Here is a 43,824-nt window from a genome sequence, read left to right on the forward strand (position 1 = left end):
CACATTGGATTGCGATCTCCTGTGGGAGCGAGCCTGCTCGCGAAGAGGCCCGCAGGATCACCGCTGATCCCTGCATGAAGCCCACTTGTCTGCGACATGATGTCCTTTCATATGCCTTCCAAAACCCGTTGGGGTAGAATGCCCCCCTTTTCTGCCCCCGATCCTTGAGGACCGCCATGTTCAGCCGTGATTTGACTATTGCCAAGTACGACGCCGATCTCTTTGCCGCCATGGAGCAAGAAGCTCAGCGCCAGGAAGAGCACATTGAGCTGATCGCTTCGGAAAACTACACCAGCCCTGCGGTGATGGAAGCTCAAGGCTCGGTACTGACCAACAAGTACGCCGAAGGCTACCCGGGCAAGCGCTACTACGGCGGTTGCGAGTACGTCGACGTGGTTGAGCAGTTGGCCATCGACCGTGCAAAAGAACTGTTCGGCGCCGATTACGCCAACGTTCAGCCACACGCCGGTTCGCAAGCCAACAGCGCCGTTTACCTGGCCCTGCTGTCGGCCGGTGACACCATCCTGGGCATGAGCCTGGCACACGGCGGTCACCTGACCCACGGTGCCAGCGTTTCGTCCTCGGGCAAGCTGTACAACGCCATCCAGTACGGCATCGACGCCAACGGCCTGATCGACTACGACGAAGTCGAGCGCCTGGCGGTCGAGCACAAGCCGAAAATGATCGTGGCCGGTTTCTCTGCCTACTCGCAGGTTCTGGACTTCCCACGCTTCCGCGCAATCGCTGACAAGGTTGGCGCCTACCTGTTCGTCGACATGGCCCACGTGGCTGGTCTGGTCGCCGCTGGCGTCTACCCTAACCCGGTGCCATTCGCTGACGTCGTGACCACCACCACCCACAAGACTCTGCGTGGTCCACGTGGCGGCCTGATCCTGGCTCGCGCCAACGCCGACATCGAGAAGAAGCTGAACTCCGCGGTATTCCCGGGTGCCCAGGGTGGCCCGCTGGAGCACGTGATCGCCGCCAAGGCGATCTGCTTCAAGGAAGCACTGCAGCCAGAGTTCAAGGCTTACCAGCAACAAGTGGTGAAAAACGCCCAGGCCATGGCCAGCGTGTTCATCGAGCGCGGTTTCGACGTAGTGTCGGGCGGTACTGAAAACCACCTGTTCCTGCTGTCGCTGATCAAACAGGAAATCTCCGGTAAAGACGCCGACGCCGCTCTGGGCAAGGCTTTCATCACCGTGAACAAGAACTCCGTGCCAAACGACCCACGCTCCCCGTTCGTCACCTCCGGCCTGCGCTTCGGCACCCCGGCTGTGACCACTCGTGGCTTCAAGGAAGCAGAGTGCAAGGAACTGGCTGGCTGGATCTGCGACATCCTGGCTGACCTGAACAACGAAGCGGTAATCGACGCCGTTCGTGAGAAGGTCAAGGCGATCTGCAAGAAGCTGCCGGTGTACGGCGCCTGATAGCGGTAGCTTGAAAAAAACCCGGCCTGATGGCCGGGTTTTTTTGGCCCCTGCTTTAAGCCTTTAACGCTTCAAGAACTCACGAAAAACCCTGATACATCAACCCTCTAAAACAGCCTTTCTCCCCCCCATATAAGTTGCTAGCTTAATAACCGAACGAATGAGTTCGGAAAATCAATCTATACATATCAGAACATGGATGCACTGAAATGAATAAAAACCAAGAGCGGTCTTTCATCGCCACGATGAAAACAAACCATGGCAACCTTCACCTGCCTAAAATAACTTACGGAAAAACCACCCTGATTAAAAAGCTGGATTATGACACCTGGTCATTTGACGCAAACATGGACATTTCAAGTTACCTGTGCGTAAAAACCGACGCACCGGCAAATCAGATGAAGTTTTATTTTGACTGCATCGATGATTATTACTCTATTTACCTTCTTACAGATGGCCTGTACCACCGTTACGCATTGAGCAATGAAAACCAGGATTTCATCAGCGCTTTTCGTTATGACCATGAACAGACAACCTATAACCTGCTCGATGGGAACGGCCAAATTGTCACGCTGGACCAGATAAACACCGATACCCCCGTCCTCAGGATCCAGACAAGGGGCGGTCGTACTTTGAGCGCTCGGGGCAATACAAAGGTGGGCAGCCTGGTCTGCACGGGGAAAGTCAGTGCTCGGCCGCTGGACTTCAAATTTGAGATACTGAGTCGCGGCGCAGCTTGATCATTCAAGCAGGAAGATTCTAATGAGTACAGATAGACAAAAATCCTTTATTGCGACCATTGGCACAAGCAATAGCCCATTGCACTTCCTGGGCGAGATCCATGGAAAACAAACAATAGTTACGCCTACATTTGCCAGCGGCGGCTTTTTTACCGGGCGCCCACAAAAAAGGGATGATTCACACTTATTGGGTTTGTGCCCCGAAACCCCAATAGATACAAAGCCTCGATTAACGATTTATTTCAGGCATATCGATTGCGCATACAGGCTCTATATCCGCACGCCTGGCTCGTATTATGGAATGTGCCTCAGCACCAGTGACAACGGACTCATTGGAGCATTCTCCTCAGCAGAATCAGACACCTTTCATTTACTGAGAAACAACGGAATACCCCTTAGCCTTGAAAACCTGAAGAAACGTGAAGCCTGCATCTACTTGCAGGTTAAAAACTCGGGATTGATGCATCAACATACCGTCCGAGGTTCCCCCTACCTGTATATCGCTGACATCGGTGGAATGCCTTTGGCTTTCAACCTGAATATTCTGGAAAGAAACGCGCCTTACATCAATCATCCTGACGAAGTCTGATGCGCCGAATTCAAAATCGGCGGGCGGTGACAGAGGTGTCTCGCCCGCATTTTGCAGGACGGTGAAATACTGAAGAACGAATCCATCAATGATTCAGTTCGCAGCCACTTTGGCAAAACCCGCACGAATCTTCTCTTCCGGCAAATCATCGGCAATGAACACGATCACGCTTTCACGCGTTTCATCGTCCGACCACTCCGTATCCCAGTCGAAACCATAAAGCTTCAATACGCCCTGAAATACCATGCGCCGTGGCTCTCCCAGGATGTTCAACACACCTTTGTAGCGCAGCAACTGCTTGCCATGATCTTCCAGCAGTTCGTTCATGAACTCGCTGAGCTTGTCGATATCCAGCGGCTTGTCGGTGCGCAGCACCAGGCTGGAAATGCGATCGATGGAAGGCGCCGTACTGACCGGACGCAAACTCACGCCGCCTCCCAGGTCAGCATTGAGATTGAAGCCACGCACATCGAGCAGTTCGGCCAGATCGATCTTGCCATGGTCTACCGCACGAATGGGCGCGCGGCGGTTGATGCGGGTCAGGCGCTCACTCAACGCGATGAAAGCAGGCTCGTCCACCAGGTCGCGCTTGCTCACCAGCAAACGGTCGGCGAAACCGATCTGCGCCTGGGCAATGGTCTGGGTCAGGTGCAGTTCGGCATGTGCCGCGTCCACCAAAGTGATGATGCCGTCGAGGATGTAACGCTCGCGCAGTTCCTCGTCGATGAAGAAGGTTTGTGCCACCGGTGCAGGATCGGCCAGTCCGGTGCATTCGATCACCAGACGGTCAAAGGCGATTTCGCCGCTGTCCAGGCGCTCGAGCAGCAGGTACAAGGCTTTGGTCAGGTCGGTGTGGATGGTGCAGCAAACGCAACCGTTGGATAGCGTCATCACTTGAACCGGTTCGTCGCCCAGCAGTTGGGTGTCGATACCGGCGTCACTGAATTCGTTTTCGATCACAGCGATTTTCAGGCCGTGCTCGGCTTTGAGCAGGTGGCGAAGCAAGGTGGTTTTGCCTGCGCCGAGGAAGCCGCTGAGAATCGTTACCGGGATGGGAGAGGACACCCGAATCTCCTTTTTCACAAAATTAGAGAACAATAAAAAACAAATGTGGGAGCGAGCCTGCTCGCGAAGGCGATGTGTCAGTCAACACAAATGTTGAATGACAGATTGCATTCGCGAGCAAGCCCGCTCCCACAGGGGGGGCATCAGCCTGACTGTCGAATCAACAGCACTTCGGCCCACCCTTGCCACCGTAACGGGCTTCCTGGCGTTCGCGGAAGAACGTCTCGTAGTCCATCACCGGTTTGTCCGGGTGTTTGCTTTGCATATGCTCGACGTAGTTGTCGTAGTCAGGCATGCCGACCATCAGGCGCGCGGCCTGACCGAGGTATTTACCGAGGCGACTCAAGTCATTGAACATACTGCAATCCTCGATTACGCATCCGGCAGCGCCTGGAAGGGCGATTCTTTATCCGTACGTTCTTTTTTACCCCAGGAGGCAATGCCGACCTTGAGTGCATAGAACAGGATACTGAACACCACGAACAGGAACAGTGCGGTCAGTGTGGCGTTGGTGTAGGCGTTGAAGATCACATGCTGCATTTGCGTGATGTCCTTGGCCGGGGCGAGGATCTGACCATTGGCCAGGGCATCGCTGTATTTCTTGGCCAGCGACAGGAAGCCGATCGCCGGGTTGGCGTCAAACAGCTTGATGAAGCCCGCGGTGGTGGTGCAGATCAGCAGCCATACCGCTGGCAGCATGGTCACCCACACATAACGCTGGCGCTTCATTTTGATCAGCACCACGGTGCCGAGCATCAGCGCAATACCCGCCAGCATCTGGTTGGAGATGCCGAACAGCGGCCACAGGGTGTTGATGCCACCCAGCGGATCGATCACGCCCTGGTACAACAGGTAACCCCACATGGCCACGCAACCGGCAGTGGCGATCAGGTTGGCGGTCCAGGATTCGGTGCGTTTGAGCGCCGGCACGAAGGAGCCGAGCAAGTCCTGCAGCATGAACCGACCGGCACGGGTACCGGCATCGACCGCGGTCAGGATGAATAGCGCCTCGAACAGGATCGCGAAGTGGTACCAGAACGCCATGGTGTTCTCACCTGGCAGCACGCTGTGCAGGATCTGCGCGATACCCACCGCCAGGGTCGGCGCACCGCCGGCACGGGCCAGGATGGTGGTCTCACCGATGTCCTTGGCCACGGCTTGCAGCGCCTCCGGGGTAATCGCAAAGCCCCAGTTGCTGACCGCTTGTGCCACCGCCACCACATCAGTGCCGACCACGGCCGGCGGGCTGTTCATGGCGAAGTACACGCCCGGTTCGATCACCGAAGCGGCGACCATGGCCATGATTGCCACGAAGGACTCCATCAGCATGCCGCCGTAACCGATGTAACGGGCATTGACCTCGTTATCGAGCAGCTTCGGCGTGGTGCCGGAGGAAATCAGCGCGTGGAAACCCGATACCGCGCCACAGGCGATGGTGATGAACAGGAACGGGAACAGACCGCCCTTCCACACTGGGCCGGTGCCGTCGACGAACTGGGTCAGCGCCGGCATTTTCAGCTCGGGCATGGTGATCAGAATGCCGATCGCCAGGGCGACGATGGTGCCGATCTTGAGGAAGGTAGAGAGGTAGTCACGAGGGGCCAGGATCAGCCACACCGGTAACGAGGCGGCCACGAAACCGTAACCGATCAACATCCAGGTGATCTGCACACCGGTAAAGGTGAACGCCTTGGCCCACACCGGGTCGGCGGCAATCTGCCCGCCCAGCCAGATCGAACCGAGCAGTAGCAACACGCCGATGATCGAGATTTCACCGATGCGGCCCGGGCGGATGTAGCGCATGTAAATGCCCATGAACATCGCGATCGGGATGGTCGCCATCACCGTGAAAATCCCCCATGGGCTTTCGGCCAGGGCCTTGACCACGATCAGCGCCAGCACCGCGAGGATGATGATCATGATCAGGAAACAGCCGAACAGCGCGATGGTCCCGGGGATGCGGCCCATTTCTTCACGGACCATGTCACCCAGGGAACGACCGTTGCGGCGAGTGGACATGAACAGGACCATGAAGTCCTGCACGGCACCGGCCAGCACCACCCCGGCGATCAGCCACAGCGTACCGGGCAGGTAGCCCATCTGCGCCGCCAGGACCGGGCCGACCAGCGGCCCCGCGCCGGCGATGGCCGCGAAGTGGTGACCAAAAAGGATGTGTTTGTTGGTTGGAACATAGTCCAGACCATCGTTGTTGAGCACGGCGGGGGTGGCCCGTCGCGGGTCGAGCTGCATCACATTGTTAGCGATGAACAGACTGTAGTAACGGTACGCGACCAGATAGATGGCCACGGCAGCGACCACGATCCACAAGGCGTTGATCGCCTCACCTCGGCGCAATGCCACGACACCGAGGGCGCACGCTCCAACGATTGCCAGCACCAGCCAGGGTATGTGGCGTAGCGGGCTATTATTATTTTTCATTTTATTATTCCAGCCAGAGTGGACAGAAAGACAGCCAACGGAGTTTAGCTCTCCTGACGACAAAGGCCATACCCCAACGTTGGTCTAGAGCGCTGTGCTGGCTGGCAGGTTCTAACAATGCGGGTCTATAGTCAGCGAACATCTAGAGGATTGCGCCATGAGCGAACACCCTGCCGATCGCCGCCGCTTCAAACGTATTGCGTTCGATGCCAGAACCGAGCTGAGCCAGGGGGAATTCATCTGGCCGGTGAAGTTGATCGATCTGTCGCTCAAGGGCTTGCTGATCGAGCGGCCTGAGCCCTGGCTAGGTGATCCGCAGCAGGATTTTTTTGTCGACATTCATCTGAGCGAAGACACCGACATCGAAATGGATGTGCAACTGACCCATGAAGACCATGGCCAGCTCGGGTTTGTCTGCCGGCACATCAGCCTGGAGTCCATTGAGCGTTTGCGGCGATTGATTGAACTCAATCTGGGTGACCCGCAGGAGCTTGAGCGGGAATTGGGTGCGTTGATCGAAGTCTGACGACCTGATATCAATCTCAATGTGGGAGCGAGCCTGCTCGCGAAAGCGGTGTTGCAGCCAACATCAGTGTTGAATGTCAGGCCGCCTTCGCGAGCAGGCTCGCTCCCACAGGGTCCGTGTTTCTTCAGCAACTACTCGAACAATGCGTCCAAGGCTTGCTCCAGACGCGTGACGGCAATGATCTGCAACCCCGGCGGCGCTTCTTTCGGCGCATTGCCCTTGGGCACGATGGCACGCTTGAAGCCGTGCTTGGCCGCTTCCTTCAGACGTTCCTGACCGCTTGGCACCGGACGCACTTCCCCGGACAGACCGACCTCACCAAAAACCAGCAAGTCATGGGGCAGCGGCCGGTTGCGCAAACTGGACATCACGGCTGCCATCAACGCCAGGTCAGAGGCCGTTTCCAATACCTTCACGCCGCCGACCACATTGAGGAATACATCCTGATCGTGGGTGGGAATACCGCCGTGACGATGCAACACCGCCAGCAACATTGCCAAACGATTCTGATCCAGCCCCAGCGTCACCCGACGCGGGTTGGCCAGATGGCTGTCATCCACCAGTGCCTGGACTTCCACCAGCATCGGCCGGGTGCCCTCCCACGTCGCCATGACCACGCTGCCCGGGACTTCTTCCTGTGCACGGGTCAGAAAAATAGCCGATGGATTGGAGACTTCTTTCAGCCCTTTGTCGGTCATACCAAATACGCCCAACTCGTTAACTGCGCCGAATCGGTTTTTCACTGCCCGCAATAGACGCAGGCGCCCATCGGATTCGCCTTCGAAATAAAGCACGGTGTCGACCATGTGCTCCAGTACCCGCGGCCCGGCCAATGCGCCTTCCTTGGTCACGTGGCCGACGAGGAAAATCGCCGTGCCGCTTTGTTTGGCGTAACGCACCAGCAATGCCGCGCTCTCACGCACCTGGGATACACCGCCTGGAGCCGATTGCAGTTGCTCGGTGAAAATCGTCTGGATCGAGTCGATGACCATGACCTTGGGCTTTTCCTGCCGGGCCGTGGCAATGATGGTTTCGATACAGGTTTCGGTCATGACCCGCAGCTGATCCTGCGGCAAACCCAGGCGTCGGGCGCGCATGGCCACTTGCTGCTGGGACTCTTCACCCGTGACGTACAGGGCCGGCATGCTCTTGGCCAGGTTGCACAGGGTTTGCAACAGAATGGTCGATTTGCCGATACCGGGATCACCGCCGATCAGCACCACCGAGCCATCGACCAGGCCACCACCCAGTACCCGATCGAGCTCACTGGACGCAGTGGAAAACCGTGGGATCTCCTCGACGCTGACTTCAGCCAGGGTCTTGATCTGTGCCTGTTGACCAGCCCAACCGGTACGCCCTGTCGGTGCCGCGGCTCCGCCGCTTTCCACCATGGTTTCGGTCAACGTATTCCAGGCGCCACATTCGCCGCACTGGCCGGCCCACTTCGGGAAGGTTGAGCCGCACTCGGTGCAGCCGTACATGCGCTTGGCCTTGGCCATCTGAACCCCCGGCAAAAACCGCGATGATAGCGCAGGAAAGCGAACTCGGCGCAGGCTGATGCACAAGGCGCCTCGATAGTCATAACTTTGAAATGTACTAACGAGCAGATCTGAAAAGTAATATCAATTTAATTTTTAAATTTACAATTTTTCACATTAGATCCGCAGAAGATGTTTCAGGGAATAGATATTTACAATCGCACTCCACGAACTCCAGTTCAATTTCATTCGCCCTGTAACCGATAAGAACACATTGAGCCCTTCAGCAAATCAATATAAAACCTGTACAAAACTTATCAACAGAACCTCCAGCCGTACAATTCTTCCTCACTACTCCCATGAAAATTAGAAAGACTATTTTCACTCACCCACTAAACCCTCCTACCGACTTAGAGCATTTACTTCACCAATGAATAATAACAATCGATTGCCTGCATCGAGAGTTTTCGCCAGGATCCACAATCCCAAAACAGTACCTGACTTGAAGCCATTAATGAGAACGACGAGTAGATTCGAAAAGGACCTGTGAGAATGACCCGGCAGCGCAGAGCCAGGCGACAAATCGGCTATCTGAAAAACTTTTCAACGCCCCCCGGGTCGATTGCAGGCGAACACTGTCAGCAGTTGATTCGAGCACGATGCACATTGCTGATTTACACTGCGTTCACCAACCTCATCTGTAACAAGGAAATAACCTATGGGCGTGCTAAGTGAGTTCAAGGCCTTCGCGGTCAAAGGCAATGTGGTCGACATGGCCGTCGGTATCATCATCGGGGCCGCCTTCGGCAAGATCGTTTCGTCATTTGTCGGTGACGTGATCATGCCTCCCATCGGGCTGTTGATCGGTGGGGTGGACTTCAGTGACCTGGCCATCACGCTGAAAGCGGCTCAAGGTGAGGCCCCGGCAGTGGTGCTGGCGTACGGTAAATTCATCCAGAGCATGATCGACTTCATCATCGTCGCATTCGCGATCTTCATGGGCGTCAAAGCCATCAACCGCCTCAAGCGCGAAGAAGCCGTCGCTCCAACCCTGCCACCGGTTCCGACCAAGGAGGAAGAGTTGCTGAGTGAAATCCGTGATCTGCTCAAGGCTCAGAACAACAGGCCTTGACCGCTTGGACGGCCTATAAGAACGGCGCCTTCAGGGCGCCGTTTTTTTACCAGAAGTTTTCTACCGCCACCTGACCGGGCCGCCGGCTGAGGCTCAAGTGCATGTCGCGTTGTTTGAGCAATTTGCGCGTGTCGTCAATCATTTGCGGGTTGCCGCACAACATGACCCGTGAATGCTCGGGTGTCAGCGCCACGCCGGCTACCCGCTCCAGCTCGCCATTTTCGATCAGCGTGGTGATCCGTCCGTTAAGAGCACCGGGATGCTGTTCGCGTGTCACTGTGTTGATCAGCTGTAATTTGTACGCATACTCCGTCAGGTATTCTCGCTGTGTAAGCCCTGCAATCAGGTCCTGATAGGCGAGTTCCCGTGATTCGCGCACGCTGTAGACCAGGATGATTTGCTCGAATTTCTCCCACACCTCGAAATCCTGCAGGATCGACAGAAACGGAGCCAGGCCAGTGCCTGTGGATAACAGCCACAGATCACGCCCATCGACGAATCGATCGAGCGTCAGGTACCCAAAGGCCTGGCGGTCGACCAGCAGCGTATCGCCAACACCCAACCGACTCAGTTCACTGGTGAACTCGCCCCCCGGCACTACGATGGAAAAGTATTCCAGGTACTCATCGAAGGGCGATGACACCATGGAATAGGCGCGCCAGACCGTACTGCCATCAGCCTTGGTCACGCCCAGGCGGGCAAATTGCCCCGCGCGAAAACGAAAGCCCGCATCCCGGGTAGCGCGCAGGGTGAACAGGTTCGGGGTCAACGGCTGGACGTCGAGCAAAGTCTGGCGAGTAAATTTATCTTCGCTGGCAGTCATGGTGGGCTCCATTCAACAGATAGCCACAGTGTCTCGCAAAGCGAGCCCCATAAACACGGGTGATTTGTAGTGTCTTTGGCAAACATTCTTGATTTCACCAACCCGCACACAAGCCACTAACTATTCAGTTAACATAAAAGCTCAATAGAATGAAAACCACCATTTAAATGAGCCCACTCATTAAACTATCGTTAGAACCAGACGCTTAGTTTGAGAGACGTTAGTAAGTCTAAAAAATCTCAACATATAAGTAAGAAACATCCTACACTTGCCTTCGCGCCGATCTTCTGGATCCAATATGCGCCCCAAAGCTATCACGACTGTGGAGCCTCATGATGGAAAGGTGGAAGGAGTCACAACTAAAACAATTATCAACAGCAACCGAGCCGGAGGTCGCTTACGAAATCGCACTGAGATTCGCGAAAAATATCGGTTTTAAATTTTTCGCTTTTTCAACGACTTGCCCAACCAACACCGAACACTTTCACACTGTACGGTTCAACAATTACCCAAAAGACTGGAACTCTGAATATGAAAAAAAGAAGTTTGGCGCCCTCGACCCAGTAGTGGCACATTGCAATCGATCCATGCTGCCTATTCTTTGGAGCGAAGAGCTTTTCTGCAATGTGCCATGGATATGGGAGACACTTGAATTACAAGGACTTCAACATGGTTGGTCACAAGCCGTTCATGACGAGGAAACCGGTTTCTGCAGCATTGTGAGTCTGGCCAGAAGCCATTGCCCGATTAACATGTTGGAGCTTTATGAGTATTTTGGTTTCTCCGTCTTTATTGGTCGGCATCTGCATAAGCTGGTCGTACAGACACTGCCCAAGGAGCCGGCCAAATCGTCCATGCCACATTTATCACCGCGGGAAATCGACGTGTTGAAACTCGCGGCAGCCGGTAAGACGGCATACGAAAGCGCCCGGATTCTCAATCTCAGCGCCCGCACGATCAATTTCCATATCCAGACAGCCATCCAAAAATTCGGAGTCAATAACAAGGTTTCGGCCGTCATTGCCGCCGTCAAGGCTGGTTATCTCAATAGCAACGCGATGCGCTGAGCCGAAAAACCTGCGGGTAATCCAACTCAAAAAAACGTACCATTCGCGGTCCCATCCTGAGTGATGACGTGTGATTTTCCCACGACGCAGTCCACTCGGACGGCCCCGCCGCCAAGATGCCCCTGGGCGCGGGATATCCGTTGATTACCCAGAGCCCCGCCCCATGCCTTTGCTCGAAACGCCTTTCGCCAGCCTCGACCTGATCCGCCAGCCCGAACAGCAGAACGAACCGCTGCAAGCCTTCGATGCGGCCGATGAGTACCTGCTCAACCACCTGGCCGAACAGCAACCCTCTGTCGACACGCGGGTACTGGTGCTGAACGACAGTTTCGGCGCGTTGGCCGCCAGTCTGGCCAGCAAGGTCAAGGTGACCAGCAGCGGCGATTCTTTCCTGGCCTTTCAGGGGCTGGAGAAGAACCTGGCCCGCAACGGCCAGGCGTTTGATGCGGTGCCGGCCATACCCGCCAGCGAAGTATTGGCGGGACCGTTTGATCGGGTCCTGGTACGGGTGCCAAAGACCCTGGCGTTACTCGAAGAACAACTGATCCGCCTGCAAGGCCAGTTGGCGCCCGGCGCTCAAGTGATCGCGGGAGCAATGATCAAACATTTGCCACGGGCCGCGGGTGATCTGCTGGAGCGCTACATCGGCCCGGTGCAGGCTTCGCTGGCGGTGAAGAAAGCCCGCTTGCTGATTGCCACGGTTGAAACCAAGGCGCCGGTTACCTCGCCCTACCCGACCCGTTATCGCCTCGATACCCCCTCCATCGAATTGCTCAACCACGCCAACGTCTTCTGCCGCGAAGGCCTGGATATCGGCACGCGGGCTTTTTTGCCGCATTTGCCGAAGAACCTTGGCACAGCAAGGGTTGCCGACCTCGGATGCGGTAACGGCGTGTTGGCCATCGCCAGCGCCCTGCAAAACCCTGAAGCCGATTACACGCTGGTGGACGAATCGTTCATGGCGGTGCAATCGGCTGCCGAAAACTGGTGTGCGGCGCTGGGCGAGCGCGATGTCGTCGTGCGTGCCGGTGATGGTCTGGCCGGACAGGAACCCCAGTCGCTTGACGTAGTGCTGTGCAATCCACCGTTTCACCAGCAACAGGTTGTCGGCGACTTCCTGGCCTGGCGGATGTTCCAGCAAGCGCGTGAGGCGCTGGTGGTCGGCGGCGCGTTGTACATCGTCGGCAATCGTCACCTGGGTTATCACAGCAAACTGGCGCGTTTGTTCCGTGGTGTCGAGCAAGTGGCGGCCACGCCGAAGTTCGTGATTCTCAAGGCCCGCAAATAACCGGACAAAAAAAACCCTCCAATCGGAGGGTTATAAATCCGCGCCTGCAGGCGACGGGATGGGATGTCAGGTTTTCAATGCGTGCTCAGGCCAGCGGCGTTCATGAACATCCGCATCAGGCTGGCCACAATGAACAATGCACCGACGCTACCGACCCAGATCAGGGCCAGCCAGCCAAGCCGCTGCCACAGCGGTTTTTTTTCGGCTTGTTTGATGTCGTGCAAGGAAGGTTTGCTGGACATTGCTTCAATCCTCTTTCAGATCGATGGCGCCGCGACCGACGCCATCGTCGGAGCGCCGCCCGGACCAAGCTTTGCTCCTACAGGTTCAATGTGCTGGCTTAGTGGTAACCGTCTTCATGGGTGACCTTGCCGCGGAACACGTAGTAGCTCCAAAAGGTGTAGCCCAGGATGAACGGGATGATGAACAGCGTGCCCACCAGCATGAAGCCCTGGCTTTGCGGCGGTGCAGCGGCATCCCAGATCGAGATCGACGGCGGCACGATGTTCGGCCACAGGCTGATCCCCAACCCGCTGTAACCGAGGAAGATCAGCACCAGTGTCAGCAGGAAGGGTGTGTAGTGCGCATTGCGCGCCACCGCGCGGATCAAGCCGTACAGGGTCACCAGCACCAGAATCGGCACCGGCAGGAACCAGAACAGGTTAGGCAGGGTGAACCAGCGGGCGGCAATCTCGGCGTGCGCCAACGGCGTCCAGATGCTGACGATACCGATCACCGCCAGCAATACGAACGCCAGCGGCCGCGCCAGGTCGTGCATCTGTTCCTGCAACTTGCCTTCGGTCTTCATGATCAGCCAGGTGCATCCCAGCAGTGCATAAGCCACCACCAACGCGGCGCCGCAGAACATCGTGAAGGGCGTCAGCCAGTCCAGTGAACCACCGGCGAACTGGCGATCGACCACCGGCAGGCCATCGATGAAGGCCCCCAGCGCCACGCCCTGGAAGAACGTTGCCGTGATGGAGCCGCCAATGAACGCCTTGTCCCAGAGGTGACGCTTGTCGTCCCGGGCCTTGAAGCGGAACTCGAACGCCACGCCGCGGAAAATCAAACCGACCAGCATCAGGATCAATGGCAGGTACAACGCCGAGAGCACCACCGAATAGGCCAGGGGGAAGGCGCCAAACAACGCTGCGCCGCCCAGCACCAGCCAGGTTTCGTTACCGTCCCAGACCGGGGCGACGGTGTTCATCATCACATCGCGGTCGCCCTTGCCCGGAATGAACGGGAAGAGAATGCCGATGCCCAGGTCGAAGCCATCCATGACCACGTACATCATGATGCCGAAGATGATGATCACGGCCCAGATCAGCGGAAGATCAATACCCATGGTTCAAATCTCCTTGGTCACGGTGCGGTCGGCATCGGAGTGATCGTCGTCGGCAGCCGACAGTGGACGCGCCGGTGTGCGTTTCTGGCCGGGACCTCCATCATTGGTTTCCTTGCCTTCGTCGATCTTCGGTCCTTTGCGCACCAGGCGCATCATGTAGCCCAGACCGGCACCGAACAGCGCGAAATACACCACGACAAACAGGATCAGGGTGATGCTCATCTGCATGAAACTATGGTTGGAGGACGCATCCGCCGTGCGCATCAGACCGTAGACCACCCACGGCTGACGGCCGACTTCCGTGGTGAACCAGCCGGCAAGGATCGCGATCAGGCCGGACGGCCCCATCCACAATGCCAGGTGCAGGAACGGCCGCGAGGTATAGAGCTTGTCGCGTTTACGCAGCCACAGGCTCCACAACCCGGTGAAGATCATCAACATGCCAAGACCGACCATGATCCGGAACGACCAGAACACGATGGTCGAGTTCGGCCGGTCCTCCGGTGGGAACTCCTTGAGCGCCGGCACCTGTTTATCCAGAGAGTGGGTCAGGATCAGGCTGCCCAGGTATGGAATCTCGACGGCGAATTTGGTCCTCTCTTCTTTCATGTCCGGCCAACCAAACAGAATCAGCGGAGTCGCCTCGTTGCCGTGGTTTTCCCAGTGGCCCTCGATCGCGGCAATTTTTGCCGGCTGATGTTTCAGTGTGTTGAGGCCGTGGAAGTCACCGATGACGGCCTGAATCGGCGCCACGATCAATGCCATCCACATGGCCATCGAGAGCATCTTGCGGATTGCCGGATTGTCCTTGCCGCGCAGCAAGTGCCAAGCCGCGGAGGCGCCCACGAAGAATGCTGTGGCGACGAACGCCGCCGTGGCCATGTGCATCAGGCGATAAGGGAACGACGGGTTGAAGATCACCGCCAGCCAGTCGGTTGGAATGACCTGGCCGTTAACGATCTCAAAGCCCTGCGGAGTCTGCATCCAGCTGTTGGAGGCGAGAATCCAGAAGGTCGAGATCAGCGTGCCGATGGCGACCATGACCGTGGCAAAAAAGTGCAAGCCCCGTCCGACCTTGTTCCAGCCGAACAGCATCACACCCAGGAAACCGGCTTCGAGGAAGAAAGCCGTCAGCACTTCGTACGTCAGCAACGGCCCGGTCACGGACCCGGCGAAGTCCGAGAAGCGACTCCAGTTGGTCCCGAACTGATAGGCCATGACCAGCCCCGAGACCACGCCCATGCCGAAGTTGACGGCAAAGATCTTCGACCAGAAATGGTAGAGGTCACGGTAGGTGTCGTTGTGGGTTTTCAGCCACAAGCCTTCGAGTACCGCCAGGTAACTCGCCAGGCCAATGGTGATGGCAGGGAACAGGATGTGGAACGAGATAGTGAACGCGAACTGAATTCGGGCGAGATCAAGTGCCTCTAAACCGAACATAAGTCTTCCTCTGTCAGGTAGTACGGCTGCTGGCTGGAAGCCTGCACCCACGGCCCCCACGGATATGGAGTGTGGCGAATCTCTATTTGTTCTTTTTTTACACGCATCGCTACGCAGGGAGTCTGGCCTTGCGGCCGCCGGATCAATTCCTTTAAGGGTTTTGACCTGGATCAAGCAACGTTGAAAGAGTAGTCCCATTTCCGGGGTTGAACTGCGTGGTCTTTTGCCGCGTGACAAGTTGCCTCATGGTTGGGGTAACAGGCAGAAACATATCCCTTGTGGGAGCGAGCCTGCTCGCGAATGCGATGGGTCAGTCAACATTACGGTGAATGCCACTCCGTTTTCGCGAGCAGGCTCGCTCCCACAGGAATTTGTTGCGTTGCAGGAATCGATGTCTGGCTAATGAAATTTTCATAATCAGCAACTTCTTGTTACAGGCTGGTGATAATCTCGCCCTTCCCCTCCTCCAGATTTGCCTTCAAATGCCCAGCCAAGAGCCTTTGCTGTTACGTCACCATCGCCCTTTCCTTGCGTTCTGGCTGGCCCGGGTTTTTACCGCCAGCGGTTTTCAGATGCTCACTGTGGCCATTGGCTGGAATCTCTATCAACTGACCGGCAACGTGCTCGACCTTGGCCTGGTCGGTTTGGTGGAGTTCGCACCGCGTGTGCTGTTCATGCTGCACACCGGGCACGTGGCGGACCGCTACGACCGGCGCAAGGTCGCGGCGATCTGTCAGTCCTTGCAAGCGCTGATCGCCCTGTCGCTGGCCATCGGCAGCGCGACCGACCATGTCACCCGGGAGATGATCTTCATCCTCGCCTTCCTGCTCGGCGCCGCCCGTTCCTTCGAAATGCCGACCACCCAGGCGCTGCTGCCGAGCATCGTGCCCAGCGCTCTGTTCCCCCGGGCCGTGGCCGCCGCGCAATCGGCCCAGCAGTCGGCAACCATCGTCGCACCGGCACTCGGCGGTTTGCTCTACGCGTTCGGCAGTGTGTGGGTCTATGGCCCGACGGTGATCCTCTACATCATTGCCTGCACGCTGATGCTCAATCTGCCCGCACGGCAAACGCCGCTGAACAAAGGCAAGGCCACCCTGGATTCGTTGTTGGCGGGCATCCGCTTCATCCGTAGTCGTCCGGACATTCTCGGGGCGATTTCCCTGGACCTGTTTGCCGTCCTGCTCGGTGGCGCGACGGCGTTGTTGCCGGTTTTTGCCAAGGACATCCTGCTCACCGGCCCGTGGGGCCTGGGCCTGTTGCGCTCGGCACCGGCGGTGGGTGCGCTGTTGATGTCGCTGTTCCTGGCGAGGTTTGCCGTGGAACGCAATGTCGGGCGGGTGATGTTCACCGCAGTGGGCGTATTCGGTGTGGCAACCATCGCCTTCGGTCTGTCGACCTCGTTCTGGTTCTCGCTGGCGGTACTGGTGGTACTGGGCGCGGCGGACATGATCAGCATGGTGATCCGTGCCTCGTTCGTGCAACTGGAAACCCCGGACGAAATGCGCGGCCGGGTCAGTGCAGTGAACGGTTTGTTCATCGGCGCCTCGAACCAGTTGGGCGAATTCGAATCCGGCCTGACCGCCCACTGGTTCGGCACCGTGCCGGCCGTGGTCATGGGCGGTATCGGCACGCTGGTGGTGACCGGTACCTGGATCAAGCTGTTTCCGACATTGGCCCAGCGCGACCGTATGCATATGCCGGTGGAAGAAGAGGCTAAGGTCTGAGTGATCTAAACAACCAACTCCCCCGCCACCGCCGCCCGCGTGGCTTTGCCGCACAACTGTTCCACCAGTGTCAGGGCAAATGCCAGCGCAGCGCCCGAACCCTGGGCGGTGATGCAGTTGCCGTCGACAACGACCGGTTGATCGACGTAGTTGCAGCCTGAGAGTTGATGACTGGCCGAAGGCAGGCAGGTCATGCGCCGCTGGCGCAACACGCCAAAGGTTTGCAGCGCCACTGCCGGGGCTTCGGCGATACCCGCGTACAGGCGACCGGCCGCGGCCTGGTCCTTGATCAGTTGTTGCAAGGGTTGATGGGTCGCCAGGTGTTGCGCGCCTACGGCTCCGCCGGGCAGGACGATCAAGTCGAAGGGCTGGGCCAGCAAATCCACCAGCATCGCATCGCTGGTGAGGCGGGTACCGCGGGCACAGGTGAGCATGCGTCGCCCTTCGATGCTCGCCACCACGACTTCCACCTTGGCGCGGCGCAGCACATCGACGAGGGTCACGGCTTGCAGGTCATCGATGCCCTCGGCGAGGGTAATCAGGGCTCTAAAGGTCATGAGGGCAATCCACAGAATGATCCTTGAAGCGTAGTCAGCTTTCCTTACCCTTGTTCGAGGCCGGCTGTTTCTTGATGTAAAGCTACTTGATGTAAAGCTGCGTCGACATCGTGTTGCCCGGCGCATTGATCGAGGTGTTGCTGAAGGTGAACGTGCCTTCCTGTTTGCCGGCAAGACTGAAGATGTACAGATTGCCGACTACCTTGGTTCTCTGGGAGCAATCGGTCAGGTTGCCATTTTCGTAGGCGCAGACCGGCGTGCGGGCGCCGTCCACTTCAAAGCCATCGAGCGCGACATGGGGTTGGCTGCGACCGTAGCCCACTTCCAGCACGTAGACCCTGATGTTCGGGCCACGGTGATTGCAGCGGGTCTGCGCCTGTCCTTCATCAATGGTTTCAAAACCACAGCCCGGCGACTCGACTTTCAGCACTTTCACCTGGGTCAACGGCGGTGCCGAGGCCGCCGAGGCGGTTTGCGCCCCCAAGAACAATGCCATCAAGATCAACAGACACTTTTTCATGCATGCCCCCCCAAAAAACCAGCGCGCAGTATGGCTGACTTGGGCCAAACGCAAAACATCGACGACGATCACCACCATAAGCAGCCATAACCCTGTGCTGCTGGTATGATGCGCGGCTTTTTCCGACCCACAGAAAATTCCCAGGCGCCTGCAGCGGTCTGTGCTTTGCTGTTGAGGTCGATACATTCACGGCGCCCGGCGCGCCACGGGGAGCAGACATGCTGGAAAGGCTGTTTCAACTCAAGGCACACAACACCAACGTACGCACCGAGATTCTGGCGGGCGTCACGACCTTTTTGGCCATGGCCTACATTCTGTTCGTCAACCCGAGCATCCTCGGCGAGACCGGCATGGACAAGGGTGCGGTGTTTGTCGCCACCTGTCTGGCAGCCGCCATCGGCTCCGCGACCATGGGCCTGATCGCCAACTATCCGATCGCCCTCGCACCGGGCATGGGCCTGAACGCCTTCTTTACCTACACCGTGGTCCTGCACATGGGCCACACCTGGCAAGTGGCGCTGGGTGCGGTGTTCATCTCCGCCGTGTGTTTCTTCCTGTTGTCGATCTTCCGCATCCGTGAATGGATCATCAACAGCATCCCGCTGCCGCTACGTTCGGCGATCGCCGCCGGTATCGGCCTGTTCCTGGCGCTGATTGCCCTGCACAACGCGGGCATCGTGGTCAGCAACCCGGCGACCATGGTCGGCCTCGGTGACTTGAAACAACCGGCTCCGATCCTCGCCACCCTCGGTTTTGCCCTGATCGTCGCCCTCGAAGCGCTTGCCGTACGCGGTGCGGTGCTGATCGGCATTCTGGCCGTGACCATCGTGTCGATCCTGATGGGCTTCACCCCGTTCGGCGGCGTGACCTCGATGCCTCCTTCGCTGGCGCCGACCTTCCTGCAACTGGACATCAAGGGCGCACTGGACATCGGTCTGGTCAGCGTGATTTTCGCCTTCCTGTTTGTCGACCTGTTCGATAACTCCGGCACCCTGATCGGCGTTGCCAAGCGCGCCGGCCTGATGGGCAAGGACGGCCACATGCCGAAAATGGGCCGCGCCCTGATCGCCGACAGTACCGCCGCCATGGCCGGTTCCCTGCTGGGCACCTCGACCACTACCAGCTACATCGAATCCGCCGCCGGTGTGAGTGCCGGGGGCCGTACCGGCCTGACCGCCATCGTCGTGGCGATCCTGTTCCTGCTGGCGTTGTTCTTCTCGCCACTGGCTGCCAGCGTTCCAGCCTTCGCCACCGCGCCGGCATTGCTGTTCGTCGCCGTGCTGATGACATCCGGCCTGGCCGAAATAGACTGGGACGACATTACCGTTGCCGCACCGGTCGTGGTCACCGCCCTGGCCATGCCGTTCACTTATTCCATCGCCAACGGCATCGCCTTCGGTTTCATCGCCTGGACCGCTATCAAACTGCTGTCCGGCCGCGGCCGTGAGCTGAACTCGGCGCTGGTGATTCTGTCGATTCTGTTCGTGATCAAGCTGGGTTGGTTCAACGCATGACTTTTGATTCCCAGGCCTACGCCGTTCAGCTCGAAGACAAGGTCACGCGCCTGCGTGACCTGCTAGCCCCATTCGACGCGCCGGAGCCGGCTGTATTCGACTCGCCGCTGCAGAATTTCCGCCTGCGCGCCGAATTCCGCTTGTGGCGTGAAGCCGGCGAGCGCCACTACGCAATGTTTTCCCAGGAAGACAAACGCACGCCGATCCTGATCGAAGAATTCCCGATTGCCAGCCTGCGCATCAATCAGTTGATGCCGCAGCTCAAAGCGGCTTGGCAGGCCAGTTCGGCCTTGAACCACAAGCTGTTTCAGGTGGAGTTCCTCACCACCCTGGCCGGCGATGCGATGATCACCCTGTGTTATCACCGCCCGCTGGACGAACACTGGCACGCGGCGGCCACAAAGCTGGCGACCGATTTGAACGTCAGCATCATCGGCCGCTCCAAGGGCAAGCGCGAAGTCATCGGTCACGATTACGTGGTCGAGAAACTGAAAGTCGGCGGTCGCACCTTCAGCTATCGCCAGCCCGAAGGCGCGTTCACCCAGCCTAACGGCACAGTGAACCAGAAGATGCTTAACTGGGCGTACGACGCACTCGGCGATCGCTCAGACGACTTGCTGGAGCTGTATTGCGGCAATGGCAACTTCACCCTGCCCCTCGCCACCCGCGTGCGCAAGGTGCTGGCCACCGAAATCAGCAAGACCTCGGTTAATGCGGCACTGAGCAACCTCAGCGAAAACGCGGTGGATAACGTCACTTTGGTGCGCCTGTCCGCCGAAGAGCTGACCGAAGCGCTGAATGAAGTGCGTCCATTCCGCCGCCTGCACGGCATCGACCTGAAAAGCTACGAGTTCGGCAGCGTCTTCGTCGATCCGCCCCGCGCCGGCATGGATCCGGACACCTGCGAACTGACCCGGCGTTTCGACAACATCCTCTACATCTCCTGCAACCCGGAAACCCTGGCGGCCAACATCGCCCAACTGCACGACACTCACCGCATCACCCAATGCGCGATGTTCGACCAGTTCCCGTGGACGCATCATATGGAATCCGGGGTGTTGTTGACCCGGCGGTAATCGCTGATGCCAAAAACAAATCAGCCGTCATTACGACGGCTTTTTTGTGGGCGTTCAAATCACCATGTCGGCCTTGCGTGGCCGCCCACCTTTCTTGCCATTGGCCCTTGCAGCTTCGGCTTTGGCGGCGCTGCTCTGGCGACCATTGCGCGAGGCAATCACCGAGGCCGCCATTGTCATCAACGGCTTGCTTGCCGAGATCATTCCGGCGATAGACACGTGCAGGTCCTTGCCTTCATGGCACAGTGCAGTTCCTGCAAAGCCAACGCTCAACCCGTCAAAATCCTCGACTTCAAAGTCGTCGAACTCAGGATAGTTCGCTACAGGCAGCAATACACCGCAGCCATCTTCGAAGCTAACGGCCAGGCACGGGGCAATGAAGTTGACTGCCGTCGCTTGCAGGCTGTTGTTCATGCGCAGTTGCCCTCGCCTGATGGCTTCGTCCAGGCGGCTTTCCGTCACGGGTGTATCAGACTGAGCCTTGACCTTCACCGTTTTCATAACTCGATCTCCACGCATTTCTGTGCACCTATCAGGGACAGGCGCGTCGTGTTCGTTTCAGGTTGGTAGCGAGCCGATCCAATCATGTTGGTGGTGCTGATGACTCTTTTAACGACGACGACTTCATTGCTGTGCCAGTCCCACAATTGGTTTTCAAGACAAACTGTCTGTAATTTCCGCCACCAGATATCACGAGCCCGCAGCAGATAGGCAGGTTGCTTGAGCGACTGGCGCAAACCCTCAAGCACTGCCACGGGTGGCCGATGCGAGAGCGGAACAACGTCCCAGAGTTCCACGCCGTTGTGCCAGAAGCTGAACTTGAACCGCGCACTCCAGCCTCCTCCATCGACATGCGCATGAGGCGGACAATGCTCATCACGTAACATGATCACCACCGACAGTCCTTTGTAGCTGCATACTTTCATGCTAACCCATCCGTTAGGTTATTGAGTCCGAAGATTCGGCCGTCCCAAAAAAATCCGACCATTGGCGCTGAACGCCAAATCGTGAGGGAGTTTCAGCCTAGCGCCCAGACCCGCTCAGGCCCGATGGATAGCGCTGAAGAATCGTTATCAATCTTTTCTCGACGCCCATAAAAAAGCCATCACGAAGGACGGCTGTCTTGCCTCGGGCCACAATCACCCCGGCTGATTTTTCCGAAACTCAGTGGTGGTAATGCCCTTGTACCCCCAGTTATCGGTGTCGATTTCCTCGATCACGATGTGGGTCAGCTCCGGCGGCTTGCCGAGGACGCGTTGCAGGGTCTCGGTGATTTCAGCGATGACCTGGGCTTTCTGCTCACGGGTAACGCCGTCACGGGTGATACGTACGCTGACGAAGGGCATGCTGCTTCTCCTGCTCGGCTGATTAAAGGCTTACTGATGGAAGCTCACTGTATCTGTGTGCAGGCATCTGATAAATACTGATTCACACACTTCATTTGATCCCCGGTGTAATCAATCATGCAGCGACAATTTGACGATCTTCAATTGGGCAGCATCGAGCTGTTTTGCCTCGCCGCCGAGGCCGGCAGCTTCACCGCGGCCGCGCTGGTGGCGGGCGTTACGCCAGCCGCGGTGAGCCGCTCGGTGTCGCGCATGGAAGAACGCCTGGGTGTGCGGCTGTTTGCGCGCACCACCCGCAGCGTCAATTTGACCGACAGCGGTCGACGCTATTACGAGGAATGCCGCCAGGCCTTGGCGCAACTGGTGGAAGCCCAGCGCGAAGTCATGGGCCAGCAGCAAGTGCCGTCCGGGACCCTGCGAATCAGTATCCCGACCACGTACGCTCACCATCGGATCCTGCCATTGTTGCCGGCCTTTCGTGCGCGCTTTCCGGCGGTGAAGGTCGAATCGCACATCAGTAATCGCAATATCGATTTCGTCGGCGAAGGCTATGACATGGCGATTCGCGTGCGCGCGATTCCTGATTCCGGCCTGATTGCCCGGCAACTGGAGGACGCCGCGCTGGTGATGATTGCCAGCCCCGAGTACCTCAAGCGCGCCGGCAATCCGCAAACCCTCGACGACTTGCAACAGCACGAATGCATTCAGTACGAACTTCCCAGCAGCGGTCGGCGCATCGCGTGGTTGTTCAATGACAACGGCGTGCAACGCGAGATTCTGGCCGAGGGCAATTTCAGCTGTTCCGACGATGTGTTGGGTGGCGTGACACTGGCGAAACATGGCGCGGGCTTGTTTCAGACCTATCGCTTTATCGTGGAAAAAGAACTGGCCGATGGCTCACTGGTGGAAGTACTCAAACCTTATGGCGGGCGCTCGCGGCCGTTCACCTTGCTGTATCCGCAAAATCGCCATATGCCGCTGAAAGTGCGGGCATTTATCGATTTTCTGGTGGAGCACCTGCCGCGCTGACACCAAAAGCGTCCGATCACCGCACACAAAAAGCCAGCCGGACAGCTCTTGAATTGACCAAATTAACCATCTAGTACAATTTATCTCCACAGGCCGAAGCTTTGGCCAATGCCAAAAACAATAAGTGGAGAAACCTCGATGTCCCCCATCATTCTGGTGCTCAACGGCCCGAATCTGAACCTGCTCGGCACCCGTGAACCGGCGACCTACGGCCATGAAACCCTCGCCGACATTTCCGCCCTGTGCGGCCGTGCCGCCGATGAGTTCGGCCTGGCGGTGGAGTTTCGCCAGACCAACCACGAAGGCGAGTTGCTCGACTGGATTCATGGTGCACGCGGTCGTTGCGCCGGCATCGTGATCAACCCCGCCGCCTGGACTCACACGTCGGTGGCAATCCGCGATGCCCTGGTCGCCAGTGAATTGCCTGTGATCGAAGTCCACTTGTCCAACGTCCACGCCCGTGAACCTTTCCGCCATCACTCCTTCGTGTCAGCCATTGCCACCGCGGTGATGGCCGGGTTCGGCAGCCACGGCTATCGCCTGGCGCTGGAGCATTTCAGCCAACGCCTGAAAGGATGAACATCGTGAATCAGAACCAGACTGTATTGGCCGGACTGATCGGCGCCGGTATCCAGGCTTCACGCACGCCGGCACTGCACGAACATGAAGGCGATGCCCAGGGTTTGCGCTACCTCTATCGCCTGATCGACCTCGATCAACTGCAACTCGACAGCAATGCCTTGCCCGACCTGTTGATGGCTGCCGAGCGCATGAACTTCACCGGGCTGAACATCACGTTCCCGTGCAAGCAGGCGATCATCCCGCTGCTCGACGAATTGTCCCCGGAAGCGCGCGGCATCGGCGCGGTGAACACCGTCGTGCTCAAGGACGGAAAACGCATCGGCCACAACACCGATTGCCTGGGATTTGCCGAGGGTTTTCGCCGCGGTTTGCAGGGCGTTGCCCTTGAGCGCGTCGTACAGATGGGTGCCGGTGGCGCCGGCGCGGCAGTGGCCCACGCACTCTTGAGCGAAGGCGTACAACAGTTGAGCATTTTCGACGTGGAAATCAGCCGCGCCCAGAGCCTGGCCGACAACCTCAACCAACATTTCGGCAGCGGCCGCGCGGTCGCCGGTCATGATATGGCGCTGACCCTGGCCGAGGCTGATGGCCTGGTCAATACCACGCCAATGGGCATGAAAAAACTGCCGGGCATGCCCGTGCCGGTCGAGTTGCTTCGTGCCGAGTTGTGGGTGGCGGAGATTGTTTACTTCCCCCTGGAAACCGAACTGCTACGCAATGCCCGCGCCCTGGGTTGCCGGACGCTGGATGGCGGCAACATGGCGGTGTTTCAGGCGGTGAAGGCGTTTGAGTTGTTCAGCGGTGTGGTACCGGATGCGCAGCGGATGCTGGCGCATTTTCAGAGCATGAATGTCTGAAAAGCATCGCTCGGCACATCCCCATGTGGGAGCGGGCTTACTCGCGAAGACGGCAGCACATCCAACAGAGATGTTGATAGACAGACCGCTTTCGCGAGCAAGCCCGCTCCCACATTTTGTTCCGGTGCCAACCATCAATTCCAGTAAGCACTCTGTTCCCGGTCAGGCCTGCAGATATCGCAACACCGACTCGCAGATCATCTCGCGATGACGCTGCTTGATGCGTTCGTCCGGCAAATCGATCTGGAAAATCTCGCCGAAGGTGTGGCGGTTCGATACGCGATAGAAGCAGAACGAACTGATCAGCAAATGCACATCCAAAGGATCAAGACCGGCGCGGAACACCCCTTGTTCGGCACCGCGACGCAAAATCTCACCCAGTGAATCGAGGATGGTGTTGTTCATTGCCTTGATCGCATCGGAGCGCTTCACAAATTCGGCATTGTGAATATTCTCGATGCTGACGATGCGCACGAAATCGACGTTGCGGTCATGGTGATCGAAGGTGAACTCCACCAGACGCCGAATCGCCTCCACCGGAGCCAGTTCGGCCAGGTGCAAGCGGTTTTCAGTGTTGCGGATATCGCCGTACAGCTTCTCCAGAACCTCAACGTAGAGCTGTTCCTTACTGCCGAAGTAGTAATAGATCATGCGCTTGGAGGTATGGATGCGTTCGGCGATGGCATCGACGCGCGCCCCGGAAAGACCTTGTTGAACGAACTCGACAATCGCCTCTTGAAGGATATTCTCGCGGGTTTTTTCCGGGTTGTTCTTGCGACTCTTGCGCGGCTCGACAGGTTGTTCGGGGGCTGCGGAGAGTTCTGAAGTCATTGTCATTGCGGGCTCACGGCCATCACTGCACAGGCTGGCGATTATGAGCCGCGCCGCACAGTGAAGGAAGCCGTGCGGCAGCGGTTTGTCGACGCGATTACGATTTTCCTACAACTTTGTCTGACGTACGGCACCACTTCGGGATTTGGCCATGGCCGCCAGGCGCACTGCGACGTTGGCTGCGCCGTAACCGGCATAGCCATTCTTGCGCTGGATGATCTCGAAGAAGAACCGCCCCTCGAACGGCTCGGTGTACACGTGGAACAGCTCGCCACCCTGAGCATCGCGGTCGTACAGCACGTTGTAGTAGGCCAATTCGCTGAGGAATTCATCGTCGAAATCGAAGCGCGCAGCCAGGTCGTCGTAGTAATTGAGCGGAATATCCAGCAGCGGCACCCCCGCCTCTTTCGCACGGCTGACTTCGGCGAAGATGTCGTCGCAATCAAAGGCGATGTGATGCACGCCGGAACCGCGATAACTCGACAGCGCGTGTGAGATCGCGGTATTGCGGTTTTCGGAAATGTTAAGCGGCAAGCGAATCGAACTGTCCCGGCTGCGCAGTGCGCGGCTTTTCACCAGACCATAGGGATCGGGCAGGACCACTTCGTCATCGGCCTCGAAATCCAGCAGGCTCTTGTAGAACAGCACCCAACTGTCGAGGCTGTCGGCGGGCAGCGCCATGGCCATGTGGTCGATGCGCTTGAGGCCGCCGCTGGCCACCGCGCCGGGCAACAGGTTGAAGTCGGTGCCGTAGACATCGTTCTCCTGATCCACCAGGTAAATCAGGCTGCCATCCGGCGCGCGCACGGCGGCGAGTTCCAGCTCATTGGGACCGACCAGCCCGCGATAGGGTTGACCTTTGTAGGCCACGGCCCGCGCCAGGGCGCTGGCACTGTCTTTGACCCGCACGGCAGTGGCACACAGCGATGGGCCGTGCGCCTCAAAGAAACTGTGGCCGAACGAGTAAGGCTCGGAGTTGAGGATCAGGTTGATATCGCCCTGGCGCAGCAGGCTGACGCTCTTGGAGCGATGTTGGCCAGCCTTGACGAAGCCCAGGCGCTCCAGCCAATGGGAGAGCTTGGCGCCGAGGCTTTCGTCCACGGCAAATTCGAGAAACTCGATACCGTTGTACTCGCTGGCCTTTGGCGTCTCGAACAAGATGTCGACGTTGGTCGGCGCCGGGGTTTCCTGCGCCAGACGCTGGCGGGTTTTCTCCTCCAGGTACAGCAACGAACGCAAACCGTCGGCGGCGTTGGCCCGAGGCGGTGCGGCGCGGAAACCGTCGTTGAAGATTTCCAGCGACAGCGGCCCGGTGTAGCCACTCTTGATGATCGGTGCAAGGAAGCCCGGCAAGTCGAACTCGCCCTGACCCGGGAAGCAGCGGAAATGCCGGCTCCACTCCAGCACATCCATGGCCAGGATCGGCGCGTCGGCCATTTGCACGAAGAAAATCTTGTCGCCGGGAATCTCGGCGATGGCACTCGGATCGCCCTTGAGCGACAGCGTATGAAAGCTGTCGAGCAAGACACCGAGGCTCGGGTGATCGGCCTGTCGGACGATGTTCCACACCTGCTGCCAGGTGTTCACATGCCGACCCCAGGCCAGAGCTTCGTAACCAATGCGCAATCCGCGCGCGCCAGCGTGTTCGGCCAGCAGTCGCAAGTCATCGACTAAAATCTGTTCATCACCGATGGAGTCGGCAGAAGCGTTGCTGCACACCAACACCAGGTCGGTGCCCAGCTCCTGCATCAGGTCGAACTTGCGCTCGGCCCGCTCCAGATTGCGCGGCAAGCGGTCACGGCGGCAGCCTTCGAAATCCCGGAACGGTTGAAACAGGGTGATGGCGATCCCGAGATCGGCGCACATCTGTCTAATTTCTCGCGGGCTGCCGTCGTAGTAGAGAAGGTCGTTCTCGAAAATCTCTACACCGTCAAAACCGGCGGCGGCGATGGCTTCGAGTTTTTCCGGCAGGGTACCGCTCAAGGACACGGTGGCAATGGAACGCTGCATGTTTCGACTCCCGGTGGAGGCTTCGGCTGCTGGGAATTTGCGCCGATTTTAAAAGAGTGAGCGAATTATTGAGCTGGGCGGTGCAATGAGCAATTTAAAGTGTACTACCCAGTTAGTTTTGCGTGCGATTATCGAACACAATGGACTTTGGCGAATTGACGATTTTTTGTTCAATGCGCAACATCAACACCACATTGAGTCCGGTCATGAACCGTCCGCCTCAGTTATAACGACCCTGAACACCACATAAAAATTTCAAAAAACGGGTATACGCTCATGCGCTCATTCACCGCCTTGCTCACTCGAACCGCCGTCATCACGCCCTGCCTGGCGTCCATCCGAACCTTGCGCACCGCCGGCATCAGCGTGCCGCTCGCTGAATAACCCGTCAGCCGACGAAACCAGCCGATCAGTCCTGCGCCCACCGCCATCGATTGATCACGCGCCCTTGAAGTCCAGACGAGCTTCGCTTGTCAGTCATTGAACGGATGGCCCAGATGAATCCTACTCAAAGCTCTCGCATGGCTCCGGCCGTGAGCGCCGCCACTGGCGGCATCGGCGACAAAATCCGCGGCGCCATGGCCGTCGGCAAAACCCGTTGGGGCATGCTGGCGCTGGTGTTTTTCGCCACCACCCTGAACTACATCGACCGCGCAGCCCTCGGCGTCATGCAGCCCATCCTCGCCAAGGAAATGAGCTGGACGGCGATGGACTACGCCAACATCAACTTCTGGTTCCAGGTCGGCTACGCCATCGGTTTCGTGCTGCAAGGCCGTTTGATCGACCGGGTCGGCGTCAAGCGTGTGTTCTTCTGCGCCGTGCTGCTCTGGAGCCTGGCGACCGGCGCCCACGGCCTGGCCACTTCAGCGGTTGGTTTCATGGTCTGCCGCTTCATTCTCGGCCTGACCGAAGCCGCCAACTACCCGGCCTGCGTGAAGACCACGCGCCTGTGGTTCCCGGCTGGCGAACGCGCCGTGGCCACTGGCATTTTCAACGCCGGGACCAACGTCGGTGCGATGTTCACGCCCATGCTGCTGCCGCTGATCCTGCACGCCTGGGGCTGGCAAGCTGCGTTTCTCTGCATGGCGGCACTGGGTGGTATCTGGCTGTTGTTCTGGGGCTTGAAGTACTTCAACCCGGAAGATCACCCGAGCGTCAAACAGTCGGAACTGGACTACATCCAGAATGAAGTCGAACCGGAACAAACCCGCGTACCCTTTTCGCGAATCCTGCGTATGCGCGGCACCTGGGCCTTCGCCCTCGCCTACTCGATCACTGCACCGGTGTTCTGGTTCTACCTGTACTGGCTGCCACCGTTCCTCAATCAGCAATACAACCTGGGCATCAACGTGACCCAGATGGGCATTCCGCTGATCATCATTTACCTGACCGCCGACTTCGGCAGTGTCGGCGGCGGGATTCTGTCCTCGTTCCTGATCGGCCGCGGGGTCAACCCGATCAAGGCTCGATTGATGTCCATGTTCCTGTTCGCCTGCTGCATCATCGGCGTGATCATGGCGGCCGGATCCAGCAACCTGTGGGTCGCGGTAGCCGCGATTTCCCTGGCCATCGGCGCGCACCAGGCCTGGACCGCAAACATCTGGAGCCTGGTGATGGACTACACGCCCAAGCACATGATGAGCACGGTGTTCGGCTTCGGCGGCATGTGTGCGGCGATTGGCGGGATGTTCATGACCCAGTTGGTCGGCCACATCCTGACCATCACCAACAACAACTACACCGTGCTGTTCACCATGATTCCGGCGATGTACTTCATCGCACTGATCTGGATGTACTTCATGGCACCGCGCAAGATTCCTAACGTCACCGACTAAAAGTTCAGCGAAATACCCTGTGGGAGCGAGCCTGCTCGCGAAGACGGACTGTCATTCAACATAGACGTTGACTGACATACCGCATTCGCGAGCAGGCTCGCTCCCACAGTTTTTTATCGATGACCTTCTATTTACGGCTTTGCTGCCAGGCCGCCGCCAGCCCGCTGCAACAAATCACGGCGATGCCGATCACGGTGGTCAGGGTCGGTGTGTGGGAAAACAGCAGCCAGCCCAGCAGGCCGGCAAACACGATCTGGCAGTAACTGAATGGCGCCAGCAGGGCCGGGGCCGCAAGACGGAAGGCCTGGGTCAGGAACAGGTGCGCCGTCATCCCGCAGGCCCCCAGCGCCAGCATCATCGCGCCGTGCAGCAGGTTCGGCATCTGCCAGAAGAACGGCACCAATGCGCTCATCACCAGGGTGTTGCACAGCCCGGCAAAAAAGTTACTGGTGGTCGGGCTGTCGATCTCGCTCAGCTTGCGCGTCAGCAACTGATAGAAGCAGAAAAACAGCGCCGAGCAGAACGGCAGCAACACTGCCGGCGTGAACAAATCACCACCGGGGTGAACGATGATCAGCACCCCGATGAACCCGCAAATCACCGCCAGCCATTGCCCCCGCGTCACCCGCTCCTTCAACAACGGCACCGACAACGCAGTGACCAGCACCGGTGCCAGGAAGTTGACCGACGTGGCTTCGGCCAACGGGATGTACATCAACCCGGTGGTGAAAAACAGGCTGGTGCCCAGCAGGCACAGGGCCCGGATCAGCTGAAGCAGCGGTCGCTTCGTGCGCAATACCCGCAGCCCGGATTGCGGCAGAAAGATCCCGGCCATCAACAGGGTGTGAACCACGTAACGCGCCCACACCACCATGACAATCGGATAGAACCCGGACAGGTATTTCGATAGTGCGTCATGGCTGGAAAACAGGAAGGTTGCGAGAACGATCAGCAAAATCCCCTTGAAGGGCTTGTTGACGCCGGAAAGCGGGGTGCTGACGGTCATGAAAGCCTCTAAAGTGAAATCGGTATGTGGCGAGGGAGCTTGCTCCCGTTGGACTGCGCAGCAGTTCTGCAATGCAGCGGTGTAACTTCAACCGACGACCGCTTCACGGCCGAACGGGAGCAAGCTCCCTCGCCACAACAGCAGGTTAAATCCGCGCCAACAAGTCCCGGGTTTTATCCAAAGCCATTCGCGCCCGCTCCAACCCACTCACACCCTGCTCCAGCAGTTGCACCGTGGGAATCTCCAGGCTCAATGGAAGGTTAGCCGGCAAGCAGCGCAACAACCCCGACAAATCACAATCGCCATCACCGGGAAAACGTCGCTCGTTGCGTGCCTGACGCAAGATCTCGGCCATGTCCGCCGGCCGCGGCCCGGCAACATCACACAACTGCGCATACCGTAACCGTGAAGGCGCAACCCTGGCCAGATCTTCCAGCCGCGAACCCGAACGATCGAAGTGAAACGCGTCCACCAGCACCGCACCATTTTCGCGCCCGGCGTGCTCGACGATGCGCACCGCTTGTTCAAGATTGCGCGCGTCGGTCCAAGGCATGAACTCCAGATGCGGATGCAAACCATAAGACGTTGCCAGATCACAAAGTTCGGCAAAGTTGTCCGTCAGCCGTTGCTCGTCAGAATCGTTACCGGCCACCAGCAGCTCACTGGCACCGAATTCGGCGCCGACCGCCAGAATGTTCTCGAAGTCGGCGACGACGGTGTCCGGTTTCAGCCGCAAGATTTCAACATCCAGTACACGAATGCCGGTATCACGCAGACGCGTCAAGGTCTGGCGGCGCAGATCAACATCCGCCACCAGCGCAAAGTGATGCTCCTGCGGTGTCGCCGGCACCAGACGCAAGCCGACATGGCTGTAACCGGCTCGCGCCGCGACCTCGACCATGTCGGGCGGTGACAACTCCAGTACCGTCAGGCTGGCCAGGGAAAAGATGCGTTCGCTCATGGTCAGCCCTCGATCTGGGACGGCGCGCACGCGCGACCGGTTTCGGCGGCTTCGAGAATGGCCTCGACCAGCGCCAGGGTGCGAGCGGCATCGGCGACACTCACCAGCGGCTCGACTTCCCGACGGGCGACGCGCACGAAATGCTGCAATTGCAAACGCAGGGCTGCTTCGGTACTGAAGCGCTCCTGAGTCGACAGCAACTGTTCGTGCCAGCCGCCATCGGCCTGTGCATAGTGCCAGTGTTTGAGTTGCGGAATGCTCAACGCACCGCCGGTCCCGGCCAGCATATAGCAGGGCTGATCAGCCTGGCGCGGATACACCGGGTTCTCCCCCGAATCCAACTCCCAACTCCATGGCGCCGCGACCGCATCGGACCCGGTCAGGCTACCCAGCGCGCCGTTGTCGAACTGCAGCAGCACCGCCGCGCCATCCTCGTTGGCGAACCCGCGTATCGCGTTACTGGTAATGGCCTGAACCTGACGCACTTCTCCGCACAGGTGCCGCAGCAGATCGAGGTCGTGGATCAGGTTGGTCAACAACATCCCCGCACCGGCCTCGCGCCGCCACGCGGTCTCGAAATAGCTGTCGGGTTTGCGCAACTGCCAGAGTGCCGTGACCGTGGTCAACCGACCAAGGGCGCCACTGTGGACAAGTTCATGGGCGCGGGTGATCAGCGGGTTGTGGCGACGGTGATGACCGACCAGCACCGGAACGCCCGTGGCTTTCGAGGTCGCCACCAGTTCACGGACTTCGTCCAGGTGCACCCCGACCGGTTTTTCCAGCAACACCGGAACGCCAGCGGCGAGGCAATCGAGCGCAGTGCTGACGTGCAGATTATTCGGATTGGCGACGATGACAGCGTCCGGCTTCGCTTGCTCCAGCATCTGACAATGATCTGCGAAATACGCCACACCCCATAGCGCCGCGAGACGTGCCGCTTGCGGTCCGGGATCGGCCACCGCGCTTAAGGTGGCCTCGTCCAGGGATTTCAGATGCTGGTAATGCTGCTGACCCATGTTGCCAGCGCCGATCAGAGCGATGCGAAGGGGCGAACTCATGGTGCGGTCCTCTTGTGGTTATTGTCGGATGGGTGAATCCCAACAATTTAGAACCTAGTTCCAGATTCTTACACAAGCATCAGCAGATAGTGTTCGAACAGCGCACAGCTTTACGGACTCACGCAGATCCACTGTGGGAGCGAGCCTGCTCGCGAAAGCGGAGTGCCAGCCGACAAAGATGTTGAATGTGCCCCCCTCTTCGCGAGCAGGCTCGCTCCCACAATGGAGGGGGCGTTTGCTGGATCAGCTGAACAACTCCGACGCCAGACTCGCCGCCGACAATTCCTCGGTAAACGCCAACAACAGCGGCGCCAGCTCATGCAACCGCGCCCCCGGCATGCGCGCGCTCGGTCCGGCGATGCTGAGCACGCCGATCACTCGGCCATCAGCGGGATGGCGCACCACCGCGGCAATTGCCGAGGTGCCCACCGCCGAACTTTCCTCGACACAGGCGTAACCCTGCTCCCGCGCCAGGCGCAGGCGTTCAAGCAGTTCGATGTTGGAACGCGGCGCATTCGGCCCCAACTCCAGCGGCCGGTCCGCCGCCTGGCGCTCGACCAGCGACAAGGCCTCGGCATCGCTCATGCACGCCAGCCAGGCATGTCCTGAAGCGGTGTAGAACAGCGGCGCATCACGGCCCATGTCCGGGTCGTACCGCAGACCGGAACGGGCGCCCTGGGATTTGGCGATCCAGGTCTGCCGCTCGCCCTCGATCACACCGAGGCGCACCAGTTCGCCGGTTTCCTGCGCCAGGCGATCAAGCACCGGTTGCACGATGTCGGCGCCACTGCTCGACAGGTATCGGAACCCCATCGCCACCAGTTTGGTCGACAAGTGATAACGCAGGTTCTCTGGATTTTGCCGCACGTAACCCAGGCGGATCAGCTCGGCGAGCAGGCGGTGGGTGGCGCTTTTTGGAATATCCAGCTGCTCCGCCAGGGTCTGCATCGGCAAGCCGCGAGGGTCACTGGTGAGACTTTCAAGCACACTGAAAACACGTTCGATCTGACTGCCGGCCATGGGGACTTTCCACGCAAATTTTGCCGATTCTAGAAGACATCCCGCCGAACGCGAAATCTGGAACTGACTGTCCGATAAACGCCCGCTTTATACGTCCAGTCCTTGCTCGCTTCAATCCGTCTCTTATATTTTCTGGAACCAAATTCCAAAACAACAATACGCTGGAGCTCGAAAAATGCCTGCCGAACCGCACGTTCTTCCCGACATTGACTGCGATGTGCTGGTAGTCGGCTCCGGTGCGGCCGGGTTGTCAGCGGCGGTGACTGCGGCCTGGCATGGCCTGAAGGTCATTGTGGTTGAAAAAGATCCGGTGTTCGGCGGTGCCACGGCCTGGTCCGGTGGCTGGGCCTGGGTACCGTGCAATCCTCTGGCCCGGCGCGCCGGCATCGTCGAAAACGTGGAGTTGCCGCGCACGTACCTGAAGCATGAACTGGGCGAGCGTTACCGGCCGGAAATGATCAACGCATTCCTGGAGGCCGGCCCGCAAATGGTCGGGTTCTTCGAACAGCACACCTCGCTGCAATTCGCCGATGGCAATGCGATTGCCGACATTCATGGTGATACGCCGGGCGCCGGCACCGGTGGACGCTCGGTAATTGCCGCACCGTACGACGCACGAAAAGTCGGCAAGCTACTCAAGCGCCTGCGAAAAACCATGCGCGAAACGTCCTTCATGGGCATGCCGATCATGGCCGGCACAGACCTCACGGCGTTTCTCAACCTGACCCGCTCGCTGTCGGCAGCCTGGCATGTCACCCGGCGTTTTACCCGCCACCTGCTCGATCTCGCCGTGCATGGTCGGGCGATGCAACTGGTCAACGGCGTGGCACTGGTGGCGCGGCTGGCGAAATCCGCCGACGATCTCGGCGTGTTGCTCTGGGAGTCGGCGCCGGTCACCCAATTGCTGCGCGAGAACAATCAAGTGCGCGGCGCCGTGATCAATACGACCAAAGGGTCGATTCGCATCAAGGCGCGCAAGGCCGTGGTACTCGCAGCGGGCGGATTCGCCAATGATGTCGAACGACGCAAGGCACTGTTCCCGCGCACACCGACCGGCCGGGAGCACCTGGCCTTGCCACCCCTCGGCGTGTCCGGCGATGGCCTGCGACTGGGCGAAAGCGTTGGCGCCCAAGTGGATGCCGACCTGCAATCCCCCGTCGCCTGGGCCCCGGTTTCCCGGGTACCGCACAGCGACGGCAGCACGGGTCACTTTCCGCACATCATCGAACGCGGCAAGCCCGGGATTATCGGTGTATTGAGCAACGGCCAGCGCTTCGTCAACGAAGCCAACGGCTATTACGACTACGTGACGGCGATGGTCGCCGCGGCGCCGGCGGGCGAAGAAGTCGCCTCCTGGCTGATCTGCAGCCATGCCTTTCAACGGCGATATGGCTTGGGCATCTCTCGGCCGTTTCCCGTGCCGCTGTCATCCTTTATCCGCAGTGGCTATCTGAAAACCGGCAATACCCTTGAGGAATTGGCGTCGGCCTGCGGCATCGATCCGGACGGCTTGCGCAGCACCGTATCGGAGTACAACCGGCATGCACGCAACGGCGAAGACCCACGGTTCGGTCGTGGCACGACACCCTATAACCGCAAACAGGGTGATGCGTCGCAGCAACCCAATCCCTGTGTCGCCCCCCTCGAACAAGGGCCGTTCTACGCCGTGAAAGTCGAGCCCGGCTGCTTCGGCACCTTCGCCGGACTCAAGGTCAACCAGCACGCCCAGGTCCTCGACGATTCGGGACAAGCCATCGCCGGGCTATACGCGGCGGGTGGCGACATGGCCAGCATCATGGGTGGGCATTACCCCGCCGGCGGTATCAACATCGGTCCGGCGCTGACCTTCGGCTACATCGCCGCACGCCACATCGCAGGAATCACCGCTTACGAACAGGAGATCGACCATGCAGCACATCGTTAATGCACAGGGATTGAACATGCCAAAACTCGGCCTCGGCACCTGGCCGATGCTGGGTGACGAATGCACCCGTGCCGTGGAACAGGCCCTGGCCTTGGGTTATCGGCACATCGATACGGCGGCGGCCTACAACAACGAAGACGCGGTCGGTCAGGCACTGGTGAACAGTCCGACACCTCGCGAACAGATCCACGTGACCACCAAGGTCTGGTGGGACCAACTGCGACCCGACGCCATGCGCCATTCCATGGACCGCAGCCTCAAGGCCCTGCACAGCGATTACGTCGACTTGTTCATGATTCATTGGCCCGCCACGGACTGGGATCTGCCGCGCACCCTCGAAACCCTGGTGTCGTTCAAGGAACAAGGCCTGGCGCGCAACATCGGCGTGGCGAATTTTCCATTGCCGCTGCTGCGCGAAGTCGTCGAGGAGCTTGGCGCGCCACTGTCCGCGATTCAGGTCGAATACCACGTGCTGCTCGGACAAAACGCCTTGCTGAACTACGCCCGCCAACACGACATGGTGCTGACAGCCTACACACCACTGGCCCGTAACAAGGTGTCGGAGACCCCGGTCATTCAACAGATCGCCGCCAAACACGGTGTGCTGCCGACCCAGGTCGCGCTCAAGTGGTTGCTGGACCAACCGAACGTGGCGGCGATTCCCAAAGCCAGCAGCGACGCCAATCAACGGGCCAATCTCGCCGCACTCGACGTGCAGCTGGATGATGAGGATCGTCGTTTGATTGCCGGCTTGTCCAAGCGCGAGCGTCAGGTCAGCCCCGACTTTGCCCCGGTGTGGGATGCGTTCGACCAGTAAGCGGGAAATGGCCATGGCCGTCCCGCGACGATCGTGGCCTTACTAACCCTTACACATTTTTCCCACACCATTTTTGCCTGTGCAGTTATTCATGGATCCGGCGATACCCGCCCCATCAATCCATGAGAGACCGCAAACATGTTATGGAACAAGGCTAGACGCAGCGACAACGTAAACGACACTCGCAAGGGCAAGGATGCCCGCACACTCACAGGGAAAACCCTCGGTGCCGGACTGGCCGTGGCCGCGCTGGCGAGCGCGGGGCTTTACTCGACGCTGGGCGACACTCCGAAAACCTCCTCGCAGGAGCTTGTCCCATCCGCCGCCCTCGCCATCGAGCCCGAGAAAGATCGGCAGCTGATGTTTGTTCAATCAGTGCTGGGTGAAACCGAAGACATCTGGAAACAACTTTTTGCGCAGTCGGAACGCCACTATCCTCCGCCCACGCTGACGCTGTTTGACAAGGATGTGAGTACAGGATGTGGTTTCGCCAGTTCTGCCATCGGCCCCTTCTATTGCCCGGACAATCAACAGGTGTATGTCAACCTGGCGTTCTTCTCGAAGCTGGAGAAGCAGTTTTCTGTGGTCGGCGACTTCGCGCGGGCCTACATCATCGCTCACGAAATCGGCCATCACGTGCAGCTGGAACTGGGACTTTCCGACCCGCTCGAAAAAGCCCTGCGGGACAAGAAACCCGCCACTGGCGATGGAGGCCTGGAGGTGCGCGGGGAATTGCAGGCCGATTGCCTGGCCGGGGTCTGGGCACATCACGCGCAGCAGCGCCTGGACTGGCTGGAACCTGGTGATATCGAGGCTGCATTGCATGCCGCGACAGTGTTCGGTGACGATTACCTGCAACGCTCCAAGACCACTGGCGTGCGACCAGAGACATTCAGCCACGGCACCTCACAGCAGCGCGTGAACTGGTTCAAAAGCGGTTTTGACACAGGCCGCACAGACGCTTGCGACACCTTCGCCGCCGTAGACCTGTAGGACCCGCCGATCACCGAAACCACGGATATCACACCCTGCGCAGAACCCGCAGCGCTCAAGGCTGTCTGACGACCGGACTGGCGCCGCTCCCCCTGAGCAGCAACACTCATCGCACGCTTCTTTACCTGGAACGAAAGAGGATTCCCACATGCTATGGAAAAAAGGCCGACGCAGCGACAACGTGGTCGATGCCCGTGGCGATGATGTCGGCGGCGGGGGCGGCGGGATGCGCTTCGGGGGCGGCAAGGGCCTGAGCCTGACGGCAATCCTTCTGATTGTCGGGATCGGCTGGATCACCGGCCAGGACCCGATGCAAATACTCGGCGAGCTGACGGGCCAGATGGGCGAGCAATCGGCACCGGCCACCAACCAGACCCGCAAGGCGCCACCGGCCAATGATGAAGGGGCGGAATTCGTCCGTTCGATCCTCGGCGATACCGAAGACACCTGGCGGCAGATTTTCCAGCAGGCCGGTCGTCAATATAAAGACCCGACCCTCGTGCTGTTCAGCAATCGCGTCAACTCGGCCTGTGGCATGGCGACGTCGGCGACGGGTCCGTTCTATTGCCCGGCGGATCAGAAGGTCTATCTGGATACGAGTTTCTTCCAGGAGATGTCACAACGCTTTGCCGCCGCCGGAGACTTTGCCCAAGCCTACGTGATTGCTCACGAAGTCGGACACCACGTACAGACCTTGCTCGGCGTTTCCGCGAAAATCCAGGCAGCCCGCCAGCAGGGCCGGCAAATGGAAGGCGATGGCGGCCTGCTGGTTCGTCAGGAATTGCAAGCCGACTGCCTGGCCGGGGTCTGGGCCAACAATGCGCAGCAGCGACTGAACTGGCTGGAGCCGGGTGATATCGAAGAAGCACTGAACGCGGCAAATGCCATCGGCGACGATCGATTGCAGCAACAGGGTCAAGGCCGCGTGGTGCCTGACTCGTTTACCCATGGTACGTCGGCGCAACGGGTGCGCTGGTTCAAAACCGGATTCGCGCAAGGCCAGGTTGGCCAGTGCGATACCTTTGCGGCGAAAAATCTGTAAATGAAAAAATGGTTGTTGGTGTTGCTGTTCACTTGCGCAAGCCCTCTGACAAATTCTTGGGCCACCGAGCATGGGGTCAAGGAGCTCAGCCCGGGACGCCTGTTGTTGAAATCCGGCGAAATGGCGGTAGGTCTCGGCCCCGCGCCGGCAAAGATCGAACGGGTATTGATCATCGTCCACGGTCGCTTGCGCAATGCTCAAACCTACCTCAAAAGCGGCGAACACTCGGCAGAACTGGCAGGGCAAAGTGCATCGACCCTGGTGATCGCCCCGCAATTTCTCAATGAAGCCGATGTCGCGCTGCACCCGGTGGCCGAGACGGTTTTACGCTGGCAAGGCAACGAATGGATGGCCGGCGGTGAGTCCACCGCACCGTTTCGTCTGAGCTCCTACGAGGCACTGGACGAAATCGTCGCCCGCTTGAGTGATCGCAAGCAGTTTCCGGATGTGAAAAAAATCGTGATCGCCGGTCATTCCGGTGGTGCTCAAGTGGTTCAGCGCTACGCTTTGCTGGGCCACGACCAACCCGCCGTGCAGGCCGCTGGCGTGCAGGTGCGCTACGTCATCGCCAATCCGTCTTCTTATGCGTATTTCGATGAGCGTCGACCGGTGGCCTTCAATCACGCCGGATGCCCGGACTTCAACCGCTGGAAGTACGGACTGACAGATTTGCCCGCCTATGCCGAAGGACAAAGTGCCGCGCAATTGCAGGAAAAATACCTCAAGCGCGACATTGTTTATCTACTGGGGCAACAGGACACCGACCCCAATCACCCGGCGCTGGATAAAAGCTGCGAGGCCAAGGCACAAGGCCCGAATCGATTGGCGCGGGGGCGTTTTTACTTCAATTATCTGAAGCGCCTGCAACCGCAAGGGTTGAAGCAGCAGCTGATCGAAGTGCGCGGGGTGGGACATGACGGGGATGGGATGTTTACCTCGCCGGAGGGGCAGAAAGCATTGTTTGGGCAGTAAGATTTTAGGTGTTTGATCTGACGCCATCGCGGGCAAGCCCGCGATGAGGCCCTCAAGCCGAAAGCATTGCCCGCAACGCCCCACAATCCGCCGCATGCCAATCCGTCAATTCCGGCCACGGATTATCCGGCAAATTCACCAACACCGTCCGCGTGCCCGCCGCACGCCCGCAATCCAGATCGAAGCGATAATCGCCGACCATCACCATCTCGCTGGTCGACACATTCCAGGCCTCGGCCAGTTTCAGCAAACCACCGGGATGCGGTTTTGGCGGTGCTTCATCGCGACCGAGCACATCCTCCACGGCGAAGCAGTCGGCCAGGCCGATGGCCTCCAGGGTGACATGCGCCAGCTCACGGGCATTGCGCGTGAGAATACCCAGTCGATAGCCACGTCCGGCCAGCTCACGCACCAGCTCCACGGCACCCGGCGCCGGCTTCGAGCCCAGCGCCAGATCCCGCTCGTGTTCCAGAAGCCACGCGTGCTTGGCTGCGGCTTCATCGGCCGGCAACGCCGCGAGATGAGTCAGGATGTCGTGATCCGCCGGGATCGCCAGGGCCACGCGAATCGCCGCGAAGTCATGCACGGCCACCGTCAGGGTGCCGTCCATGTCGAACACCCAATGACGCACGTCGGCCAGGCTCATGCCCAATCCTTGCGATGGCGAATCAGGCCTTCCTGGGTGACCGAAGCCACCAGTTGCCCGGCACGGTTGAACACGCTGCCGCGGGAGAACCCGCGGGAGTTGCCGGCCCACGGACTGTCCATGGCGTACAGCAACCAGTCATCGGCACGCAGGTCGGCATGGAACCACAGCGCATGATCGAGGCTGGCGACCTGCATGTCCTTGTGCCAGACCGATTTGCCATGGGGCTGCATCGAGGTGGTCAACAGTCCGAAATCCGAGGCGTAGGCCAGTAAATATTTGTGCAGCGCCGGAGAGTCGGCCAAGGCACCATCGGCACGAAACCAGACGTACTTGATCGGATCCGAGGGTTGCGGGTTGTAGGGATCTTTCTCGGTGATTGGCCGAAATTCGATCGGCTTGGGGCACAGCAGCTTTTCGCGCATTTTTTCCGGGATCAGGTGCGCGCGCTGCTGGGTCAGCTCCAGTTCCGATGGCAGGTTTTCCGGCCCGACCACTTGCGGCATCTCGCTCTGGTGCTGGAAACCCTCTTCGTCGTACTGGAACGAGGCGCTGCAGGTGAAGATCGGATGCCCCTTCTGGATCGCCGTCACCCGGCGCGTGCTGAAACTGCCGCCGTCGCGGACCCGATCAACCTGATACACCACCGGCAACCCGGCATCGCCCGGACGCAGGAAGTAACCGTGCATCGAATGCACGTGGCGCGTTTGTTCAACGGTCTGACTGGCCGCCGACAACGACTGGCCGAGCACCTGACCGCCGAACAACTGACGAAAGCCCAGGTCCTGGCTGCGGCCACGGAACAGGTTTTCTTCGATCGGCTCCAGGGTCAGCAGGTCCACCAGATCATCCAACACTTGGCTCATTCAGACTCTCCTCACACAACGCAATGCCGCGCAGTCTTGGCTGCGTCGGTCGATTCAGTTTCTGGCCCGTGCCAACATGAGGGCCATTGTAAACGTCCGTGCCAGGTTATCCATGCAAGGTTTGCAGCCATTGTTCACGGCTGATGCGATACAACACGTGATGACGCAGCGGATGATCGACGGCGAGCTTCGGATGCTCGAAGTCATCGGCAGGGTCATGGTGCATGCCGATGGCCTGCATGACCTTCTGCGAAGGCAGATTGTTGTCAGCGGTGAACGAGACGATTTCGCTCAGCGGCAATCGGTCAAAGCCACAACGCAGAGCGGTCCATGCCGCTTCGCTGGCATAGCCAAGCCCCCAGTGTTGCCGCGCCAGGCGCCAGCCGATCTCGATGGCCGGGGTGAAAGGCGCGTCGAACCCGACCACGCCAAGCCCGGTAAAACCGATGAACTGGCCCGTGTCCTTGCGCTCCAGCGCCCAGAGGCCGAAGCCGTGCTCGGCAAAATGACCTCTGATCCGCCCAATCAATGAAGCGCTTTCCAGGCGACTCAAGGGCGCCGGAAAATAACGCATGACCTGTGGATCGGCACACATCGCCGCAAACTCCGGCAGATCCTCGTCGCGCCACTGGCGCATCAACAGTCGCGCACTCTCGAGCTTCAGTATCGGCTCCATCGTCCCTCCGCCCTCCGTCTGGATGTCGCAAGTCTACAACGCTGGTAGGATCCTTCACTCATTCCTATATGAAATCACTATGCCCCTGCCGCTGATCTATCACGAAGACTACAGTCCCGAGTTCCCGGCGGATCATCGCTTCCCCATGGACAAGTTTCGCCTGCTGCGCGATCACCTGGTAGACAGCGGCCTGACCTGCGACGCCGACCTGCTGCGTCCGGAACTGTGCCCGTCGGAGATTCTCGCCCTCGCCCATGACCCTTCGTATATCGAGCGCTACATGGGTGGCGAACTTTCCCGCGAGGATCAACGGCGCCTGGGCCTGCCCTGGAGCGAAGCCCTGGCCCGGCGCACGGTGCGGGCGGTTGGCGGCTCCTTGCTGGCGGCCGAGCAGGCGCTGCAGCATGGCCTGGCCTGTCATCTGGCGGGCGGTACACACCACGCGCACTACGACCACCCGGCAGGTTTTTGCATCTTCAATGACTTGGCGGTGATCAGCCACTTCCTGCTGGAAAGTGGCCGGGTGAACCGGGTATTGATCTTCGATTGCGATGTCCACCAGGGCGACGGCACAGCGCGCATCCTGCACAACACCCCGGAAGCAGTGACCGTTTCCCTGCATTGCGAGAAGAACTTTCCTGCACGCAAGGCCGAAAGTGACTGGGACATCCCGTTGCCCAATGGCATGGGCGATGCCGATTACCTCAAGGTCGTCGACGATGCACTCAACTATCTGCTGCCGCTCTACCAACCGGATCTGGTGCTGTACGACGCCGGAGTCGATGTGCACAAAGATGACGCGCTGGGCTACCTGAAACTGACCGACCAAGGCGTCGCCGCCCGCGATGAAAGCGTGATGCGCCATTGCCTGGGCCGGGATATTCCGGTGGTCGGAGTGATCGGCGGCGGCTACAGCAAGGACCGCAAGGCTCTGGCCCGCCGCCACGGCATTCTCCATCACAGCGCGGAGCGGGTCTGGCAGTCATCAGGTTGTCATTGAGTTGTGGATGCTTTACCCACAATGCCTGTGGAGCTGCCTGTGGATAACCTGAGCGAAAGGGACTACAGGCCTTACTGACCATGGGCTACAGGGTGATGGTTGTTTTTTGACCAATCGCAATAACAGCAATGAAACCTTTGTGGGAGCGAGCCTGCTCGCGAAGGCGGCAGCCCATCCAACCATGATGCGTCTGACACACCGCTTTCGCGAGCAGGTCGAAACGTCGCACCGTCGCTCCCACAAGGATCTGGGCTGTTAGAATGCCCGGCTTCATTGGCCATCACCGCAGCGCTCCCCATGACCCGATCCTCGACCGCCTCCCCTTCCCACGTCGCCATCATCGGCGGCGGCCCCGCCGGTCTGATGGCGGCTGAAGTGTTGAGCCAGGCCGGGATCAAGGTCGACCTGTACGACGGCATGCCTTCGGTGGGGCGCAAATTCCTCCTGGCCGGTGTCGGCGGCATGAATATCACTCACTCCGAAGCCTACCCGGCGTTCCTCTCGCGCTACGCCGAACGTGCCCCACAGATTGCGCCGTTGCTGCGGGGTTTCGGGGCCGATGCGCTATGTCAGTGGATTCATGATCTGGGCATCGAGACCTTTGTCGGCAGCTCCGGCCGGGTGTTTCCAACCGACATGAAAGCCGCGCCACTGCTGCGTGCCTGGCTCAAGCGCCTGCGCGACAGCGGTGTAGTTATCCACACCCGTCACCGTTGGCTGGGTTGGGATGAACTCGGCGCCTTGCGTATCGACAGCCCCGATGGCGAGAAAACCGTTCAAACAGACGCCACCCTGCTCGCCCTCGGTGGCGGCAGTTGGGCACGCCTGGGCTCGGATGGTGCGTGGATGCTGCCACTGGAGCAGCGCGGCGTAGGGCTGGCGCCGTTGCAACCGAGTAATTGCGGCTTCGAGGTGCAGGCCTGGAGCGAATTGATGGTCAGCAAATTCGCCGGCGCACCGTTGAAAAACATCGCCATCGGTTTGAACGACGACATTCCACGATTGGGTGAATGTGTGATCACCGCCACCGGCATAGAAGGCAGTCTGATTTACGCCCTGTCGGCACCGATTCGCGAAGCCATAAACCTGCACGGCTGCGCGACTCTCCATATCGATCTGTTGCCGGGCCGGCCTGTGGATAAAGTCCAGGCCGCGCTCAGCAAACCGCGCGGCTCACGCTCGATGGCCAAGCATCTGCACAGTCAACTCGGAATCGACGGCGTGAAGGCCGCCCTATTGCGAGAGCTGACATCTGCCGAAACCTTTGCAGACATGACGTTACTGGCCATTGCGATCAAGGCATTGCCTCTGACCCTGGTGAAAACCCGTCCATTGGACGAAGCGATCAGCAGTGCTGGCGGCGTGATGTTCGAATCGATGGATGAACGCTTGATGCTCAAGCCACTGCCCGGCGTGTTCTGCGCAGGGGAAATGCTCGATTGGGAAGCGCCGACGGGAGGCTATCTGCTGACCGCGTGTTTTGCCAGTGGGCGTGCGGCGGGGTTGGGGATGGTGGAGTGGTTGCAGCGCAAGAGCTGAAGACCGCGCCGCCCTCATCGCCAGCAGGCTGGCTCCCACAGGTTTTTTGTGAACGACA

At 59.1% G+C, this 43,824-nt stretch carries 44 protein-coding genes; 21 read left to right on the forward strand and 23 right to left on the reverse strand.

The annotated features are described in order from the left end of the window. Nucleotides 1–176: 176 nt before the first annotated feature. The 3 genes from glyA to ACW9HW_RS10055 all read left to right on the forward strand — a co-directional run bounded on the left by glyA (nucleotide 177) and on the right by ACW9HW_RS10055 (nucleotide 2,759). Entirely contained in the window at nucleotides 177–1,430 is a 1,254-nt protein-coding gene (glyA, locus tag ACW9HW_RS10045; protein ID WP_095196635.1) for a serine hydroxymethyltransferase, read from the forward strand. A gap of 209 nt (nucleotides 1,431–1,639) precedes the next feature. Further along, a complete protein-coding gene (locus ACW9HW_RS10050; RefSeq protein WP_457399660.1) occupies nucleotides 1,640–2,170 on the forward strand; it encodes a hypothetical protein in 531 nt (176 codons plus the stop codon). A gap of 22 nt (nucleotides 2,171–2,192) precedes the next feature. Beyond that, the gene (locus tag ACW9HW_RS10055; RefSeq protein ID WP_457399662.1) at nucleotides 2,193–2,759 is read left to right on the forward strand and encodes a hypothetical protein; all 567 of its coding nucleotides are present in this window, start codon (nucleotides 2,193–2,195) and stop codon (nucleotides 2,757–2,759) included. Between the two features lie 93 nt (nucleotides 2,760–2,852). Here ACW9HW_RS10055 and yjiA read toward each other — a convergent pair whose 3' ends face one another. The 3 genes from yjiA to ACW9HW_RS10070 all read right to left on the reverse strand — a co-directional run bounded on the left by yjiA (nucleotide 2,853) and on the right by ACW9HW_RS10070 (nucleotide 6,263). Continuing rightward, entirely contained in the window at nucleotides 2,853–3,824 is a 972-nt protein-coding gene (yjiA, locus tag ACW9HW_RS10060) for a GTPase (RefSeq protein ID WP_457399663.1), read from the reverse strand. Nucleotides 3,825–3,984: 160 nt separating this feature from the next. Beyond that, entirely contained in the window at nucleotides 3,985–4,182 is a 198-nt protein-coding gene (locus ACW9HW_RS10065) for a YbdD/YjiX family protein (RefSeq protein WP_095196638.1), read from the reverse strand. Nucleotides 4,183–4,196: 14 nt separating this feature from the next. After that, nucleotides 4,197–6,263, reverse strand: a complete 2,067-nt coding sequence (locus ACW9HW_RS10070; RefSeq protein WP_457399664.1) for a carbon starvation CstA family protein — start codon at nucleotides 6,261–6,263, stop codon at nucleotides 4,197–4,199. A gap of 157 nt (nucleotides 6,264–6,420) precedes the next feature. On the opposite strand from ACW9HW_RS10070, the gene ACW9HW_RS10075 reads away from it, so the two are divergent. Next, a complete protein-coding gene (locus ACW9HW_RS10075; RefSeq protein ID WP_095196640.1) occupies nucleotides 6,421–6,789 on the forward strand; it encodes a PilZ domain-containing protein in 369 nt (122 codons plus the stop codon). A gap of 131 nt (nucleotides 6,790–6,920) precedes the next feature. On the opposite strand, the gene radA is transcribed toward ACW9HW_RS10075, so the two are convergent. Beyond that, complete coding sequence (gene radA, locus ACW9HW_RS10080; protein ID WP_457399666.1) at nucleotides 6,921–8,288, reverse strand: DNA repair protein RadA; 1,368 nt, start codon at nucleotides 8,286–8,288, stop codon at nucleotides 6,921–6,923. A gap of 697 nt (nucleotides 8,289–8,985) precedes the next feature. On the opposite strand from radA, the gene mscL reads away from it, so the two are divergent. Next, nucleotides 8,986–9,399, forward strand: a complete 414-nt coding sequence (gene mscL / locus ACW9HW_RS10085; protein ID WP_095196642.1) for a large-conductance mechanosensitive channel protein MscL — start codon at nucleotides 8,986–8,988, stop codon at nucleotides 9,397–9,399. A 46-nt stretch (nucleotides 9,400–9,445) separates the two neighbouring features. Here mscL and ACW9HW_RS10090 read toward each other — a convergent pair whose 3' ends face one another. Further along, nucleotides 9,446–10,222 carry a ferredoxin--NADP reductase gene (locus ACW9HW_RS10090; RefSeq protein WP_457399669.1) on the reverse strand — a complete coding sequence of 259 codons (777 nt, stop codon included), beginning with the start codon at nucleotides 10,220–10,222 and terminating at the stop codon, nucleotides 9,446–9,448. Between the two features lie 335 nt (nucleotides 10,223–10,557). On the opposite strand from ACW9HW_RS10090, the gene ACW9HW_RS10095 reads away from it, so the two are divergent. Further along, nucleotides 10,558–11,289 carry an autoinducer binding domain-containing protein gene (locus ACW9HW_RS10095; RefSeq protein ID WP_457399671.1) on the forward strand — a complete coding sequence of 244 codons (732 nt, stop codon included), beginning with the start codon at nucleotides 10,558–10,560 and terminating at the stop codon, nucleotides 11,287–11,289. Between the two features lie 163 nt (nucleotides 11,290–11,452). Next, a complete protein-coding gene (locus ACW9HW_RS10100) occupies nucleotides 11,453–12,577 on the forward strand; it encodes a methyltransferase (protein WP_457399673.1) in 1,125 nt (374 codons plus the stop codon). Between the two features lie 74 nt (nucleotides 12,578–12,651). On the opposite strand, the gene ACW9HW_RS10105 is transcribed toward ACW9HW_RS10100, so the two are convergent. The 3 genes from ACW9HW_RS10105 to ACW9HW_RS10115 form a co-directional block, all read right to left on the reverse strand. Continuing rightward, nucleotides 12,652–12,819 carry a DUF2474 domain-containing protein gene (locus tag ACW9HW_RS10105; protein ID WP_095196645.1) on the reverse strand — a complete coding sequence of 56 codons (168 nt, stop codon included), beginning with the start codon at nucleotides 12,817–12,819 and terminating at the stop codon, nucleotides 12,652–12,654. A gap of 98 nt (nucleotides 12,820–12,917) precedes the next feature. Then, nucleotides 12,918–13,925: a cytochrome d ubiquinol oxidase subunit II gene (cydB, locus tag ACW9HW_RS10110; protein WP_095196646.1), complete on the reverse strand. Its 1,008-nt coding sequence runs from the start codon at nucleotides 13,923–13,925 to the stop codon at nucleotides 12,918–12,920. 3 nt (nucleotides 13,926–13,928) lie between these two features. Continuing rightward, entirely contained in the window at nucleotides 13,929–15,365 is a 1,437-nt protein-coding gene (locus ACW9HW_RS10115; protein ID WP_457399675.1) for a cytochrome ubiquinol oxidase subunit I, read from the reverse strand. 482 nt (nucleotides 15,366–15,847) lie between these two features. On the opposite strand from ACW9HW_RS10115, the gene ACW9HW_RS10120 reads away from it, so the two are divergent. Beyond that, complete coding sequence (locus ACW9HW_RS10120; RefSeq protein ID WP_457399676.1) at nucleotides 15,848–17,089, forward strand: MFS transporter; 1,242 nt, start codon at nucleotides 15,848–15,850, stop codon at nucleotides 17,087–17,089. 5 nt (nucleotides 17,090–17,094) lie between these two features. Here the strand turns inward: ACW9HW_RS10120 and ACW9HW_RS10125 are convergent, their stop codons facing one another. Together ACW9HW_RS10125 and ACW9HW_RS10130 are read right to left on the reverse strand one after the other, a co-directional pair. Continuing rightward, a complete protein-coding gene (locus ACW9HW_RS10125) occupies nucleotides 17,095–17,646 on the reverse strand; it encodes a DJ-1 family glyoxalase III (protein ID WP_457399678.1) in 552 nt (183 codons plus the stop codon). Between the two features lie 82 nt (nucleotides 17,647–17,728). Then, on the reverse strand, nucleotides 17,729–18,166 hold the full coding sequence (locus ACW9HW_RS10130) for a DUF4879 domain-containing protein (protein ID WP_457399679.1): 438 nt from the start codon (nucleotides 18,164–18,166) through the stop codon (nucleotides 17,729–17,731). A 218-nt stretch (nucleotides 18,167–18,384) separates the two neighbouring features. Here ACW9HW_RS10130 and ACW9HW_RS10135 point away from each other — a divergent pair, with 218 nt between their 5' ends. Both ACW9HW_RS10135 and trmA read left to right on the forward strand, forming a co-directional pair. Further along, complete coding sequence (locus ACW9HW_RS10135) at nucleotides 18,385–19,680, forward strand: NCS2 family permease (protein WP_095196651.1); 1,296 nt, start codon at nucleotides 18,385–18,387, stop codon at nucleotides 19,678–19,680. Beyond that, nucleotides 19,677–20,756 carry a tRNA (uridine(54)-C5)-methyltransferase TrmA gene (trmA, locus tag ACW9HW_RS10140; RefSeq protein WP_095196652.1) on the forward strand — a complete coding sequence of 360 codons (1,080 nt, stop codon included), beginning with the start codon at nucleotides 19,677–19,679 and terminating at the stop codon, nucleotides 20,754–20,756. Before ACW9HW_RS10135 ends, trmA begins: the two co-directional genes overlap by 4 nt. 54 nt (nucleotides 20,757–20,810) lie before the next feature. On the opposite strand, the gene ACW9HW_RS10145 is transcribed toward trmA, so the two are convergent. From ACW9HW_RS10145 to ACW9HW_RS10155, 3 genes are all read right to left on the reverse strand, one after another. Beyond that, complete coding sequence (locus ACW9HW_RS10145; protein WP_095196653.1) at nucleotides 20,811–21,257, reverse strand: DUF2442 domain-containing protein; 447 nt, start codon at nucleotides 21,255–21,257, stop codon at nucleotides 20,811–20,813. Then, entirely contained in the window at nucleotides 21,254–21,682 is a 429-nt protein-coding gene (locus ACW9HW_RS10150) for a DUF4160 domain-containing protein (RefSeq protein ID WP_457399682.1), read from the reverse strand. Before ACW9HW_RS10150 ends, ACW9HW_RS10145 begins: the two co-directional genes overlap by 4 nt. A 213-nt stretch (nucleotides 21,683–21,895) precedes the next feature. After that, nucleotides 21,896–22,102 (reverse strand): tautomerase family protein, encoded by a 207-nt coding sequence (locus ACW9HW_RS10155; RefSeq protein ID WP_034148192.1) that lies wholly within the window; start codon nucleotides 22,100–22,102, stop codon nucleotides 21,896–21,898. Nucleotides 22,103–22,219: 117 nt separating this feature from the next. On the opposite strand from ACW9HW_RS10155, the gene ACW9HW_RS10160 reads away from it, so the two are divergent. From ACW9HW_RS10160 to ACW9HW_RS10170, 3 genes are all read left to right on the forward strand, one after another. Continuing rightward, nucleotides 22,220–23,131: a LysR substrate-binding domain-containing protein gene (locus ACW9HW_RS10160; protein ID WP_457399683.1), complete on the forward strand. Its 912-nt coding sequence runs from the start codon at nucleotides 22,220–22,222 to the stop codon at nucleotides 23,129–23,131. A gap of 138 nt (nucleotides 23,132–23,269) precedes the next feature. Continuing rightward, nucleotides 23,270–23,710 (forward strand): type II 3-dehydroquinate dehydratase, encoded by a 441-nt coding sequence (aroQ, locus tag ACW9HW_RS10165; protein WP_207267150.1) that lies wholly within the window; start codon nucleotides 23,270–23,272, stop codon nucleotides 23,708–23,710. Then, on the forward strand, nucleotides 23,707–24,570 hold the full coding sequence (locus ACW9HW_RS10170; protein ID WP_371917549.1) for a shikimate dehydrogenase: 864 nt from the start codon (nucleotides 23,707–23,709) through the stop codon (nucleotides 24,568–24,570). Before aroQ ends, ACW9HW_RS10170 begins: the two co-directional genes overlap by 4 nt. Before the next feature lie 162 nt (nucleotides 24,571–24,732). Here the strand turns inward: ACW9HW_RS10170 and ACW9HW_RS10175 are convergent, their stop codons facing one another. Both ACW9HW_RS10175 and quiC read right to left on the reverse strand, forming a co-directional pair. Continuing rightward, nucleotides 24,733–25,407, reverse strand: a complete 675-nt coding sequence (locus ACW9HW_RS10175; RefSeq protein WP_095196657.1) for a TetR family transcriptional regulator — start codon at nucleotides 25,405–25,407, stop codon at nucleotides 24,733–24,735. A 102-nt stretch (nucleotides 25,408–25,509) separates the two neighbouring features. Continuing rightward, nucleotides 25,510–27,411, reverse strand: coding sequence for a 3-dehydroshikimate dehydratase QuiC (quiC, locus tag ACW9HW_RS10180; RefSeq protein ID WP_095196658.1), 1,902 nt, complete (start codon nucleotides 27,409–27,411; stop codon nucleotides 25,510–25,512). Between the two features lie 497 nt (nucleotides 27,412–27,908). On the opposite strand from quiC, the gene ACW9HW_RS10185 reads away from it, so the two are divergent. Beyond that, nucleotides 27,909–29,246 (forward strand): MFS transporter, encoded by a 1,338-nt coding sequence (locus ACW9HW_RS10185; RefSeq protein ID WP_095196660.1) that lies wholly within the window; start codon nucleotides 27,909–27,911, stop codon nucleotides 29,244–29,246. A gap of 127 nt (nucleotides 29,247–29,373) precedes the next feature. Here ACW9HW_RS10185 and ACW9HW_RS10190 read toward each other — a convergent pair whose 3' ends face one another. The 4 genes from ACW9HW_RS10190 to ACW9HW_RS10205 all read right to left on the reverse strand — a co-directional run bounded on the left by ACW9HW_RS10190 (nucleotide 29,374) and on the right by ACW9HW_RS10205 (nucleotide 33,291). Next, nucleotides 29,374–30,252, reverse strand: a complete 879-nt coding sequence (locus ACW9HW_RS10190; RefSeq protein ID WP_095196661.1) for a DMT family transporter — start codon at nucleotides 30,250–30,252, stop codon at nucleotides 29,374–29,376. A 145-nt stretch (nucleotides 30,253–30,397) separates the two neighbouring features. Continuing rightward, the gene (locus ACW9HW_RS10195) at nucleotides 30,398–31,213 is read right to left on the reverse strand and encodes a sugar phosphate isomerase/epimerase family protein (RefSeq protein ID WP_095196662.1); all 816 of its coding nucleotides are present in this window, start codon (nucleotides 31,211–31,213) and stop codon (nucleotides 30,398–30,400) included. Between the two features lie 2 nt (nucleotides 31,214–31,215). Then, on the reverse strand, nucleotides 31,216–32,271 hold the full coding sequence (locus ACW9HW_RS10200) for a Gfo/Idh/MocA family protein (protein WP_457399686.1): 1,056 nt from the start codon (nucleotides 32,269–32,271) through the stop codon (nucleotides 31,216–31,218). A 243-nt stretch (nucleotides 32,272–32,514) separates the two neighbouring features. After that, nucleotides 32,515–33,291, reverse strand: a complete 777-nt coding sequence (locus ACW9HW_RS10205) for an IclR family transcriptional regulator (protein WP_457399687.1) — start codon at nucleotides 33,289–33,291, stop codon at nucleotides 32,515–32,517. A gap of 175 nt (nucleotides 33,292–33,466) precedes the next feature. On the opposite strand from ACW9HW_RS10205, the gene ACW9HW_RS10210 reads away from it, so the two are divergent. From ACW9HW_RS10210 to ACW9HW_RS10230, 5 genes are all read left to right on the forward strand, one after another. After that, nucleotides 33,467–35,215, forward strand: coding sequence for an FAD-dependent oxidoreductase (locus ACW9HW_RS10210; RefSeq protein ID WP_457399689.1), 1,749 nt, complete (start codon nucleotides 33,467–33,469; stop codon nucleotides 35,213–35,215). Beyond that, a complete protein-coding gene (locus ACW9HW_RS10215) occupies nucleotides 35,199–36,032 on the forward strand; it encodes an aldo/keto reductase (RefSeq protein WP_457399691.1) in 834 nt (277 codons plus the stop codon). The genes ACW9HW_RS10210 and ACW9HW_RS10215 overlap by 17 nt, the downstream gene beginning before the upstream one ends. A gap of 138 nt (nucleotides 36,033–36,170) precedes the next feature. Beyond that, nucleotides 36,171–37,025 (forward strand): KPN_02809 family neutral zinc metallopeptidase, encoded by an 855-nt coding sequence (ypfJ, locus tag ACW9HW_RS10220; protein ID WP_457399693.1) that lies wholly within the window; start codon nucleotides 36,171–36,173, stop codon nucleotides 37,023–37,025. Nucleotides 37,026–37,173: 148 nt separating this feature from the next. Beyond that, nucleotides 37,174–38,067: a KPN_02809 family neutral zinc metallopeptidase gene (ypfJ, locus tag ACW9HW_RS10225; RefSeq protein ID WP_095196668.1), complete on the forward strand. Its 894-nt coding sequence runs from the start codon at nucleotides 37,174–37,176 to the stop codon at nucleotides 38,065–38,067. Then, a complete protein-coding gene (locus ACW9HW_RS10230) occupies nucleotides 38,068–39,039 on the forward strand; it encodes an alpha/beta fold hydrolase (RefSeq protein ID WP_457399695.1) in 972 nt (323 codons plus the stop codon). Between the two features lie 52 nt (nucleotides 39,040–39,091). On the opposite strand, the gene ACW9HW_RS10235 is transcribed toward ACW9HW_RS10230, so the two are convergent. From ACW9HW_RS10235 to ACW9HW_RS10245, 3 genes are all read right to left on the reverse strand, one after another. Further along, the gene (locus tag ACW9HW_RS10235) at nucleotides 39,092–39,685 is read right to left on the reverse strand and encodes an HAD family hydrolase (RefSeq protein WP_095196670.1); all 594 of its coding nucleotides are present in this window, start codon (nucleotides 39,683–39,685) and stop codon (nucleotides 39,092–39,094) included. Beyond that, on the reverse strand, nucleotides 39,682–40,551 hold the full coding sequence (tesB, locus tag ACW9HW_RS10240) for an acyl-CoA thioesterase II (protein WP_095196671.1): 870 nt from the start codon (nucleotides 40,549–40,551) through the stop codon (nucleotides 39,682–39,684). The genes ACW9HW_RS10235 and tesB overlap by 4 nt, the downstream gene beginning before the upstream one ends. A 106-nt stretch (nucleotides 40,552–40,657) precedes the next feature. Next, nucleotides 40,658–41,227, reverse strand: coding sequence for a GNAT family N-acetyltransferase (locus ACW9HW_RS10245; protein ID WP_095196672.1), 570 nt, complete (start codon nucleotides 41,225–41,227; stop codon nucleotides 40,658–40,660). A 79-nt stretch (nucleotides 41,228–41,306) separates the two neighbouring features. Between ACW9HW_RS10245 and ACW9HW_RS10250 the strand changes: the two genes are divergently transcribed. Beyond that, nucleotides 41,307–42,227, forward strand: coding sequence for a histone deacetylase family protein (locus ACW9HW_RS10250; RefSeq protein ID WP_095196673.1), 921 nt, complete (start codon nucleotides 41,307–41,309; stop codon nucleotides 42,225–42,227). Nucleotides 42,228–42,312: 85 nt separating this feature from the next. Here the strand turns inward: ACW9HW_RS10250 and ACW9HW_RS10255 are convergent, their stop codons facing one another. Continuing rightward, the gene (locus ACW9HW_RS10255) at nucleotides 42,313–42,501 is read right to left on the reverse strand and encodes a hypothetical protein (RefSeq protein WP_457399698.1); all 189 of its coding nucleotides are present in this window, start codon (nucleotides 42,499–42,501) and stop codon (nucleotides 42,313–42,315) included. A gap of 23 nt (nucleotides 42,502–42,524) precedes the next feature. On the opposite strand from ACW9HW_RS10255, the gene ACW9HW_RS10260 reads away from it, so the two are divergent. Further along, nucleotides 42,525–43,766, forward strand: coding sequence for a TIGR03862 family flavoprotein (locus ACW9HW_RS10260; protein WP_457399699.1), 1,242 nt, complete (start codon nucleotides 42,525–42,527; stop codon nucleotides 43,764–43,766). Nucleotides 43,767–43,824 lie beyond the last annotated feature (58 nt).

This window comes from Pseudomonas sp. SDO5532_S415, from assembly GCF_054071155.1.

What these genes read in the sequence shown, in the direction of transcription:
- ACW9HW_RS10095 (WP_457399671.1), top strand. Translation starts at nt 10,558, where the DNA reads ATGGAAAGGTGGAAGGAGTCACAACTAAAACAATTATCAACAGCAACC.
- aroQ (WP_207267150.1), top strand. Translation starts at nt 23,270, where the DNA reads ATGTCCCCCATCATTCTGGTGCTCAACGGCCCGAATCTGAACCTGCTC.
- ACW9HW_RS10205 (WP_457399687.1), bottom strand. Translation starts at nt 33,291, where the DNA reads ATGGCCGGCAGTCAGATCGAACGTGTTTTCAGTGTGCTTGAAAGTCTC.
- ACW9HW_RS10090 (WP_457399669.1), bottom strand. Translation starts at nt 10,222, where the DNA reads ATGACTGCCAGCGAAGATAAATTTACTCGCCAGACTTTGCTCGACGTC.
- ACW9HW_RS10235 (WP_095196670.1), bottom strand. Translation starts at nt 39,685, where the DNA reads ATGAGCCTGGCCGACGTGCGTCATTGGGTGTTCGACATGGACGGCACC.
- ACW9HW_RS10075 (WP_095196640.1), top strand. Translation starts at nt 6,421, where the DNA reads ATGAGCGAACACCCTGCCGATCGCCGCCGCTTCAAACGTATTGCGTTC.
- ACW9HW_RS10215 (WP_457399691.1), top strand. Translation starts at nt 35,199, where the DNA reads ATGCAGCACATCGTTAATGCACAGGGATTGAACATGCCAAAACTCGGC.
- ACW9HW_RS10145 (WP_095196653.1), bottom strand. Translation starts at nt 21,257, where the DNA reads ATGAAAACGGTGAAGGTCAAGGCTCAGTCTGATACACCCGTGACGGAA.
- ACW9HW_RS10070 (WP_457399664.1), bottom strand. Translation starts at nt 6,263, where the DNA reads ATGAAAAATAATAATAGCCCGCTACGCCACATACCCTGGCTGGTGCTG.
- ACW9HW_RS10125 (WP_457399678.1), bottom strand. Translation starts at nt 17,646, where the DNA reads ATGACCTTTAGAGCCCTGATTACCCTCGCCGAGGGCATCGATGACCTG.
- ACW9HW_RS10115 (WP_457399675.1), bottom strand. Translation starts at nt 15,365, where the DNA reads ATGTTCGGTTTAGAGGCACTTGATCTCGCCCGAATTCAGTTCGCGTTC.
- radA (WP_457399666.1), bottom strand. Translation starts at nt 8,288, where the DNA reads ATGGCCAAGGCCAAGCGCATGTACGGCTGCACCGAGTGCGGCTCAACC.
- glyA (WP_095196635.1), top strand. Translation starts at nt 177, where the DNA reads ATGTTCAGCCGTGATTTGACTATTGCCAAGTACGACGCCGATCTCTTT.
- cydB (WP_095196646.1), bottom strand. Translation starts at nt 13,925, where the DNA reads ATGGGTATTGATCTTCCGCTGATCTGGGCCGTGATCATCATCTTCGGC.
- ACW9HW_RS10190 (WP_095196661.1), bottom strand. Translation starts at nt 30,252, where the DNA reads ATGACCGTCAGCACCCCGCTTTCCGGCGTCAACAAGCCCTTCAAGGGG.
- ACW9HW_RS10230 (WP_457399695.1), top strand. Translation starts at nt 38,068, where the DNA reads ATGAAAAAATGGTTGTTGGTGTTGCTGTTCACTTGCGCAAGCCCTCTG.
- ACW9HW_RS10055 (WP_457399662.1), top strand. Translation starts at nt 2,193, where the DNA reads ATGAGTACAGATAGACAAAAATCCTTTATTGCGACCATTGGCACAAGC.
- ypfJ (WP_457399693.1), top strand. Translation starts at nt 36,171, where the DNA reads ATGTTATGGAACAAGGCTAGACGCAGCGACAACGTAAACGACACTCGC.
- ACW9HW_RS10160 (WP_457399683.1), top strand. Translation starts at nt 22,220, where the DNA reads ATGCAGCGACAATTTGACGATCTTCAATTGGGCAGCATCGAGCTGTTT.
- ACW9HW_RS10050 (WP_457399660.1), top strand. Translation starts at nt 1,640, where the DNA reads ATGAATAAAAACCAAGAGCGGTCTTTCATCGCCACGATGAAAACAAAC.
- tesB (WP_095196671.1), bottom strand. Translation starts at nt 40,551, where the DNA reads ATGAGCCAAGTGTTGGATGATCTGGTGGACCTGCTGACCCTGGAGCCG.
- ACW9HW_RS10130 (WP_457399679.1), bottom strand. Translation starts at nt 18,166, where the DNA reads ATGAAAAAGTGTCTGTTGATCTTGATGGCATTGTTCTTGGGGGCGCAA.
- ACW9HW_RS10100 (WP_457399673.1), top strand. Translation starts at nt 11,453, where the DNA reads ATGCCTTTGCTCGAAACGCCTTTCGCCAGCCTCGACCTGATCCGCCAG.
- ACW9HW_RS10150 (WP_457399682.1), bottom strand. Translation starts at nt 21,682, where the DNA reads ATGAAAGTATGCAGCTACAAAGGACTGTCGGTGGTGATCATGTTACGT.
- ACW9HW_RS10185 (WP_095196660.1), top strand. Translation starts at nt 27,909, where the DNA reads ATGAATCCTACTCAAAGCTCTCGCATGGCTCCGGCCGTGAGCGCCGCC.
- ACW9HW_RS10245 (WP_095196672.1), bottom strand. Translation starts at nt 41,227, where the DNA reads ATGGAGCCGATACTGAAGCTCGAGAGTGCGCGACTGTTGATGCGCCAG.
- ACW9HW_RS10255 (WP_457399698.1), bottom strand. Translation starts at nt 42,501, where the DNA reads ATGAAGCCGGGCATTCTAACAGCCCAGATCCTTGTGGGAGCGACGGTG.
- ACW9HW_RS10120 (WP_457399676.1), top strand. Translation starts at nt 15,848, where the DNA reads ATGCCCAGCCAAGAGCCTTTGCTGTTACGTCACCATCGCCCTTTCCTT.
- ACW9HW_RS10170 (WP_371917549.1), top strand. Translation starts at nt 23,707, where the DNA reads ATGAACATCGTGAATCAGAACCAGACTGTATTGGCCGGACTGATCGGC.
- ACW9HW_RS10200 (WP_457399686.1), bottom strand. Translation starts at nt 32,271, where the DNA reads ATGAGTTCGCCCCTTCGCATCGCTCTGATCGGCGCTGGCAACATGGGT.
- ACW9HW_RS10250 (WP_095196673.1), top strand. Translation starts at nt 41,307, where the DNA reads ATGCCCCTGCCGCTGATCTATCACGAAGACTACAGTCCCGAGTTCCCG.
- ACW9HW_RS10105 (WP_095196645.1), bottom strand. Translation starts at nt 12,819, where the DNA reads ATGTCCAGCAAACCTTCCTTGCACGACATCAAACAAGCCGAAAAAAAA.
- ACW9HW_RS10155 (WP_034148192.1), bottom strand. Translation starts at nt 22,102, where the DNA reads ATGCCCTTCGTCAGCGTACGTATCACCCGTGACGGCGTTACCCGTGAG.
- ACW9HW_RS10175 (WP_095196657.1), bottom strand. Translation starts at nt 25,407, where the DNA reads ATGACAATGACTTCAGAACTCTCCGCAGCCCCCGAACAACCTGTCGAG.
- ACW9HW_RS10135 (WP_095196651.1), top strand. Translation starts at nt 18,385, where the DNA reads ATGCTGGAAAGGCTGTTTCAACTCAAGGCACACAACACCAACGTACGC.
- mscL (WP_095196642.1), top strand. Translation starts at nt 8,986, where the DNA reads ATGGGCGTGCTAAGTGAGTTCAAGGCCTTCGCGGTCAAAGGCAATGTG.
- ACW9HW_RS10260 (WP_457399699.1), top strand. Translation starts at nt 42,525, where the DNA reads ATGACCCGATCCTCGACCGCCTCCCCTTCCCACGTCGCCATCATCGGC.
- ACW9HW_RS10210 (WP_457399689.1), top strand. Translation starts at nt 33,467, where the DNA reads ATGCCTGCCGAACCGCACGTTCTTCCCGACATTGACTGCGATGTGCTG.
- trmA (WP_095196652.1), top strand. Translation starts at nt 19,677, where the DNA reads ATGACTTTTGATTCCCAGGCCTACGCCGTTCAGCTCGAAGACAAGGTC.
- ypfJ (WP_095196668.1), top strand. Translation starts at nt 37,174, where the DNA reads ATGCTATGGAAAAAAGGCCGACGCAGCGACAACGTGGTCGATGCCCGT.
- quiC (WP_095196658.1), bottom strand. Translation starts at nt 27,411, where the DNA reads ATGCAGCGTTCCATTGCCACCGTGTCCTTGAGCGGTACCCTGCCGGAA.
- ACW9HW_RS10195 (WP_095196662.1), bottom strand. Translation starts at nt 31,213, where the DNA reads ATGAGCGAACGCATCTTTTCCCTGGCCAGCCTGACGGTACTGGAGTTG.
- ACW9HW_RS10065 (WP_095196638.1), bottom strand. Translation starts at nt 4,182, where the DNA reads ATGTTCAATGACTTGAGTCGCCTCGGTAAATACCTCGGTCAGGCCGCG.